Here is a 56,441-nt window from a genome sequence, read left to right as displayed (position 1 = left end):
CAAAAGCAAACTTCACCACTCGTTGCTGCTAGGAATTCCCATGTCGCACTCCCCTTTCAATGTGCTCTTTCTATGCACCGGTAATTCCGCGCGTTCAATCCTGGCCGAAGGGCTGCTCAGGGGGTTGGGGGCTGACCGGTTTCAGGCGTACTCGGCTGGTAGCACTCCTAAGGGCAAGGTCCACCCGCTAGCTCTCGCCACCCTCAAATCCTACTCGCTGCCCATGGATGGGTACCGGAGCAAAAGTTGGGACGAATTCGCTGCCCCGGATGCCCCCAAGATGGACTTCATCATCACGGTGTGTGACAACGCGGTCGGTGAAGTTTGCCCAGTATGGCCAGGGCATCCGATGACTGCGCATTGGGGCGTGCCGGATCCTGCTGCGCATGAGGGCAGCGAAGAAGAACGTCTCAAGGCATTCCACGATGCTGCGCGGATGCTCAAGCGTCGTATCGAACTCTTCTTGTCTTTGCCGCTTGACCGCCTCGATGCCATGTCGCTCCAGACCGAGGTGCGCGGTATTGGTCAGTCCCGGGAGTAAGCCAATGTCGTCGAGTACACAGGCGGCACCGGCCCCGCGCGAGCGCTCCGGGATGAGTGTTTTCGAGCGCTACCTCACGTTGTGGGTTTTCCTCTGCATCGTCTTGGGAGTAACGCTTGGCCAACTTATGCCCGCGTTGTTCCAGACGATTGGCCGCCTGGAAGTCGCCCAGGTCAACCTGCCGGTCGGAATCCTGATCTGGGTGATGATCATCCCGATGCTGCTCAAGGTGGACTTTGGCGCACTGGGCCAGGTCAAGCAGCATTGGCGCGGCATCGGCGTGACGCTCTTCATCAACTGGGCCGTCAAGCCGTTCTCGATGGCCTTCCTGGGCTGGCTGTTCATCCGCCAGGTGTTTTCCCCCTGGCTGCCCGCCGACCAGCTGGATAGCTACATCGCGGGCCTGATCCTGCTGGCCGCTGCGCCCTGCACCGCCATGGTGTTCGTCTGGAGCCGGCTGACAGGCGGTGATCCGGCGTTCACGCTGTCGCAGGTCGCGCTGAACGACGCCATCATGGTGTTCGCCTTCGCGCCCGTCGTCGGGCTGCTGCTGGGCCTGTCGGCCATCACCGTGCCCTGGGACACGTTGCTGGTGTCCGTGGGGCTGTACATCGTGATTCCCGTCATCCTTGCCCAGCTTTGGCGGCGCGCGCTGCTGCGCCGCGGCCAGGCGGCTTTCGAGGCGGCGCTGGCGCGCATCGGGCCGTTTTCGATGACGGCCTTGCTGCTGACGCTGGTGCTGCTGTTTGCGTTCCAGGGCGAAGCCATCATTGCCCAGCCGTTGGTGATCGCGATGCTGGCCGTGCCCATCCTGATCCAGGTGTTCTTCAATTCGGGGCTGGCGTACTGGCTCAATCGCCGCGTCGGCGAGCAGCACAGTATCGCGTGCCCGTCGGCGCTGATCGGGGCATCCAATTTCTTCGAGCTTGCCGTCGCCGCCGCGATCAGTCTCTTCGGGTTCCAGTCGGGCGCGGCCCTGGCCACCGTGGTGGGCGTGCTGATCGAAGTGCCGGTGATGCTGCTGGTCGTGCGCATCGTCAACCAGAGCAAGGGCTGGTACGACGCCGGCGCCAGGCGGAACTGAGTCGTGCCCGGCGCCCCTGTTCGAGTAATTGCCGCCCTGGGAACGGCTCAGACGCTGGCCTGGGCCTCTTCCTACTACCTGCCGGCGATGTTGGCCGATCCCATGGCCCGGGATCTGGGTGTGTCCGCGCCGACGGTCTACGCGGCATTCTCCGGCGCCATGGTCGCTTCGGCGCTGGCGGGCCCATGGGCAGGACAAGCGATCGACCGCCGTGGCGGCCGGATCGTCCTGGCGGGCACGAGTGTGCTGTTTGCGCTGGGGCTGGGGATGCTGGCGTTCGCCCAGGGTCTCTGGACGATGGTGGCGGCTTGGGTCGTCATCGGCGTTGCGATGGGCTCTGGCCTTTACGAGGCCGCCTTTTCCAGCCTGGTGCGCCTGTATGGCCATCATGCGCGGGGCGCGATCACGGGGATCACGCTGATCGCCGGGTTTGCCAGCACCGTCGGATGGCCGCTGTCGGCCTGGATGGAATCGCAATTCGGTTGGCGCGGCGCCTGCCTGGGCTGGGCAGCCTTGCATCTATTGGCGGGCCTGCCGCTGAATGCCTGGCTTCCCAAGGCGCCAGCGGTCTCGATGGCGGAACGCCCGCATGTCGCGGGCCCGGCGCAGGGCGATTTGTCCCCTGCTCCCGATCCGGGACCCGGGGGGCATGCCGCCGCCCTCCTCGCCTTCGTGTTTGCCGCCACGTGGTTCATCAGCACGGCAATGGCCACGCACCTGCCGCGGATGCTGGAAGCCACGGGCGCCACGCTCACGGCGGCCGTGGCCGTGGGCGCGCTGATCGGTCCCGCGCAGGTGGCCGGCCGCCTGCTCGAGTTCGGCTTCCTGGGCCGTGTGCATCCCTTGTTGTCGGCGCGCCTTGCGGCGCTCGCGCATCCCGCCGGCGTCGCGGTGCTGCTGACCGGGGGACCGGCGATGGCCCCGGTGTTCGCCATCCTGCACGGGGCGGGCAACGGCATTCTGACCATTGCCAAAGGCACGTTGCCCCTGGCGTTGTTTGGCGCCCAAGGATACGGCGCGCGCCAGGGATGGCTGATGATGCCGGCGCGGATTGCGCAAGCGCTTTCGCCCTATCTCTTCGGCCTGGCGCTCGATGCCTGGGGAGCCAACGCGCTATGGCTGTCCGGGAGCATCGGCCTGGCTGCCGGCGCCGCCCTGCTTGCATTGCGGGCGCGGCCGTCGGCGCCTTGAAGTTCTAGTCTTGTATCCACAGAGGTGTTTCATGAGTTCCATCACGATCTATCACAACCCCGCCTGCGGCACGTCCCGCAATGTGCTCGGGTTGATCCGCAATAGCGGAGAAGAGCCGACCATCATCGAGTACATGAAGACGCCGCCCGACGCCGCAACGCTGAGGTCGTTGATTTCGGCCATGGGAATGCAGGCGCGCGACGTGCTCCGGCAAAAGGGCACGCCCTACGACGAGCTGGGCCTGTCGGATCCAAAATGGACGGAGGAGCAGCTGATCGGTTTCATGCTGCAGCATCCCCTTCTGATCAATCGTCCGATCGTGGTCACGCCACTGGGCACCCGCCTGTGCCGGCCGTCGGAGGCCGTGCTGGACATTCTGCCCCAGCGCCAGCGCGGCGCTTTCAACAAGGAAGACGGCGAGCCGCTGATCGACGCGGAGGGCAACCGTGTCTGAAGCCCTTGCCGATTTGCCCAGCCTGGAACCGTCATTGTTCGAACAGCCCGACATGGCCAAGCTGTTCCCGCCCGTGCGGGCCCGGCACGCACCGCGCTTCCTGCTGCTCTACGGATCGCTGCGCGAGCGTTCCTACAGCCGGCTGGTCGCCGAGGAAGCGGCGCGGCTGCTCCGGGCGCTGGGTGGCGAGACCCGGCTGTTCAATCCCTCCGGGCTCCCGCTGGTCGACGACGCCAGCGAGGATCATCCCAAAGTGCGTGAACTGCACGAACTGGCGCAATGGGCGGAAGGCATGGTCTGGAGTTCGCCGGAGCGTCACGGCGCGATGACGGGTTTGATGAAGACGCAGATAGACTGGATTCCGCTGTCGGTCGGGGCCGTGCGCCCGACCCAGGGCAAGACGCTGGCGGTCATGCAGGTTTCTGGCGGCTCCCAGTCTTTCAACGCCGTGAACCAGATGCGGATCCTGGGACGCTGGATGCGCATGCTGACCATTCCGAACCAGTCATCGGTAGCCCGCGCCTACCAGGAATTCGACGAGGCGGGGCGCATGAAGCCCTCCCCCTACTACGATCGCGTCGTCGACGTCGTCGAGGAGTTGATGAAGTTCACCCTGCTCACGCGGGATGCGGGCCCCTATCTGGTGGACCGCTACAGCGAGCGCAAGGAAAGCGCCGCGGCGTTGTCCAGCCGGATGAAGCAAAGCGCCATCTAGGCGGTCGGCGGCATTCTTGGCGGGACGTGCGCTGCACTCCAGTAAGCCGCGGATGATGCCCCTGGCATCCCTGAAACTTGGTATTTTGCGCCGTCCAACATCTCAAAATGGAACCTACGGGCGTATCGCGTTACCGACGGACCAACATCCTGGCAGGCATTCCGCCTGCCTCGCACCGAGGTCCCTATGCCATCCCATCGCTCCGCCCGCCACGATTCCGCCCTGCCGAACGGCGCGCTTCTGGCCCTGCGTCCGTTGGCCGCCGCGCTGGCTGCCCTGTTCGCTTGCGCCAGCGCGCCTGCTCAGGCGTCTAGCGCAGCTGGCGCCTCGAGCTTCGACGCGGGCGCGGCGGGCGCCGGCAGTTTCTGGTCCGGTGAGGGAATGAATGGACAAGGCGGCTTTAGTCCGGCGCACGGGGGCTCCTGGGCCTACCAGTCGATCAATGCCGGATTGTTGACGGGCGGCACGACCCTGACCGGCGGCCTGGGAGGCGCTGGCGACGCCGGGAGTGCGTCCTATGTCGCTGGCGGCGGCGCCGGCGGCGGGACCGGGGCGATGTTTATCAATACAAATGGCGTCAGCACCGTCAGCAGGGGGACCGTCGTCGGCGGACGCGGCGGCAATGGCGGCGCCAGCATATCAGGCTCCGACACGGCGGCGAAGGGTGCCGGTTCGGGCGGCGGCGGCGGTGGTGGGGATGGGATGGGGCTCGACTCCAGCACGAATTTCACGTTTACGAGCCATGGCGTTGTCGTGGGGGGGCTGGGCGGCAGCGGAGGCACGTCTTCAGTGGACGGCGGTGTCGCGGGCGGTGGCGGCGACGGCGGCAATGGCATCTACGCCCTCTCCGCCTCCGGGGTCACGATCAACAATTTGGGCTCAATCACCGGCGGCATCGGCGGCAATAGCATTGCGGGCTTCGCCTCCGCGTCCGGCGCGCTGGCCGGGGCCGGAGGCGCAGGAGTCGTCCTGGGCAGCGCAATCCTGAACAACGAAGCGACCGGCGTCATCGTGGGCGGCAATAGCGGCGCGGCCGGAAGCCAGGCTGGATTCACGACGATGAACGGCGCCGGCGGGACCGGCGTCTCCGTGACAGACGGGGTCCTGACGAATGAAGGGATCATACGCGGCGGCGATGGCCAGTCCGGCGGCGCCGGCGTGGTGATTGCGGGCTCCGGCACGCTGATCAATGCCGGCACCATCCAGGGCGGGACGCTGGGGGGCTCCTCGCGCGCCGACGCCGTGCTCATGTCGGGCACCAATGCGCGTCTGGAATTGCGCGACGGCTACAGCTTCCAGGGCGGCGTCCGAAGCACCGGCACCGGCAACGTCCTGGCGCTGGGCGGCGCTGCGACCGGCAGCTTCGACATGACGCAATTGGGCGTCGGGTTCATCGGATTCTCCAATCTGGAGAAGACCGGAAGCGGAACCTGGCAACTGACCGGCCTGAGCGCTGAGCGGCCGAACTGGGCCGTGAAATCGGGAACCTTGAACTTCGTCGATGGCGCCCAGCTTGGCGACTCGGCGTCCACGATCGCGTTGGGCGCCGCCAGATTGGCCTATACGCCGGTCGGCGGCCTTGCCACGGTGAACGCGGCCATCTCGCTGACGGCCGGCAGCGGCACGATCGACGTCAACGACCGCTCCGTGCTCGACGTCACCCAGGGCGTGCATGGCTTGGCAACGACACTGATAAAAGAAGGCTTGGGCACCCTGCGCCTGAATGGCCCGTCGGACTACGGCAGGCTGCTGGCGGCCAACGGCCGGGTGATCCTGAACCACGATGCGTTGCCGCAACTCATCGCCAGTGCGGCCGACGTGTCCATCCTGACCCGCGGCGACCTGACCTATGGCGGCGGGCTTTACGGCTTGAACGGCCAGTTTGGCACGATGACCAAGGACGGCCCGGGCACGCTGACGCTGACCGACGAGAACTATCTGGGTTGGCGCGTCGAAGCGGGCGGGCTTGCCGCCTCGGCCCAGCGCTTTCAAGGCAACGTGGACATGGCGGCCGGCTCGAGTTTCGTACTCGATGAGGCCGTGGACAGTCGCTATCGGGACAAGCTGAGCGGGATGGGAACGTTCGCCAAGCGCGGCGCCGCGGCGCTCGAGCTGACCGGCGACAGCACAGCGTTCACCGGTTCGGCGTTTGTGCAGCAAGGCACGCTGAACCTCGCGTCCGGCGCAGTCCTGGGGGGCAGCGTCAGCGTGAGCAACGGGGCGACGCTGGGCGGCAGCGGCAAGGTGGCCTCGTTGGAGGTGCGGCCGGGCGGCACCCTGTCGCTGGCGGGCGGCGATTTCAAGGTCACGGGCAACGCAACCTTCCAGCCGGACTCCATCTTTGCGGTGCGCGCCGATCCGAACGGGACGCCTGGCCGCCTGGTGGTGGACGGCGCGGCCATCCTGCAAGGCGGCAACCTGCTGCACGTGGGCGTGGGCGACGGCTTCGCGCTCAATTCCAAGTACACCATCGTGTCGGCCAGCTACGTGCAGGGCCAGTTTTCCAGCGTCAATTCACAGTACGCCTACCTGACCGCGAAACTGGACTACACGGATAAGGCAGTGAATCTGGAGCTGGTGCGGCGCGATGTCACGCCGCCGGTGGTCATTCCCCCGGTAGTTAACCCGCCCATCGTGATCGCGCCGCCGACCGATGGTGAAACGCCCGGGTCGCGTCCCATCCGGTTTGAAGATCTGGCCGAGACCCCGAACCAGCACGCCGTCGGCGTCGCGCTGGAATCCTTGCCGCAAAGCAACCCGCTCTACGGGGCGGTGCTCACCTTGCCCGCAGGCGGCCCGCCGCAAGCGCTGACCCTGCTGTCCGGGGAATCGCATGCCAGCACGGCAAGCGCCCTCGCCGGCCTGGGCGCGAACGCGCGCGCGATTCCGCTTGCGCAACTGCGGCGCGGCCTGGGCGCGACGCTGCAGCCCGGCGCGGCCACCGCCAGCGCGGGCATGAGCGACGCGCCCCTCTCCGCCTCCGCCCTGCCCGGCTCCGACGCCCTGCCCGCCTGGGCTCAGGTCGTGGGTCAGTGGCAGCGCAGCGGCGGCGAGGACGGCATCGCCCGCGTGCGCCAGCACACCGGCGGCGTCTATGCCGGCGCGGACCGCGCCATCGGCAATGGCTGGCGCCTGGGCGGCGCGGTCGGCGTCACGAACAGCAAGCTCAAGGCGGACGGCCTGAGCAGCCAGAGCGACATCGACAGCTACAGCGCCACCGTGTACGGCGGGCGCCGCTTCGACGCCGGGCCGGGCCACGTCAACCTGCTGCTGGGCGCCGCCTACACCTGGCACGACATTTCCAGCAAGCGCAGCGTCGCCTTTGCCGGCGTCAACGAGGACCTCAAGGCCGACTACGGCGGCAGCACCGGCCAACTGTTCGGCGAAATCGGCTACGGGCTGCCCGTGGGCGAACGCGCCGTGCTGGAACCGTATGTCGGGGTGGCGTTCAGCGACCAGCGCGTGCGCGGCTTCAGCGAGTCCGGCGGGGACGCGGCCCTGTCCGGCAACCGCCAGCACGACCAGACCACGACGACCACGCTGGGCCTGCGCGGCATGACGCAGTGGGACGCGCTGGCGCTGACGGCGGGCGCCGGCTGGCGCCATGCCTTCGGCGACGTGAACCCGATGTCGACCCTGGCCTTCACGGGCAGCGACGCTTTCACCGTGGCGGGCGCGCCGATCGCCCGCAATGCCCTGGTTACGGAATTGGCGGGCCAATGGCGCGCGTCGCGCAACGTGGCCTTCACGCTGGCGTATGACGGCGAGTATGGCGGCGGCAACCAGCAGCATGCCGGTACGCTGCGGGTGAACTGGCGCTTCTGAACGGCGCCAGGAATGGAAAAAAAGGGCGATGCCGGTTCTGCCGGCATCGCCCTCTTCTCGTCCGCGTGGCGCTACTTCTTCTTGGAAGCCTCGTACTTCGCCTTGTTCGCCTCGTTGGGCGGGTACAGGCCGGGCAGCATGGCGCCATTGTTCACTTCGTCCATGATCCAGCCTTCGAAGCGTTCCTGCTCGACGGCGGCGTCAACCACATCGGCCACCAGCGCGGCCGGAATGACGACGGCGCCGTCCTGGTCGGCCACGATGACGTCGTCCGGGAACACCGCCACCCCGCCGCAGGCCACGGGCTGCTGCCAGTCCACGAAGGTCAGCCCGGCGACCGACGGAGGCGCCGCCGCGCCGCTGGCCCAGACAGGCAGCCGGGTGCCCAGCACGCCGGCCAGGTCGCGCACGACGCCGTCGGTCACCAGGCCGGCGACGCCGCGCTTGGCCATGCGGGCGCAGAGGATATCGCCCCAGATGCCGGCGTCCTTCACGCCCATGGCGTCCACCACCGCGATGCAGCCCGAGGGCATCTGCTCGATGGCGCCGCGGCTGGACTTGGGCGAGGACCACGATTCGGGCGTGGCCAGGTCTTCGCGGGCCGGCACGAAGCGGACCGTGAACGCGCGCCCGACGATGCGCGGCAAGCCTTGCGCCAGCGGGAACGCGCCGCGGATCCAGACGTTGCGCAGCCCTTTCTTCAAGAGGATGGTGGTCAGCGTTGCCGTCGTGACGCCGGACAGCGCCTTGAAATAAACCTCGTCGGAAACCGTCATGTGTCTCTCCGTAGTGAAATCAGAACTGGCGCCATGCGCGCAGGGATCGGGGTTCAAGTGAGCGTATTGCAGGCGTCGCGCAGGCGTTTGCACGCCTCTGCCAGGCGTTCGTCCGACGTCGCGAACGAAATGCGGAAGTAGTTTTCGGCGCCGAAGGCGCTGCCCGGCACCACCGCGACATGGGCGTCTTCCAGGAAGAACTGGCCGACGTCCACGTCGGTTTTCAGCAGTTTGCCTTGTTTCGTCGTGCGGCCGATCAGCCCTTCGCAGGACGGAAACAGGTAAAAGGCGCCTTCGGGCGTGCGGCAGTGAACGCCGTCGATGGCGTTGAGCGCCGTCAGGCAGGCGTCGCGCCGGCGCTTGAAGGCCTGGTTGCGCGGCGCCAGGAAATCCATCGGCCCGTCCAGCGCCGCCGCCGCGGCCGCCTGGGCAACCGAGCACGGGTTGCTCGTGCTTTGCGACTGGATCGTGGCCATTGCCTGGATCAAGGACGTCGGACCGCCGGCATAGCCGATGCGCCAGCCGGTCATGGCATAGGCTTTCGAGACGCCGTTGATGGTCAGGGTGCGACCGTGCAGATCAGGCTCGACCGACGCCATCGTCGAGAACTGCCAGCCGTCGTAGCGGATGTGCTCGTACATGTCGTCCGTCATGACCCACACCTGCGGATGGCGGAGCAGTTCGATGGCCAGCGCGGCCAGGTCGGCGCGTGTATAGCCGGCCCCGGTCGGATTGCTGGGCGAATTGAGGATGATCCATTTGGTCCTCGGGGTGATCGCGCGGCGCAGTTGTTCCGGCTGGATCTTGAAGTCCTGCGAGGCCGGGCAGCCCACTTCCACGGGCACGCCGCCCGCCAGCCGCACCATGTCGGGATACGAGACCCAGTACGGCGCGGGGATGATGACTTCATCCCCCGGATTCAGGGTGGCCAGCAGCGCATTGAAGATGACCTGCTTGCCGCCCGTGCCCACGCTGATTTCCGACGGGTCGTAGGAAATGCTGTTGTCGCGCCAGAATTTGCGGGCGATGGCCTCCTTCAGTTCCCGGGTGCCATCCACGTCGGTGTAGCGCGTGGCGCCGGCATCGATCGCCTGCTTCGCGGCGGCGCAGATGTGCTCCGGCGTCGGAAAGTCGGGTTCGCCTTGCGACAGGCCGATCACGTCGATGCCGCGGCGGCGCATGTCCCCCGCCAGTTTGGTGATGGCCAGCGTGGGCGACGGCTTTACTGCGTTGAGAAGATTGGAAAGCATGGAAAGTTGGGCAGGATCAATGAACGGATCCAGTCTAGGGGCGCAGTTCGGACAAGAAAAGCGATATATTTTCCATCTGAGCATCAATAAATTCGATCAAACACATGCTGCGAGAACTCCAGACATTCATGGCCGTCGTGCGCTACGGCACCTTCGCCAATGCGGCGGCGCATATCGGCTTGACCCAGTCGGCGGTCAGTGCGCAGATCCAGCGGCTGGAAGAAGAACTCGGCTATCCCCTGTTCGATCGGACCGGACGCGCCGCCCATCTCAACGGCAACGGCCGGGAAGCCTTGGCGATCGCCGAGGAGTTGATGGCCGTCTACGCCAAGTTCGGCGGCAATGCCAGCACCCCAAAAACGGGCCTGATCCGGATAGGATCGATCGCCTCGGCGCAGACCACCTTCCTGATGGATGCGCTGGCGGAATTCTGGAGCGTCAATCCGGGCTATCGCATCCGGCTGGTCCCCGGCCTCTCGCTCAATCTGCTGGGACAGGTGGACTCGGGAGAAGTGGACATCGCCGTCATGATCAAGCCCCCCTTCGCCCTGCCCGCCGACTTGCGCTGGCGCGTGCTGTTCAACGAACCGTTCGTGCTGATGGCCCCGCAAAAGCTGGCGCATCGGGAATGGCGCGAGCTTCTGGAAAACGAACCGTTCATTCGCTATGACCGGGGCTCTTTCGGCGGAAGGCTGGTCGACCACTTCCTGCGGCGCGCGCGGCTGTCGGTCACCGAGGCGATCGAACTGGATGAGCTGCAGGCGATCGCTCAGCTCGTGCGCCGGGGTGTCGGGGTTGCCCTGCTGCCCCTGAGCAAATCCCTGTCGGTGCCCCGGGGCGTCGTGATCAAGGACCTGGGCGATGCGACGTTCTACCGGGAGATCGGCCTGGTCGAGCGGCCGTCGGACAGCCGGCAGCCGGTTGCCGCACTGCTGGCGCAACGGATTGCGGAAGCGGCCGAGCGGTTCAGTGTCCGCCGCCCATAGCGCGGCCGCCAGCGGCGATCAATAGCCCTTTGCATGGGATGAGCCTGCCGGTCCCGCCTTCTGCCGCCTCACCGACCGCCGCCGCCACCACAGCCAGATTCCGCTGATTCCCAGCGTGCCCAGGCCCAGTCCCAGCAATCCCACGATGGCCTCGCCGGCGACGCCGCCCAGTTCTCCGGTGTGCAGCGGATAGATCACCGAGTTGATCCTTGTGCCCGGGTCCAGTTCATTCCAGCGCTGCGCCGCCAGGACCTTGCCGTCGCGAGGGTCCAGCCACACGGTCGAGCGGCCATTGGGATGCGGATCGTCCGGCACGCGCATGCGGATGGCCAGCGGCCGGTCGGCCTGCGGGGTGTAGAGCACATAGCCGATCGCGCCATCCGGAAATGCCGACCGGGCGGCGGCCGCCAGGTCGTCCAGGGACGGGATCGGCGGCGTGGGGCCGGCGCCTCGCGCCGGCAGCTTGGGCGCCATGACGCTTGGCTGGCCGCTGGCCAGCGTGATCCAGTTGCCGATGGGCCGCCAGGCCAGGTACGCGCCGCTGGCGATGCTGACCGCCAGCAGCAGCGCGAGGATCGCGCCGCCATTGCGGTGGATGTCGAACCAGGCGCGCAACGCCCCTTTGTTGACCACGATGCGCAGCGACGGCGGCCATTTGCGCGGCCACCAGATGACCAGGCCCGAGACCATCAGGACCAGATAGGCCAGCGCCGTCCAGGCCAGCACGGCCTTGCCGGTCTGTTCCAGCATCAGGGCGCTGTGCAGCGCGTAGACGATGGCGACGATGCCTTCGTCCTCGGCCCGCCTGCCCTGCTCCCGACCGCTGGCCGGATCCAGGTAGACGGTGCCGCGCCAGCCCCCTGGCGCCCTCACCCTGACTTGCATCGTCTCGCCGGGTTCGCGCGGCGGACGGAAGGTGAAGGCGGCGCGCGGGCCGAACTCGGCGGCCAGGTCGCCGCGCAAGGCTTCGAGCGACGCCGGCTGGGCGGCCGGGCCGCCTCGGGCCACGAAATAGTCCGGATGCACAAGCCTGTCCAGCGGCCGCGCCACCACCAGCAAGGCGCCGGTCAGCCCGGACAGGATCAGGATCGCGCCCAGGCCCAGCGCGATCCAGCGGTGGCAGGTCAGCCAGAGGCGCCGCGGCATCAGTACGCCAGGCGCGCCTGCAGGTACACCATGCGCGGCGCGCCGACCATGCGGCCGCCGTTGGTGTCGACGTTGCGGGTGTAGTAGCGGCGGTCAAACAGGTTGTTCACGCCGACCGCCAGTTCGCTGCCCCGCCATTGCGGGAACTTGTAGCTGAGCTGCGTGTTCCAGACGCTGAAGCCGGGTACGCGGCCGGTGGTGGCGTCCGCGTTCTCTTCCTCGGTGTTGGCGGTGTCGGAGTATTGGCCGCTCTGGGCCGTGGTGAACAGGTTGAAGGTCCAGTTGTTGCGGGTGTAGCGTCCGCCCAGCGTGCCCGTCTGGCGCGAATAGAACGGCACGTCGTTGCCTTCGAATTCGCCGGACTTCTGGATGGCGCGCACGTACGTGTAGTTGGCGTAGACGTTCAGGCCGGCCAGCGGCCCGGACTTGTCGAAGTCGTAGTCGATGGCGAATTCGACGCCATTGTGGGTGGTGGCGCCCAGGTTGCGGAACACGGCCGGATTGGTGCCGGGAATCGACAGGATCTGGTTGTCGAAGCGCAGGTTGAAGACGGTGAATTCCGTGTGCGTCTGCTCGCCCGAATAGCGCAGGCCGGCTTCCATCGTCTTGGCCACTTCGGGGCTGAGCGGGTTGCTCGCCGACATCGAGTTGAGCTGGGTGTACTGCACCGCGCCGAACGAGGTGTTGTAGTTGGTGTAGAGCGTCAGGGCGTCGTTGACCAGATAGGCGATGTTCAGCGACGGCAGGCCGCGGCTGTTGCGCAGGTCGAACGGCGTGTCGTTGGCGGTGCCGCTGGGCTGGCGGTTGGTGTCGATGTGCTCGTAGCGCACGCCCGGCGTGACGCGCCAGTTGCCATAGGCAATGCGGTCATCCAGGTAGATCGAGTGCGCCTCGGTTTCGTTGTCGAACACCTGCGTGACACCGACGCGCTGGCCCGTGGCCAGGGAGACCGAATAGCGCCTGTCCTGGCCGGTTTCGTGAATGTACCGGTAGCCGATGGTGACATCGTGCGTCGTCGGCCCCCATTCCAGCCGCTGCGTGTAGCGCGGCTCGATGCCCAGGACCTGGTTGTTGCGCGGCTGGTAGTCGTTGCGGCGCGCGGTGGTGTTGATCAGCGAACTCTGGCGCGAGCTGTCGTAGTGATAGACGCGCGCCTCGAACTCCTGCGTGTCCGAGATGGAATTCAGGTAGCCGACATCGATCTGGTCGCGCTGGCCCTTCCAGTAGTCGGTCGGATGGGTGTTCTGGAAGGGGTCGTCGCGGTACTGCGCCACGGTCAGGCCGCCCGGCGTCATGGACTTGACGTCGTAATGCGCGAACTTGCCGTAGATTTCCGACGTCGGCGTCAACTCGTAGCGCCACTTGAGTGCCACGTCGTTGTAGCGGTCGTCGCTGCCGTCGCGCCATTGCTCGCCGTCCATGCCGGAATACATCAGCGCCACGCCCAGGCCGCTGTCGAACTGCTTGCCCAGGAAGGCGGTGTACTGGGTGTTGGCGCCGCCGTGGCTGAACACGTTGTAGCGGGCCGAGGCGTCGGCGACGACGTCGCCCCCGGCCGGAATCGGCCGGGTCTTGAAGTTGATCACGCCGCCCACGTTCTGCGGGCCGTAGCGCACTGCTCCGCCGCCACGCACCACGTCGATCGCCTCGATATTGCCCAGGCTGGTGGGAGACATCACCAGGTTCGGCTGGCCATAGGGCGCCATGGCCATCGGGATGCCGTCCAGCAGCATCGTCGTGCGGAAGGAATTGCGCGGGTTCAGGCCGCGGATGCCGACGTGCAGGCCGACCGAACTGCCGCTGGCGCTGGTGCTGCCGCTGATCTGCACGCCGGGCACGCGGCGCAGCGCATCCGCGACGCTGGTGGCGCCGCTGTTCTGGATTTCGTCACGCTTGAGCAGCGTGCGCGCGCCGCCGAAGGTCTGGACGCTGTTCTCCAGGCCCGTGCCCAGCCAGTCGCCGCTGACCTGGATCGATTCCAGCGTATTGGCGCCGGCCGGCGCTCCGGCGGCCGCCGGCGCGGCCTTTGCCGGCGGCGTTGCCGCCCGCACCACGTAGCCCTGCCCGCCCACCGCTGCCGCGGTCAGGCCGGTGCCCGCCAGCAGCCTGGCCAGTCCGGCTTCCGGGTCGTAGCTGCCCTCCAGCCCTTGCGTGGTCAGGCCGTTCGTGTCCTCGGGCCTGAACGAGACCGTGATGCCGCCCGCCTTGGCGTAGGCCGACAACGCCTGGTCCAGCGGGCCAGCCGGGATCCGATAGTCCCGCGCGGCGACTGGCCGCGCGTCTTGGGCCACCGCCGGCGGCGCCGCGGCAAACGCGGCCGCCAGGCTCAGGGTCAGTCCGGCCAGTCGCAGGACGCGCGTCGCGGTGCGCGTTTGGGAGTTGTCTTGAGGTGCCACGGGTTTGCATCCCTTTCAGGTCATCGATGTGCGGTATGCCGAATGAGCGCCCGCAAAAGGGACAGGGAAACGCCGGCAGAAATGTAAATATTTGAAACTCAATGGCAGCCAGTGCCGCCGCGGGTCAACGCGCCAGCGTGACCCAATAGGAGGTGCGCGCCACCACCCGCAGGTCCAGCGTATTGGCCACGACGGCCAGGAGCGCATCGGTGTCGTCCAGTCGGAATACGCCGGACACCCGCAGGCCGGCGACGGCGGGATCGCAGCGCACCAGGCCGGGCCGGTAGCGCGACACTTCCGCCAACAGCGCGTCCAGGCGCATGTTGTCGGCCTCGATCACGCCGCGGGTCCAGCCCGGGGCGCCGGCACGGGCCAGACCACTGCCCGCCCCGCTGCCCGCACCGTCCTTCAAGAAGGCATTCGCGGTGAACCTCACGGTCTCCCCGGCGTTGAAAATGCGCGCCGCGTCGCCGTTCCGCAGGGTTACCGCGACGCGATGCTCCAGGACCGTCAGTTCCGTCATGGCCTGCCCATCGTCCAGGCGCCGCACCACGAAACGGGTGCCCAGGGCCTGCAACCGGCCCTGCGGCGTCTCGACGATGAATGGCCGCGCCCTGCCCGCCTGGTCGGCGGCCGTGCGTACGTAAACCTCGCCGGCCTGCAAGCGCAACAGGCGCGTTTCGTCGGAATAGCGCACGTCCAGGCCGGTGTCGGTGTTCAGGTGGACCTGGCTGCCGTCGGCCAGGGCCAGCCGCTGGTCCTGGCCCACCGCGGTGCGGTAGGCGCCGGCGTCCTGGCCGCCCAGGCGGTAGGTCATCCAGGCGGCCGCCGGCACGGTCAGCCCAAACACCGCCAGCGTCCGCAGTACCGTCCGGCGGCTGACGGCGGGTTCGCGCGTCAGCAGCGGCACGCCCAGCGCGGGCGGCACCGCACTGAACTGCTGTGTCAGGCGCTGCGCCCGCTGCCAGGCAAGCTCGCGCTCGGGGCTGCCGTGGCGCCAGCGTTCGAAGGCGGCGTGGTCGGCCGGGCCGGCGTCGCCGGAGTGCAGGCGAACGAGCCAGCGGGCGGCCTCGCGGATGACCGTGGCGTCCAGCGGCTTGGATTCGGCGGCGCTCACCTTGGGTCAGTGCTCCATCAGGGCCAGGCAGATCTCGAAGCCTTGCGCCATGTAGCGCTTCACGCTGCGGTCGCTCAACCCGGTGCGGGCGGCGATTTCGACGTAGGTCAGGCCTTCCAGCTGCGACAGGACGAACACTTCGCGCGCCTGCGGCGCAAGACTTCCGAGCATGCGGTCCAGCTGTTGCAGGGCCTGGCGCACGCCCAGCAGCATCTCGGGCGAGGCTTCCAGTTCGGGGGGCAGCGCGGCGATCGCCTCCAGCCAGGCGCGCTCGAGCGAACGGCGGCGCCAGTGGTCATTGAGCAGCCCGCGGGCGATGGTGGTCAGATACGCCCTGGGCTGGCGCAGCGTGCGGACTTCTTCGGGGTTGCGCAGCACGCGCAGAAAGGTGTCATGCGCAAAGTCCGAGGCCTCGTCGCCGTGGCCAAGCTGGCGCCGCCACCACTGGCAAAGCCATTCGTAGTGGTTTTCGCAGAGAAGCTGAAGCGGCTGGAGGGGGTTGGACATGCTCGAACGCCCCGACTAGCAGCGCGATGACACAGAAAAGCCGCCTGCCTGGAAGAGCGGCCGGCGGCCAACATGGCGAAGATGATACCAAGAATTGTTCGCAACATCGAGCCGACTGCCAAGGCTGTTGCGCCGACGCCTCTTCCGGGTGGGACGCCACCTGCACCGTCCCAGCCATATCCGGGGATACCCGTAGTTGATTGACCGACACATTCCAGTAGGCTCGAAACCAAGGCGTTGTCCATCCTCAAGGCTCTTCCACTTTCTGGCGGCCAGACCGTTCCCCGCGGCTGGTTCTGATTGTTCCCTTTGGAGTTGACACCATGATGCAAGTCGCACGCGCCGTATCGTCTTCCACGTCATCGCCCGTTCACCGGCGCCGCCTGGCGCCCGCCCTGACGGCGTTGGCGCTGGCCCTGGCGGTGTCTGTCCCCGGCTGGGCTGCGGACGCACCCAAACCCGCCGAACCCGCCACGAAAGACGCCAACGCGGCGCTGCTCAAGGAACTGCCCTTCTCCGACAAAACCTCGTTCGACCTCGCGCACAAGGGCTTTATCGCGCCGCTGCCGGCGGGCATGATCAAGGGCGCCGAGGGCAACCTGGTGTGGGATCCCACCAAGTACGACTTCATCAAGGAAGGCGCGCCGGCGCCGGACACCGTCAACCCCAGCCTGTGGCGGCAGTCGCAGTTGCTGAACATCTCGGGACTCTTCAAGGTCACGGACGGCATCTATCAGGTGCGCAACTACGACCTGTCCAACATGACCATCGTCGAGGGCAAGGAAGGCCTGACGATCATGGATCCGCTGATTTCCACCGAAACGGCCAAGGCCGCGCTGGACCTCTATTTTCAGCATCGCCCCAAGAAGCCGGTGGTCGCGGTGATCTACACGCACAGCCACGTCGACCACTACGGCGGCGTGCGCGGGGTGGTGGACGAGGTGAACGTCAAGGCGGGTTCGGTCAAAATCTATGCGCCGCTGGGCTTCCTGGAACACGCCGTGGCCGAAAACGTAATGGCCGGCACTGCGATGAGCCGCCGCGCCAGCTACATGTACGGCAACCTGCTGCCGCCCAGCGCCACCGGGCAGGTTGGCGCGGGCCTGGGCACCACGACGTCGGCCGGAACGGTGACTCTCATTCCGCCCACCGACATCATCGAAAAGACCGGCGAAAAGCGCACCATCGACGGCCTGACCTACGAATTCCTGTATGCGCCGGGCAGCGAGGCTCCCGCCGAAATGCTGTACTACATCAAGGAAAAGAAGGCGCTGAACACCGCCGAGGACTCCACACACACGCTGCACAACACTTATTCGCTGCGCGGCGCCAAGATCCGGGATCCGCTGGCGTGGTCGAAGTACCTGAACGAGGCGCTGGCGCTGTGGGGCGACGACGTCGAAGTGATGTACGCCATGCACCACTGGCCGGTGTGGGGCAAGAAAGAGGTCCAGGAGCAATTGAGCCTGCAGCGGGACATGTACCGCTACATCAACGACGAAACCTTGCGCCTGGCCAACATGGGCTACAACAAGGAAGAAATCGCCGAACAGGTCAAGCTGCCGGACACCATTGCCACCAAGTTCTCGAACCGTGGCTATTACGGATCCGTGAACCACAACGTGCGCGCCACGTACGTCCTGTACCTGGGCTGGTTCAACGGCAACCCCGCCACCCTGCACACGCTGCCGATCCAGGAGGCTTCCAGGCGCTACGTGGACATGATGGGCGGCGTGCCGGCCATTCTTGCGAAGGCCCGCGACTACTACAAGAAGGGAGACTACCGCTGGGTGGCGGAGGTCGTGAACTACGCGGTCTTCGCCGAGCCCGACAACCAGGAGGCCAAGAACCTGCAGGCGGACGCGCTGGAGCAGATGGGCTACCAGGCCGAAAGCGGCCCGTGGCGCAACTTCTACCTGACCGGCGCCAAGGAACTGCGCGAAGGCGTGCAGAAACTGCCCGTCCCGGACACAGCCAGCCCCGACACCGTGCGCGCGATGACGCTGGATATGCTCTTTGACTACTTCGCCGTCCGGCTGAATCGCGAAAAGTCCGCGGGCAAACACGTCGTGCTCAACCTGGATTTCACGGACACTAACCAGAAATACACGCTGGAAATGGTCAACAGCGTGCTGAATCACACCGAGGGCAAGCCGGCCAAGGAGCCCACCGCCAGCATGGCGCTCAGCCGCGAGACGCTCAATCGCATGATGCTCAAGGAAATGACGCTCAAAGAGGCGCTCGACAAGGGCGACGTGAAGGTCAGCGGGGATCAGCAGAAGATCACGGAGATGTTCGCGTCGCTGGACAACTTCGAGTTCTGGTTCAACATCGTGACGCCGTAAGCGGTGTCGGGGCTGGTCTGGCAGCCGGCCCCGCCTCCCGTCTCAGAAGCTGACGGCCAGGCCCACGGAAAAGCCCCGCACGTTGTTGCCGAAGACATAGCGCCCCACCACCCGGGTCCGCGTAATGATCATGTCGTACGCGCTGGAGTCCAGTTCCAGGCCCGCGCCGACCGACGTCAGCCGGTCGAATCCCAGGATGCCCTTCTGGTCGCCCAGGAACTCGGAATGCGTCAGTTCCAGCACGTAGCGCAACGGGCGGTCCAGCATGGTGATGCCGGTGGGCGCGCGGTAGCGGGCCCAGAGATTGGCGGATTGCGCGATCGCGTTGCCCTGCACCGCCGCCGAACTGTCGAAGCTCTTGAGGCGGATGTCCGAATAGCGCAACTCCACGTCCACCTCGTATCCCGGCCGGTAGTGCTCGTAGTCCAGCATGATCGACCCGCCCAGGCCATAGGCGTTCAGCGAGCCCCGGTCCAGGAAGTCGATGTCGCGGCCCGTCACCTGCCCCACGTACCAGCTCGCCGCGCGCAGGTCGCTCGTCACGTTGCCCAGGGCGAAGTTGAAGATGGGCCGCAGCTTCAGCTCGTCGGTCAGCTTGAAGTCCCAGCCGATGCCCCCCGTGGCCGACACGCTGTTCCATTTGGTGGGAATCTTGCGCTGCTCGGCGCCCTGGGTGGCGATGAAGGTCGGGTCGTAGCGGCTGCCCGCCAGCACGCCTTCCAGATAGATGGGAACGGATTTTGAAATCGTGTCGCCGCCGCCCAGCTGCGTCATGAAGAATTCGGTCGAGCCGGAGGTGGAGCCTGCGCCGCTGCCGATGTTGAGCGAGCTTGTCGTGATGTCGGGAACGATGGAAAAAGACATCAGCGCCAGCACGCCGTTGGCGCGCTTTTGCAGGTCGTCCTGGCTCAGGCGGACCCCTTGCTGCGCCTGCGTGGAGGCGGCGAAGAGGCAGGCCGCCAGGGCCCAGGCCCGCCCTGCCGCCAGCCGGCTCAGTCGGGCGCCTGCCCTTCCCGCGTCATCCCTTTTGCCCGGCGTCATCGGGATCAGCCATGGATTGACACAGGGGAACCCGCAGCGGCGCGAAGCACACCAGCGCCGCAGGGGCAAGGAGAAGCCAGTCGTTCATGTTGATACCCCGCGCGGAATCGGTGTTGACCAGGCACGACAGGAAAACAGAACTCGGCCCGGGAAGCGGAACCGTCCCGGGGCTGCCCATGATATCCCAAGGGAAACGCCAATTCGCGCCGCCGACGCGGACATGGCAAATGCGCGACACTTGCGCGCCGCGCCTCCTCGCGCCGTGCGCCGGTCTACAGCGCGGCGGCCCGTGACGCCAGCTTGCGGTTGCCTGCGCTGGCGGGCTTGAGCGCCATGCGTTCCGCCGTCAACGCCTTGGCCAGCGCGCGCGCGCCGTCCCGCAACGCGGCTTCCACGAGGGTCAGCGCCAGCACGTCGCGCTGGGCATGGCTGCCGCCGAAGCGATGCGCGATGAGACGCACGTCGCGCAGCAGGTCCACGGCCAGCGCGTAGTCCTCGCGCACGAAGGCGACCAGCGCGTGCGCCACGGGCAGGCCGACGTCGCGGGTCATCATCGCATTGGTGCCCCCGCCTTCGGCCGCGGCCTCCATCGCTTCGATCAATGCCTGCGCGGCCGCGCCGTCGCCCGCGCCCAGGTAGGCCATCAGGGCGTGGACGTCATTGAACGCGTAATACCCGGCGCCGCCGCGTTCGCGCCACACGTCGGCCAGCTGGCGCCAGCGCGGTCCCACGTCCACGCCGCGCAGCAGCAGGCGCCACAGCATGGCGGAGGCGTCGATCAGGTCCAGGACCTGCCCGGTGGAACCTTCGCGCAGCCGTTCGTCGTACAGGGCCAGCACCTTGTCGATTTCATCGCGGTCCAGGCGGAACAGGGCCAGATGCCACCAGTTGTGGATCGCCAGCATGTTGTCGGCGGACCAGTCGTCACGGCGTCCGTCCAGCCACGCAATGCCCTCCTCCACCCGCCCCTGCATCTCCAGCACGTGGGCCACCGCGTGGACCGCCCAGGGGTCGCGGACATTGAGTTCCAGCGCGCGCCGGCCCTGCGCTTCGGCCTGGGCGTACAGATTGGTCTCTTCCAGGCCGAAGGCGTGCATGCCCAGCACGTAGCCATAGTCCGGCATGGAGCGGTCCCAGGCCGGAAGGATGCCGGCCACGCGGTCGCGCAGCATGCTCGAACGGCCCAGCAGGAAATCGCCAATGTGGCCCACCTGCAGCGCCAGCGTGTCGTGGGGATGGTCGATGAGGATGTCGGCATAGCGGCGCAAGGCGTTGGAGAATTCGCCGTTCAGCCAGGCGCGGGCGGCGGCGGTGTGACGCCGTTCGCGTTCGTTGGCGATGTCGTACAGGCCTTCGGCGGCCTCCACGCTGTCGCGCAGCAGCGGCTCCACGCATTTGTCGCTGGCCGTGATCATCATGCCCGCGCGCAGCAGATGGCCCATGACGAAGACCGGGTCGTCGGCCAGCGCCTGGTCGATGATTCCCAGTGGATCGCCGTAATAGCCATGGAACAGGGACTGCGCCCGTTCATAAGCGTCCATGGACGCCTGTTCATCGGTTGAAACGGGATTTCCCCGCACATCGCTCAGCGCCATGGTGGTCTCCCTGGGTGACGCTCCGCCCCGCGACGGGCTCTGCTGATGTAAGCACGGAAGCCGCGGCGCGGCAAAACGCAGTTTCTCTAGTGCGGCTGCACCGGATCGCGTCCTTCGCTGGGGCCAGGGCGCCGGTCAGCGCGCCGGCCCGGGCGGGTCCACCATGGACTGTCGCTGCGCCAGCAACAAGGCGTCGCTCTGGTCGATCCGGATGGTGCCGATCCTGGGAAACTCGAAATCGATGATGATGTACAGGGCGGCGGTCATGACGACCGCATAGATGGCCTGGTGCAGCAGGGCATTGCGCTTGGACGCGGCCAGGTTCACGCCTACCAGGCAGGCGCAAACCAGCGCCAGGAAGCCGAGAAAAACGTAGGTCGCCAAGGGCGGATGCACTTTCTGGGCAGCGGTAAGGCTGGTGGCGGAGTCGAACATGTCGTTGACCGCCGCAATGTACGACGCCGCGTACGGCGGCACGGCATTGCGCGTGGCGGCGATGGACGTTCTCCAGATGTCCTGCTGCAGCGCGCCGGCCTTGGCCGCGATGGCGCCCCGGTGGTCCAGATCCGCGACCTCCCGGTCATACAGGATCCGCTGGTCCACGTAGTTCCTGAATTGCTCCCGGAGCCTGGGCTGGTCGTCCGCGTTGAGCAGGTCGATGCGCAGCCACGCGGTTCCGATTGCGTTCACTTCCTGGATCAGGAGATTGCGCCGTTCGGCCATGCGCTGGGCCGCGCCGGAAAACGTGAAGGCCACGAGCAGGCCCAGCAGCGCGAAAACCGAGGCTTCGATGGCCGCAACGCCTGCCCCGCCCTTTTCGTCCAGATTCCGCCCGAAAGCCTTGCCGATCGCCATGGCCAGGAAAAGGCCGATGAAAAACAGCACCGCCAGGCCCGCCAGAAGAAACGAATAGTTCATGTGAACTCCGCATGTCCAGTCAAGTCTTTGATTGAGGCTTGTGTCGAGGCCGTCCGGCGCCGCCGGCGGGACCATGCAGCATGGTCCGGGACAACAATAAGTGGATTCGGGCACCCTGACAACGGCTGTTGCGCGGTTGAAACGGGCCCCCTCGGGGTGCGGCGGCGCCCGGCGTCCATGCCAAAGGCCGCCAATGGGGGTGCCCTGGCGGGATCCTGGAAAATGCGGAGGAAGGCACAGGGGCCGGCGCGCTGGGGCCGGCCCCCTCGAGGCTACCGCAGCGCGCGGACGGCGTTGGCGATGCGATCCATCGCGATCTTCAACTGCGACAGCGAGGTCGCATAGCTGATCCGGAAATACGGCGCCAGCCCGAAGATGCTGCCCGGCACCACGGCCACGTCGGCGTGGTCGAGCAGATAGGCGCAGAAGTCGGCGTCCGTCTCCAGGCGCTTGCCCTGCGGCGTCGTCTTGCCCAGCACGCCGGCGCAGTTGGCGAAGGTGTAGAACGCGCCTTCGGGACGCCGGCAGCGGATGCCTTCGATGGCGTTCAGGGCGTTGACCACCAGGTCGCGGCGTTCCAGGAAGGACGCGCACCTTTCGGCCAGCACGTCTTGCGGGCCGTTCAGCGCCTCGATGGCGGCGGCCTGGGTCACCGAGCACGGGTTGGAGGTGCTCTGGCTCTGCACCACGGCCATCGCCGCGATCAGTTCGCGGGGGCCGCCCGCGTAGCCCAGGCGCCAGCCCGTCATGGCATAGGCCTTGGACAGGCCGTTGACCGTCAGCGTGCGGTCCAGCAGCCGCGGCTCGACCTGCGCCATGGTCTTGAAGGCGAAGCCGTCATAGACCAGGTGCTCGTAGATGTCGTCGGCCAGCACCCACACGTGCGGATGGCGCAGCAGCACGTCGGCGATGGCGCGCAGGCGCGCTTCGTCGTAGGCCGCGCCCGAGGGGTTGGACGGCGAATTGAGCATCAGCCAGCGCGTGCGCGGCGTGATGGCGGCCTCCAGGTCGGCCGGATCCAGCAGAAAACCGTTTTCCTCGCGGCCCGGCACCTGCACCGTCTTGCCGCCGGCGATGGTGATCATGTCGGCGTACGAGGTCCAGTACGGGGTGACGACGATGACTTCGTCGCCCTCGTCCAACGTGGCCATCAGCGCGTTGTGGATCACCTGCTTGGCGCCGGCGCCGGCCGTGATCTGGTCCAGGCCGTAGGTCAGGCCGTTTTCGCGCAGGAACTTGGCGGCGATGGCCTGCTTCAGGGCCAGGGTGCCGTCGAGCAGCGTGTACTTGGTTTCGCCGGCCTCGATGGCGCGCACGGCGGCGGCCTTGACGTTGTCCGGCGTGTCGAAATCGGGCTCGCCCGCGCCCAGGACGATGACGTCGCGCCCTTCCCGCTTGAGCTGGGCCGCGCGCGCGCCGATGCGCAGGATCTCGGAGACCTCGATGGCGGCGATGCGCCGGGCCCGGCGCAGGGGCGCGGCGGGGGCAAATGCTTCGGTATGGGACATTTGATCTGTTTCCTGCGGATGGAAGGCCCTCAGCGGGCCGCCGTGACCATGATCTCGACGAGGATGTCCGGCGCCGCCAGATCCAGCGCGCCGCAACAGCGCGCGGGCGCCTGGCCCGGGACGATCCACGCATCATAGACCGCATTCATGCCGGCGAAATGCGCCATGCTGCTCAGCCAGATGGTGACGTTCAGCAGGCGGGACTTGTCCGTGCCCGACTCGGCCAGCATCTGGTCGATCGCGGCCAGCACCTGGCGGGTCTGGCCGCCGATGTCCTGGCTGCGGTCGGCGGCCGTGTGGCCGGCCAGATAGACCGTGTCGCCATGGATCACGGCGCGCGACCGGCGCGTGTTCTGGTCCAGGCGGGTGATGGGCTGGCTCATTGCTGCGCTCCCTGGCCCGACACGCGGCGGCAGTGGTTGAGCGCGGCCTGGACGAGATTGTCGCTGGCTTCGGGGGTGCGGAAGGCGGAATGGGCGGACAGCGTCACGTTGTCCAGCTCGTACAGGGGGTGCTGGGCCGGCATGGGTTCGACGTCGAACACGTCCAGGCCGGCATGGCCGATCTTGCCGCTGCGCAGCGCGGCGATCATCGCGGCTTCGTCGACCAGGGCGCCGCGCGCCGTGTTCACCAGGATGGCGCCGTCGCGCATGCGGGCGATGCGCTCGGCCGAGATCATGCCGCGCGTTTCGTCGTTGAGCAGCAGGTGCAGCGACACTGCATGGCTCTGCGCCAGCAGCTCGTCCAGCTCGACGAAGGTCACGCCGGGATGCGACTTGGGGCTGCGGTTCCAGGCCAGCACGTTCATGCCGGCGCCCTGGGCCAGGCGCGCCATTTCGGCGGCGATGCCGCCGAAGCCGACCAGGCCGAGCGTCTTGCCCGTCAGCTGGACGGCATCGGTGCGCAGCCAGTTGCCGGCGCGCATGCCGCGGTCCATCTTGGCAAAGCCCTTGGCGCCCGCCCACAGCAGCGCGAAGGCGCATTCGGCCACGGCGGTGTCGCCGTAGCCCTTGATGATGTGCACTTCGATGCCCAGTTCGGCCAGTTCTTCGGGGTTCATGTACGAGCGTGCGCCGGTGCCGAGGAACACCACGTGTTTCAGGGCCGTGCACTGGCGGGCGATGGCCGTGGGCAGGTGGGTATGGTCGACGATGATGATCTCGGCATCGCCCAGGGCGGCCGGAATCTGTTCGGACGTGATGTCCGGCTGGCGGTTGATGCGCAGCGCGGGGTCGGCGGCCAGGTGCAGGCGTTCGGCCACGGCGGCCAGGGTGGGATTGGCGTCGATGAAGACAGCTTTCATGCGGATTTCCTGTTCAGAGAGTCGCCGGGCGCGCGGGCGGTTTCGGCGTAATCGGCCAGCGCATTGCCCATGTAGATCTCGGCATAGCCGAGCCGGGTGAGTTCGATCAGGTGATCGAGGTGATGGTTGATGTGGTGGCGCATCAGCGCCTCCACGTGGTCAAGGTCGCGCGCCATCAGGGCGCGCACGATGTCCGGATGGTCGTTGCGGGTGTGCGAGCGCCGCGCGCGCAGGTCCATCCAGCGCGCAAAGCGCAGCCGCTCGTTGAGCGACCGCACCGAGCGCAGGAACTCGGGGTTGTCCGCCAGCGTCGCAAGGCGCTCGTGGAAGGCCTCGTCGCGCCACAGCAGCCCGATCGCCTGGGCGTCGGTGTCGGGCTCGTCGCGGTTTTGCTCCGCGCTGGCCAGCAGTTCGGCCAGCGCCTCGTCGCTGGCCCGCGCACAGACCAGCCGCACCACGCCCAGTTCGACCGTGGCGCGATACTCGTACAGCGAGAGCAACTGCTGGGCGTCCAGCGCGCGCATCGTGAAGCCGCGCGTCGGCGTGGCGATCAGGAACCCTTCCGCCGCGACGCGCGCCAGGGCTTCGCGCACCGGCGTGCGCGACACGCCGAGCTGGCGCGCCAGCTCGACCTCGTTGATGCGTTCGCCCGGGCGCAGGCGGAACGTGGTCGCCATCGCCTTGATGCGTTCGTAGATGGAGGCCGGCGAGCCCGGCGGCGTGTCGGTCATTGCGTCTGCGGCTGGGTTCAGAAGGCGGCCTGCTTGTGGAAGCGTTCAAGGAACGCCTTGAGGCGCTCGTGCCGGGGCCGCTGGAAGATGTCGGACGGAGAGCCGATCTCGGCCATTTCGCCGCCCAGCATGAAGCCCACGCGGTCGGACACCTCGGCGGCAAAGGCCATTTCGTGCGTGACCAGCACCATGGTCATGCCGTCGGCGGCCAGGTCCTTCATCACGGCCAGCACCTCGGATACCAGTTCGGGGTCCAGCGCCGAAGTGACTTCGTCGAACAGCATGATGTCCGGCCGCATGGCCAGCGCCCGGGCGATCGCCACGCGCTGCTTCTGGCCGCCCGACAGGCGGCTGGGAAAGGCATCCACCTTGGACGCCAGCCCGACCTTGTCCAGCAGCGCGCGCGCAAGCTCGGCGGCCTCGTCGCGCGCCATGCCCTTGACCTGCACCGGCGCCTCGGTGACGTTGGCCAGGACGGTCATGTGCGGGAACAGGTTGAAGTGCTGGAACACCATGCCGACGTCCCGGCGCAGGTCGGCCGCCTGGGCATCGCCGATGGCGGGCTGGCGCGGTCCGAAGGCAAAGGCATGGCCGGCGGCTTCCAACTGGCCGGACTCGGGCATCTCGAGCAGGTTCATGCAGCGCAGGAAGGTGGACTTGCCGGAGCCGCTGGCGCCGATCAGGGTCACGACCTCTCCGCGAGCCACGTCCAGCGACACGCCCTTGAGCACGTGGTTGTCGCCGAACGACTTGTGGATGGCGGTGGCGCGCAGCATCGGCGCGCCATCGATGGGATTGGCGTTCATCGGTGGGCTCCCAGGCGTTTTTCCAGACGGGTGGCGCCCAGCGTCAGCGGGAACAGCACCACGAAATACAGCACGGCCACGACGGTGTAGACCTCCAGCGGCCGGTAGATGGCGGCCGTGATCACCGAACCCTGATACAGCAGGTCGCCCACCGCGACGGTCGAAACCAGCGAGGTGTTCTTGAGCTGCAGCACGGTCTGGTTGATGAGCGAGGGAATCATCACGCGCACGGCCTGGGGCAGGATGAGGCGGCGAAAGATGCGGCCGCGCCGCATGCCCAGCGCCCTGCCCGCTTCCCACTGGCCGCGGTCGACGGCTTCGATTCCGCCGCGGAAGATCTCGGCGTAGAACGCGCCGCCGTAGAGCGTCAGCGTCAGGAAGCAGGCCATGCCGGGCGACATTTCCATCTGCACCAGCACCGGCAGCGCGTAATACATCCAGACCAGCTGCACCAGCAAGGGCGTGCAGCGGAAGATCTCGATGTAGGCGACGATCGGAATGGAAACCCAGCGCGGGCCGGTGGTGCGCAGCACCCCGGCCACCAGGCCGATGGCCAGGCCGGCCAGGGCCGTGGTCACGGTGTAGACCACCGTGATCCACAGGCCTTTGCCGATCAGGGCCGCGTAGGGCGTCAGCGCCCCGAAGTCCCAGGAATATTCCATGCCCCGCCCGCCTCAGAATTGCACTTCGGGCGGAATGTCGGCCTGTTGCACCCCAAGTTCGGCCAGGCCTTCGATGAACCATTCGCGGGTCGTTCCCATGGCGCGGTTGTAGTCGGCCCAGACGCTCAGGAAGTCGCGCCAGCGCTTGTCGCTTTCCAGGCGCACGGCGATGTTGGTGGGCATCGTCAGGACCGGGCGCGGAATCGCGATTTCGCCCAGGCTGGGGTTCTTCTTGAGCATGGGCAGCGCCAGGATGGCCAGCACCACGTTGACGTCGGCCCGGCCGGTCGACACCGCCATCACGGCTTCGTCGCGGGTCTTGAAGGCCAGGATGTTGGCTTTGGGCGCATAGCGCCGCGCGATCAGTTCATGCGACGAGCCCATGTCCACGGCGATGCGGACCTCGGGCTTGTTCAGGTCGTCCCAGGTGGCCGGCTTGGGATAGCCCTTGCGCGTGACCGCGGTGAACGAGTGCACCAGGATGGGCGTGGCGAAGTCCACCATCAGGGCGCGTTCCGGCGTCGGATTGACGGCGAAGGCCAGATCGATCTTGTTCGATTGCAGGTCCAGCACCTGGTTGCCCCAGGTGGTTTCCACGACCTGCACCTTGGCATTGAGCTTGGAGGCGATATCCGCGGCCATTTTCAGGCAGGCGCCGGTCCAGGTGCCGTCGGCCAGGTTCTTGGTGAAGTAAGGCGCCTGCCCCACCACCACGCCCATGCGCAGCACGCCGCTGGAACGGACGCGGTCCAGGGTGGATCCGTTGGCTGGGGCGGCCGGCGCGGCCTGCGCCAGCGCAGCCTGCGGCAGGACACTGGCGGCGCCCGCGGCAACGGCGCCCAGCATGGCGGTACGGCTCAACAACTCTCTGCGTTTCATTACGTGTAACCCCTTGAATAGTCACGGTATATGCCGCCCGCCGGGGCATCCGGCGGGGGTAGCGCGGCGCCTTAGTTGTTGCTGTATTGGCGTCTGTATACAGATCATGATGCTTGTTGTGCATGCAGTCAAGTGTTATGCTTTTTTCACCCGGTTCCGCCACGGGACTCCCTACCGATTCTTTGCGGACGCGGGTTGCGTCCGCCTTACTTCGAGACGCATATCCATGACTACCGCCCCATCCTCCTGGCCTGAACGCACCGGCGGCCAGGTGCTCATCGACCAGTTGCGCGTCCAGGGCGTCGAGCGCCTGACCTGCGTACCCGGCGAAAGCTATCTCGCCGCGCTCGATGCGCTGTACGACACCGGCGTCGAAGTCATTTCCTGCCGCAACGAGGGCGGCGCGGCCATCATGGCCGAGGCCTACGGCAAGCTCACCGGCCGTCCCGGCGTGTGCTTCGTCACCCGCGGCCCCGGCGCCACCAACGCCAGCCATGGCGTGCATATCGCGATGCAGGATTCGACGCCGATGATTCTCTTCATCGGCCAGGTGGACCGCGCCATGCGCGAGCGCGAGGCCTTCCAGGAAATCGACTACCGCGCCATGTTCGGCGGCATCGCCAAGTGGGTGGTGGAAATCGACAGCGCCGCGCGCGTGCCCGAACTGGTGGCGCGCGCTTTCCGCGTGGCCATGCAGGGCCGTCCCGGCCCGGTGGTCATCGCCCTGCCCGAAGACATGCTGGTCGAGACCTGCAAGGTGCCCGACGCCCCACGCGTCGAGCCCGCCGTCGCGTGGCCGGCGCCTGCCGACATGGACCGCCTGGCCGCGCTGCTGGCCGACGCCAAGCGTCCCCTGGCCGTCCTGGGCGGATCGGGCTGGGACGAAGCAGCCTGCGCCGCGTTCGCGCGCTTTGCCGAACGCGCCCGCCTGCCCGTGGCCACGTCCTTCCGGCGCGCATCGCTGTTCGATGCCGATCACCCCAACTACGCGGGCGACCTGGGCATCGGCCCGGACGCCAAGCTCAAGGCCCGTGTGGAACAGGCCGACCTGATCCTGCTGATTGGCGGGCGCCTGTCGGAAATGCCGTCGTCGTCCTACTCCCTGCTGGACGTCCCGGTGCCGCGCCAGCGTCTGGTCCACGTCCACCCGGGCGCCGAAGAGCTGGGCCGGGTGTATCAGCCCGAACTCGCCATCCAGGCCAGCCCCAAGGCCTTCGCCGCCGCGCTGCAGGACCTGGCCGTGCCCGCCAGCCCCGCCTGGGACGGCGCGGCCGCCGCGGCCCACGCGGAATATCGCGCCTGGACCGACGTGCCGCGCACGCTGCCGGGCGACTTCCAGTACGGCCAGGCCCTGGCCTGGCTGCGCGACCGCCTGCCGGCCGACGCGGTCATCTGCAACGGCGCGGGCAACTACGCCGGCTGGCTGCACCGCCACCACCGCTTCCATCGCTATGGCACGCAGCTGGCGCCCACCAGCGGATCCATGGGCTACGGCGTGCCGGCGGCCGTCATGGCCAAGCGCCAGCATCCGGACCGCGTGGTGGTGGCCTTCGCCGGCGACGGCTGCTTCCTGATGAACGGCCAGGAATTCGCCACCGCCGTGCAGTACGACGCCCCCATCATCGTGGTCGTGCTGGACAACGGCCAATACGGCACGATCCGCATGCACCAGGAGCGCGACTACCCCGGCCGCCAGGTCGCCACGCGCCTTGCCAATCCGGACTTCGCCGCGATGGCCGTGGCGTTCGGCGGCCATGGCGAACGCGTGGACACCACCGAGCAATTCACCGCCGCCTTCGAGCGCGCGCTGGCCAGCGGCAAGCCGGCCATCCTGCACTGCCGCCTGGATCCGCGCGCGCAATCCCATGCGCGGGACTACAGCGGCCCGCAGCAATGAGCCGCCATGTGGTGGTGATCGGCGCGGGCGCCGTGGGCGCGGCCGTGGCGATGCGCGCCCTGCAGGCCGGCCTGCGCGTGACCCTGGTCGATCCGTCGGAACCCGGCGGCACGCAGGCCGCCAGCTACGGCAACGCGGGCTGGCTGTCTTCGCATTCCATCCTGCCGCCGGCGGAACCCGGCGTCTGGAAACGCGTGCCGAAATGGCTGTCCGATCCGCTGGGCCCGCTGGCGGTGCGCTGGGGCTACCTGCCGCGCGCCCTGCCCTGGCTGTGGCGCTATCTGCGGGCGGCCTGGACCTGGCCGCAGGTCGAGCGCACCGCGCATGCCCTGCGCACGCTGCTGCGCGACGCGCCGGCGCTGCATGACGAGCAGGCCGCCTGGGCCGGCGTCGGCCACCTGATCGAACGTCGCGGGCTGCTGCACGCCTACCTGAGCGAAGCGCAGTTCCGCGCCGACGCGCGCGCCTGGGAAATCCGCCGCGCCGAGGGCATCGCCTGGGAAGAACTGGACACGAAGGCGCTGCGCGAGCGCGAGCCGGACCTGGACCCGCGCTACACCTTCGGCGTGTGGGTGCCCGAAACCGGCAGCTGCCGCGATCCCGGCGGCTACGTGGCCGCGCTGGTGCGTCAGGCTTGCGCCCGGGGCGCCGAACTGCGCGCCGCGCGCGCCACCGGCTTTCGCATCGAATCCGGCCGCCTCGTGGCGGTGCGCACCGACGCGGGCGAAATCGCGTGCGACCGGGCGGTCATCGCCACCGGCGTGCACGGCCGCGCGTTGGCCGCGCTGGCAGGGGACCGCGTGCCGCTGGCCGCCGAGCGCGGCTACCACGCCGTCATCCGCGACGCCGCGGTCGGCGTGCGCACCCCCACGCAGTTCGCCGACGCCAAGATGGTCGTCAACTGGACCGACCAGGGCCTGCGCGCCGCCGGCCAGGTCGAGATCGCCGCGCCGGATGCACCCGCCAACTGGGAACGTGCCCGCATCCTGCGCCGCCAGCTGCTGTCGATCTTTCCCGCGCTGCCCAAGGGCGAGGCGCAGGGCACCCAGGACTTCTGGCTGGGCTGCCGCCCCAGCATGCCCGACGGCCTGCCCTGCATCGGCGCGGCCTCGGCCTGCGCGGACATCATCCACGCCTACGGCCACGGCCACGTCGGCCTGGTCGGCTCGGCCCGCACCGGCCAGCTGGTGGCGCAGCTGCTGACCGGCGCCGCGCCCGCCATCGACCTGCGTCCCTTTTCCCCCCAACGCTTCGCCTGACCCGAAGGAATCTTCATGCCGACGACTCCCCGCATTGCCCGTGGCGGCAAATCGCTCTACGGCGCGCCCCTGGGCGTCCTGATGCTCGACGCCCGCTTCCCGCGCATCCTGGGCGACATGGGCAACGGCCTCACCTGGCCCTTCCCCGTGCTGTATCGCGTGGTCAAGGGCGCCAGCCCCGAGAAAGTGGTGCTGCAGGGCGCCAGCGGCACCCTGGACGCCTTTGTCGAAGCCGCGCAGGACCTGATCGACCAGGGCGCCGAGGCCATCACCACCAACTGCGGCTTTCTCGCGCTGTTCCAGCGCGAATTCTCGGCGCGCCTGCAGGTGCCGGTCGCCACGTCCTCACTGATGCAGGTGCCGTGGGTGCAGGCCACGCTGCCGCCGGGCAAGCGCGTGGGCATCGTCACCGTCAGCGGCGGCAGCCTGTCGCCCGAGCACCTGGCGGCGGTCAATGTGCCCGCCGACATCCCGGTGGCGGGCACCGAAAACGGCCGCGAGTTCTTCCGCGTGCTGATCAAGGCCGAGAAGACCGATATGGATGTGGATCTGGCGCAACAGGACATCCTGGATGCCGGCGCCGACCTGATCCGCCGTCATCCCGAGGTTGGCGCCATCGTGCTGGAATGTACTAACATGCCCCCCTACGCGGCCGCCCTGCAGGCGGCCACGGGACTGCCGGTGTATGACATCTATTCCATGATCACCTGGTTCCACGCTGGCCTGCGCCCCCGACAATTCGAATAGCGGTGGGGGCGGGACCCGCCCCTGCTTCTTTTCGTACCGGAGACCCCTTGAGCGCCGCCAGCGACAGCATTGTCGAGAAAGTCTATTTGCGCATCCGCGATATGGCGATCGACTTCGAATTCAAGCCCGGCGAGCGCCTCAACGAGGTGGCGCTGTCCAAGGAGCTCGGCGTCTCGCGCACGCCGCTGCGCGAGGCCCTGAACCGCCTCAGCATCGAAGGCCTGCTGCGCTTCCTGCCCGGCAAGGGCTTCTTCTGCCGTGATCTCGACGTGCAGGAGATCTTTGCGCTGTACGAACTGCGCAAATCGCTGGAGGTCGCCGCGCTGCGCCTGGCCATCCAGCGGGCCTCCGACACCGACATCCGCGATGCGCTGGCCTTCCTGGATTCCACCGGCCCCGAGGCCGGCGAGCGCAGCGTGGCGGAAATGGTGCAGTTGGACGAAGGCTTCCACGAGCGCATCGTGGCGATGTCGGGCAATGCCGAGATGCTGCGCGTGCTCAAGAACGTCAACGCCCGCATCCGCTTCGTGCGCTGGATCGACATGAACCGCGGCGACCGCCCGGCCAGCCAGCGCGACCACCACCGCCTGCTCGAAGCGCTGCAGGCGCGCGACGAAACCGAAGGCGTGGCCATCCTGGAGCGTCACATCGACCGCCGGATGGAACAGATCACCTCGGCCATCCGCGAGGGCTACGCCCAAATCTACATGCCCGACAGCGCGCGGCGGCCGTAAGGACACACGGCCCTATTGCGCGGCAGCGGCGCCTTGCGCCCGGACCAGCGAATAGGCGACGTAATACTTGTAGATATTGCTGACGTACTGGACGGTCTCGCGTCCGATGCGCTCGGCCGCGACGCGCTCGACATTGTTGAACCAGATGTTCGGATCCAGCCCCTTGGCCGCGGCTTCCTTGCGCAGCTGGCTGATCCGGCCGGGGCCGGCGTTGTAGGCGGCGAACGCGAACAGCCCCTTGTCCAGATCCGTCATGGGCTCGTTGGCGTAATACTGGTCGATCATGAAGCGGATGTACTTCACGCCGCCATGGATGTTGAATTCCTCGCGCCGGATGTCGCCCACCTTCAGGTCCTTGCCGGTGGCGGGCATGATCTGCATGACGCCGACCGCCCCCACCGCGCTCTTGGCGTTCTGGTCCAGGCGCGATTCCTGGTAGCCCTGGGCCATCATCAGCAGCCAGTCGATGTTGTACTGGTCGCCGTATTTGCGGAAGAACTCCGCCAGCCGATGGAATTTGTCGATCTCGCCAGGGTCTGTCGCGCTCTTGACCCATTTCACCGATTTCAGGTATTTCGTCAGCTGCTGGTTGCCAAACGACGTGCCGATCCGGTTCTTTTCCATGAAGGGGTTGAGCATGGCGGCCAGTTTGGGAGAATCCTTCCGGAAGGCGAACGCAATGTCGCTGCCCGAATCCACCTCCAGGTTCTCGTAGACCCGGATCTGCGGAAAGATCTGCTTCCAGAACAGCGCCAGGTAGCGGTCGGCCACGGTGTACTTGATCAAGTCCGCGCTCGCCATTTCCAGGATGTCGTCGGTCTCGAAGATGCCGGGCGCGTCGCGGATGACGGCAGGCTTCAGGCCCTTGGCCTGAAGGCTCGCGTTCAGCGCCTTGACGCTGGCGTAGTAGCTGGTGGCCGGGTTGATGAAGAGTTCCTGGCCCGCCAGGTCGTCCAGCGACTTCAGTTCGGGCGCTCCTGGCGACGCCACGATCAGCTCCCGCACGCCGCTCGCCAGCGGCGAGGAAAAATCGACCTGCTTGCGGCGTTCCTCGGTGACGGTCAGGTTGGCGGCGACGATGTCGCCCTTGCCCGCCAGCAGGTCCGGGATCAGGCGCTCGCGCGACGTCGGCAGGAACACGACATACACCCGGATGTTCTTGTTCTTCAGCTGGGTGTTCAGGTCGTTCTCGAAGGCCGTCATCATGTCCGCGATGATGCCGCGCTGGGTTCCGCCCTTGTCCAGGAAATACAGCGTCTTGTTGTACGGGACCAGCACCCGCACCTGGCGCCGCTGGATCATGCCGTCCAGGTCGCCTGTCCAGGGCTTGACGTTATAGGCCAGGGCCAGCGGGTCGCCCCGAGGGCGGGTGTCGGCGGCCAGCGAGATTCCCGCCTGGAAAAGCTGCAGAACCGCGCACAGCGTGAACACGAGTAGACGGGATGACATGGCGGCCTCCGGACGTCTCGGCGGTGTTGGATGCCTGTCGGCAGCACGGGCGCGGGCAGACCGCGCCCTTCAACGCAATTCATTATCGGGACCGCGATCCCGGCGCGCCACTTGGTGGAAACCCAGCCAAGGCCGCCGCCCCACCCCGCCCGGCTGTGTTGCAATGGCGGCTTCGCAACCCGTTCCGGACTATCCCATGGCCCAAGCGCGATTCGGCGCGCAGCTGCTGCCGATCCCCGCATTCGTCTGCCTGTACGTGCTGGCCTGGTTCAAATGGGCCGCGCCCGGCCCGGTGGGCCTGGCCTATCTGGCGCTGAGCGGCTTGACGCTGGCCATGTACGCCATCGACAAGGCCGCGGCCAGGGCCGGGCGCCGGCGCATCCGCGAGCGAACGCTGCACCTGCTTTCCCTGGCCGGCGGCTGGTCCGGGGCGCTGCTCGGCCAGCAGTGGCTGCGGCACAAGTCCGTCAAGGCGGATTTTCGGGCGGTGTTCTGGCTGACGGCCGGGGTGAACGTGGCGGCTTTCGTGCTGCTCTGCACCCCTGCCGGAACATCGCTGGCGGGGTTATAAGGAACCGGGGACTCGGCGGCATCGCCCGCCAGAACGATGGACAGTCCCCATGGGGCCGGCGACGCTGGCCGCTTGCCGCCCAGGGAGATGCCATGTGGGAGCCTAGCGAAACCTATCCCGATCCCGCCATCGAGGTGCTGGATTCCCGTTTCCTGCCATACCGGCTCAGCAATGCGGCCATCGAACTCCTGGCGACGGGCGTCCGCTATGGCGAAGGCCCGGTGTGGTTCGGCGATGGCAGATGCCTGCTCTGGAGCGACATCCCCAACAACCGCATCCTGCGCTGGGACGAGGAAAGCGGCGCGGTGACGGTCTACCGCAAGCCATCGGGGTTCGCCAATGGCAATACGCGGGACCGCGAGGGCCGGCTGGTCACTTGCGAGCACGGCGCACGCCGCGTGGTGCGCACCGAATACGACGGCACGATCACCGTGCTGGCGGACGGCTTTGGCGGCAAGCGCCTGAATTCGCCGAACGACGTGGTGGTGCGGCGCGACGGATCGGTCTGGTTCACCGACCCCACCTTCGGCATCCTCAGCGACTACGAAGGGTTCAAGGCCGAGTCGGAGTTGCCGACGCAGGTATACCGGCTGGATCCCGCCAGCGGCCGGACGCAGGTCGTCATCGACAACGTGCGCAACCCGAACGGGCTGTGCTTTTCCCCCGACGAAACCCTGCTGTATGTCGTCGACAACGGCTCCCGGCCAAACCGCATCCTGGTCTATCGCGTCGACGAGGACGGCGGCCTCGATCCGGGACGCGTTTTCGTCGAAGCCAGCGACCTGGCCATACCGGACGGCATACGCTGCGACACCGACGGCAACGTCTGGGCCGGCTGGGGCGCGGGACCCGGGCTGAATGGCGTCATGGTCTTCGCGCCGGATGGCGTGGCCATCGGCCGCATCGCGCTGCCCGACCGCTGCGCCAACCTGTGCTTTGGCGGCACGCGGCGCAACCGGCTGTTCATGGTCACGGGTCAATGCCTGTTTGCCCTGTACGTGAACGCCCAAGGCGCAGCCTGGCCCTGAATGGGGCCGGTCGGCCAACTACAGGAAGCCGATCCAGCGCCCGGCCACCAGGCAGCCCAGCCATAGCAGCAATGACGCCCCGGCCTGGAGGCGCAATCCGCCCGCCGGGCGGCTGCCGTCCAACACCCCCGTCCATGCCCTGCCCCGGTTCACCAGCCACGCGTTGATCGCGCCGGCAATCAGCAGCGCCATCTTTACGATGAATGCGGGATTCTGCAGGTACTCCTGGGGCCGGACCGAAAACAGCAGCGCGCCCGTCAGCACCGCCAGCCCCAGCCCGACGGCGGCGGTGCGGGCCAGGACGGGCGCCAGGACCGCCAGGGGGCCGGCGCGGATGACGCCCAGCAGGCGCAGGTCAAGCGGAACGATGGACCCGATCAAAAGGCCAATGGCCCCGATGTGGGCGGCGTTGACCAGCAGGTACAGCGTGCCCGACCGCCGCAGCCAGGTCGACGGCGGCATGGCTTCGAGCTGTTCGAGGGCGAGCCGAAGCAGTTCGGGCATCGCGTCTGTTCCGCGGACGGATCAGGGCTTCTTGATGCGGCTGGGATAGATGTCGTAGGTCTTGCCGCCCACCTGCACCTGCACCGCCTTCATGCGCTTGTTGGCGGCGTCCTGGTCGCGGTTGCCGACCGCCGTGATGGCGTCGCCGGGCTTTGCGGAACCCTCGACAAAGCCGGCCTCTTTCGTCTGGGTGGGGTTGCCGAGCTCCACGGTCCACATGCCGTCGGCGGCCCGCACCTTCAGCATGGGGTGCGGCGGCGCGATCTGCACCTGTTCGACCGTGCCCTGCAAGGTCATTTGTTCGGACTCGGCCCATGACCACCCGTGATGCGCCATGGCCGGGGGGGCAGCGCCGGCCAGCGTGGCCAGCGCCAGACCTGCGAGGAATGCGCGTTTGGAAAGCTTCATGTCGATGCTCCTGGAGTTGCGGTTGCCCTGCGCCCTGCTCCCGTCCCCGGGCGGTCATTGCCGCCGGTGAAAACAGCATAGCAGCCCGGCCGGCGACGCCGCCATGCGCCGCTACACGATCTGGCCGAATGCGGCGATGGGGTGCGGGACCGACAGCGCGGACAGTTCCCCCACGGCGTCGCTGCCGGCTTCGTCGCGCTCGCGCAGCCAGTCGACCAGCTTGCGCACCTGGTCGGCAAACTGCGCGACCCGATCCGCGATGCCTTCCCCGGTGACGCCGGCCACCGGCAGGCGCTCCAGCAGGAGCACCGCGTCGGTGGCGCGGTCCAGCCCGATCGACATGCCGCAGCGTTCCATGAGCAGGAAGTTGACGGACAACAGCTGCATCAGGTCGGCCGCCGGCCGCGGCTGCGGAAACTCGCCCAGCAGGCCATACAGGCCGAGGGTGTCGTCGTCCAGGCAGCGCAGGGAGATCAGGATGTCGTCGTCCAGCATCAGCATGCAATGCTGGCGCTCGTCGAAGGACAGGTCGATGCCGATGGCTTGGCTCAGGGCTTGCAGCAGGGCAAGGCAGGTAGGACTGGGCATGGGATTTCTCTCGGGTTCTCTTTGGGTTAAAGGGTTCAGGCGTGCCGGTCGTGGTCGTGGGCGACCAGGAACTCGCAGGCCTCCACCAGGGAGCCGGCCGCCAGCACCGCGACGGCGTCCGGAGCGGGTGTCTGGTTGATCGCGACATGCAGGGCCTGCACCAGCTGTTTGGCGTGGGAGAGCAGCGTCTTGGTGTCGGATCCTTCGCGCACGCCCTGTTCCAGCGCGTTCACCGCGACGCCCAGGGGCGCCAGCAGGCGCTGCTGCCCGGCGTCCAGGCGGTTCGCGCGGTCGCTGAAGGCCTGGGCCAGGCCCGAGACGCCCTCGGACAGGCCGGCGCGCTGCTGGGCGTAGTAGTCGTCTTCGCCGCCAAGCTTGCGGCGCGCCGCCTCCAGCGGATTTGCCTGGCGTTCCTCGACCATGTCCTTCAAGGCCCTGCGCTCGTCCTTCATCGCCAGAATACGGGTCTCCAGCCGGGCCTTCTGCGCCTGGAGGTCCTTCAGTTCGTCCTGCTTTTTCCCCAGATTGGCCACCGCGCCCGGGTTGTCTGCTTTCAGACTCCGGCTCATGCCGTCCACGGCCTTCTGCACGGTCTCGATCTTCTTGTCCAATGATGGCAACTGGCGCCTGACCTGATCCATCCTGCTCGTACGATCCGCCACATCGGCGCGCAGGGCGTCGACGCGCAGATCCGCGGCGATCCCCAAGGCCAGCTGCTTGGTCTGCGCATACGCCGCCTGGTCATTGGCGTTCTCGTACAGGGCGCCGCGCAACTGGCGGACGGCGTCCGCGTCGGCTGGCGCGTCGGGCCAGGCGGCGGCGCAGAACTGCCTGATGTCGTCCGTCTGGTCATTGAGCAGGTCTATCGCGCCCTGCAGCTGCTGGGCGTAGTCATAGGTCTTGTTGGGGTCTTCGGTGATCCAGCTGGCCTCGAACGGCACGTAAATGTTCGATCCCCCGGCCTGCAGCGACCGCGCCGCGATGGCCGCGCAGTTCTGGGTGGTGCTGAACATGGAATAGCCGATGCGGCCGTGCGCGGCGTCGTCCTTGAGCTGCCTGGCGTCGGCCAGCATGTCATGCTCCACCAGTCCGAACAGCGTGGTCTGAGGGACGAGCCCCGCCGGGGTGTGTTCGCCGTTGCGGCCGGCCAGCGGAAAGAAGACCTTTTCGGCGGCCGCGCCCCATTTCCGGTCGGTGACCAGCTCCTGCGAGTCGCGCGCGAAGAACTTGGCGGCGGTTTCCAGGTCCGCGCGCGCCGGTGCCGCGCCGAATCCCAGCTTCTCCAGGCGTCTGGCGTGCTCGCTCGCCGCTTCGGCCAGCGGATCCGCGCTGCCGTCGCGCTCCAGCCGGGCCGCGGTGCGCAGCACATCGCGCGCCACCACGCCGCGCTGCAGGTTCGTATTGGTCTTTTCGGATATCTCGTCCCTGCGGTCGCTGTCGTAGTCCGGGGCGCTCATCGCCGGACGGGCGTGGAAGTACTCCCCCACCAGGGGCAGCTTCTCGAGCAGCCGATTGCGGCTGACCTGGACACCGTCATTCGCGGACGGCCACCAGCTGACATACTGCTTTTCGTGGCTCCAGGCGTTTGGCGACAGGCCATTGGATATCGCCACGGCGGAATGTCCGGAACGCCTGATGTTCAGGCCGGAAGATTCGCGCGGCCAGGAATTCAGGCACACGTTGCGGGCCTGCGACCGCGCCTTGCCCTGGCCGGACAGCCCCTGCGCCACGGACACCATCTTGTCGATCTTCGCCTTGTCCAGCGTGGCGCTGAAGTCCCGGCCGATGACCCGGTCAACCGCGGCGGCGGCCGCCTTGAAGCCATACTCGCTGGCCAGCGCCTGCGCGAACACGCTGGTGGCTTTCAGGTTGTCCTGCTTGACGGCTTGCGCCCCCTTGCCGCCGGGCAGGCTGACGGCCCAATCCTTCAAGCGTCCAAACACGCCGCGGCCCTGCGCGGTGGATGCCGTGTCGTCGAGCCGCACATGATTGCCCTGTGCCGCCGCGGATAGAAAGCTGGATAGTCCCACCATGGATGTCGCCTCTCGTCGGGTGTTCCGATGAACCCGTTCGCGCGCTGAGTAACGCGCAAATGGCCCATGGTTCCGGATCGGCGGGGTGGCGGGCGCGAAATACCAAGTTTCAGTGATACCAACGGATACCTGCGCAATATCTAATCCCTCCCATGCCGGCGCTCCATGGCGAAGCGGCCTTGCCCGGCCTTCCGGGCCGACAAACGATGTGGTCTTGCAGGGGAAATGATCAGGTTGACGAATGATTGCGCTGCCGCCGCCATGGCTCGGGCCCACGCGGAGCAAACCGATAACAGCGTGCAGCTGCGGGATCTGGTGCACCTGCATTCCGGGCGGCTGGAACAGCTGCTGGGAGAGCAGATGCGGATGACGGATCCGCTGCATGCCCAAGCCTTTCACCGCTGCGCCGACGCCTACCGCGGGCAGGGACGCGGCGCCATCGCGTCCTGGCTCTACGGCGTGGCATTGAAGCTGCTGCGCGACGCCTTCGCCATGGGGCACGCCGAGCGCGTCGTTGCGCCGTTGTTGCAGGCGTTCCCGCTGGAGTTCTCGCGTCCCCTCCTGTTGCTGGCGCTGGCGGGCGGAAGCTATGCGACGTGCTCGGTCTACCTGTGCAAGCCGGCAGGCGCGGTGGCTAGGGATATTGCGTTGCCCGCCGGTTCGGCGCGCTGGGTCAGGCAGTACCTGGGGTAGCCAAACCCACGTCTCGCGAGCTTTTTTCAAGAGGCCATACTTAAAGTTTTACTTTAAGTATGGCCTTTTTATTTTGATGATTATCGCTTATTAATCAAGCATATACAGATGAACTCTAAGAGGTTCAATTAGATTTGTTGGGACGTAACGTCCCTCTGCGCATGCCTGGTCACGAGTCACCCCCAGGAAAACCCTGCGGAACTTTCCCATCTCCCACGAGGTCGCTTTATGTTCAGGCTATTGTCAGCATATGCCGACATTTAAGTCCTGAACCGCCCTCAGCGCGTCCACCCGGGAGAATCGCATGTCCCTGCTCCACCCGCGTCCATCCGCGAAAGTGTCCACCCCGACCGCGCGCCCTCCCGCTAGAACAATCCCCGACGGAGTTTCCGCACACGCCCCGCAATGCCTCGGGCGCGCGCAGCCATGAGCAGCGTCCCGGACACCCTGGATGGGCGCCCCGCCACCACGGGCCTGTCGGTCATGGATGCGACCATGGTCCTGGTCGGCGTGGTCATCGGCATCGGCATCTTCGGCTTTCCGCCCCTGGTGGCGCAGCACGCTGCCTCGGAAAGCATGTACATCGCCCTGTGGTGCGCGGGCGGACTCGTCATGCTGGTGGGCGCGCTGTGCTACGCGGAGCTTGGCTCCGCCTACCCCGGCGCGGGAGGCGAATACCTGTACCTCACACGCGCCTGGGGCCGGCGAGTTGGGTTGATGTTCGCCTGGGCCCGCTGCTCCGTCATTCAGACGGGAGCCATCGCTGTTGTCGCCTTCATTTACGGCGACTATGCCCAGCGCCTGCTCCCTCTGGGCGCGAACGGACCGGCGGCGCACGTAGCCATCTCGGTCGTGGTGTTGACCGGGTTGAACGTGATCGGGACCCGCTACTCCAAGCGCCTGCAGTGGGTATTCACGGTGCTGACCTTGTTTGCGCTGGGCGCGGTGCTGGTGGCCTCGCTCTCCGCCTCGGGGGGCGGCCCGCTGAACACCGCCGAACCCATGCCGCTGACGGGTCATCCCGCCGGCCTGCTGGGCATGGGCATGGTGTTCGTGCTGCTGACCTACGGCGGCTGGAACGAGGCCGCCTATCTCAGTGGCGAACTGCGGGATCCGGCGCGCAACATGAGCCGGGTGCTGCTCATCGGCACGGCAGTGGTGACCGGCGCCTACGTGCTGACGAACCTCGCATTGCTGGAGATCTTCGGCCTTCAGGGCTTGCGCGATACGCCCGCGCTGGGCGCCGAAGTGATGCAGCTGGCCGCGGGCCCCTACGCGGCAGCCTTCCTTAGCCTGACGATCTGCGCCACGGCCCTGAGCACGATCAATGGCACCATCATCACCGGCGCGCGCGTGTATTACGCGCTGGGTCGCGACGTGCCGCGCCTGCATGCGCTGTCGGGGTGGAGCGCCCGCAACGAAACGCCGGTCAGCGCGCTGCTTGTCCAGGGCCTGATCACGCTCGCGCTGGTGGCGCTGGGTGCATTCAGCGAAAACAGCGTGCAGACCATGGTGGCCTATACCGCGCCCGTCTTCTGGCTATTCATGATGCTGGTGGCGGCGTCGGTGTGGCGCCTTCGCCAGCTTGATCCGGATCGGCCCAGGCCCTTTCGCGTGCCCCTCTTTCCCCTGCCCCCGCTGCTGCTCGCCCTGACCTGCGCCGGACTGGTTGTCTCCAGCGCGATCTACGCCGGCGCGGGCGCCCTGATCGGCCTGGCCGTCCTGGCGGCCGGCATCCCGTTGCTGCGCCTGCTCAAGCCCGCGCAGACGCACGGCTAGCCCCGGTTCCTCCCTCGTCCCCGTCCAAGGAATTCCACCATGCAACGCTCTACCCTGATTTCCCAATCCGCCCGCCTGCCGGTGACCGGCTCGCGGATCCGAGTCGCGATGCTGGCCTCGGCGATTGCGATCGCGCTGTTCCACGCGGCCGGCGCCATGGCCCAGGGCGCAACGGCCGCCCCGGCGCAGGCGAACGCCAAGAAGGAGTACGTGCCCGACGTCGGACAGGACGGCAAGGATGTCATCTGGGTGCCGACGCCCCAGGCCCTGGTGGACAAGATGCTCGACATGGCCAAGGTCACGCCCAAGGACAGGCTGATGGACCTGGGCTCGGGCGACGGGCGCACGGTCATCACGGCCGCCCAGCGCGGCCTGACCGCGCAGGGCATCGAGTACAACCCCGATCTGGTCGAACTGTCCCGCCAGAACGCCAAGCGCGCCGGCGTGGCGGACCGCGCCACCTTCGTGGCGGCGGACCTCTTCACCACCGATCTGTCCCAGGCCGACGTGATCACGATGTTCCTGCTGTCCACGATCAACGAAAAACTGCGCCCCAGACTCCTGGAGCTGCCGGCAGGCACGCGCGTCGTATCGAACACCTTCCGCATGGGCGACTGGGAGCCGGACGCCTCCGAGACCGTGACCGAGAACTGCCAGACCTATTGCACGGCGCTGCTGTGGATCGTTCCGGCCAAGGTCCAGGGCAAATGGGACCTGGGCGGCCAGACCCTGCAGCTGGACCAGCACTACCAGATGATCTCGGGCAAGCTCGGATCCCGCCCGATCTCCGAGGCGCGCCTGGATGGCACGGCCATTACGTTCACCGCCGACGGCGTGCGGTACGCAGGCGTGGTCAACGGCCGCAGCATGAGCGGCAGCGCGGCCGGCAAGGGAGAATGGACCGCGAAGCGCAACTAACGCGGGGCGCGTTGACTGCCGCCATGCTCATGCAATAGCATCTGTTGCATGAGAAGAGACAGCAAGCTTTCCGGCGTGTTGCACGTGCTGCTGCACATGGCCGAACACGCCGGCCCGATGACCTCCGAAGACCTGGGCCGGGTGATGCAGACCAACCCCGTCGTCATCCGCCGGATCATGGCCGGCCTGCGCGAACAGGGCCTGGTCCGGTCCGAAAAAGGCCATGGCGGCGGATGGTCCATCTCCTGCGACTTCAACGGCGTCACGCTTCGCGACATCTACGACGCCCTGGGTTCGCCCGAGATCTTCGCCATGGGCAATCGCAGCGAATCGCCGGGCTGCCTGGTGGAAGAAGCCGTCAATGCGTCGCTGGACGGCGCTTTCCAGGAGGCTCAGGCGCTACTGCTGGACCGCTTCGGCAAGGTCACGTTGGGCGAACTTAGCCGCGACTTCCATACGCGCATGGTCGCGCGCGGTCAGGCATTCGACGTCCAGGCTGCGCATCAGGCCTGAAATCCGGGTTGCCGCCACGCCATCAATGACGCCTCTACGTGGGCAATCTCATCGGGCGTCATGCCCGCCGCCTTGTAATAGCGCTGGCGGTCGCGCACCACGTCCAGAACGCGCTCAAGAACGGCTTTCGCAGCGGCTTCGGAGCGCAATCCGAACCGGCGGTATTCGCTCAGGCAGTTGGCGAAGGAGCTTTCGCGTCCGGCGGACCCGATGTGCAGGTAGTGCCGGGCCGATCCTTCCTGCGTGACCACGTCGAACAGCGGCGACAGCCGGTAGGTTTCCGCCCCGTCGTCCTTCAGGAAACCGACGTTCTTCAGGTGGTCGTCGGTGTTGTGGACCGCCACGTTCAGGATCATCCGCGCGTACAGCTCCAGCAGGTCCTGCACGGGCCTGGACGAGACGCGGCGCGTCACGTCGGCCAGCCGGGCATAGGAGTACGTGGCCTTGCCGCGCGGACCGTCGAGTTCGCGCTTGCCGATCTGCACCGACGGGCTGATGAGCGACGCGCCGCTCAGGAAGTGGCGCCGCGCGATCACTGGACCGCCGCCGCGTTCGACCGGCAGCAGCTCCCGGTCGAAGCGATGCGTCAGCAGCACCGCGCCCAGATGCGTCTGCGCCAGGCTGATGTCGGGCACGGTCAGGCCGATTGCCTTGGCCATCTGCAGATTGGCGAATTCCACGCGCTGCCGGTCGTACGAATCCCCCTTGCGCGGAAACTTGGCGATCCACAGTTCCCCCTGCCCGTCGCGCACGATCGTCTTCGGGCGCGCGCCGCCGATGTCCCAGGAGCTGCCCAGGATGTCGCGGTAGAGCCCCTTGGGCTTGATGCCCTGGTCGATATCCGCCAGCAGACCGGCCAGCGATTCCAGCTGGCTGACTTCGGGCAGGCGATAGGTCTTGCGCATGTTGGGCGTCAGTTGGCGGGCGCTGAAAAACAGCGCGCCCACGCCCATGCCCCTACCCTTGAGCAGCACCTCGTTTTCGGTCACCCGCGCGCCGGCATTGTCGACCCGCATGACGTTGCGGCCCCACGCGTCCGGCGCGGCGTCGAAAATGGCGCCCAGCGTCTGGTAGCGGCTTTCGGTACGGAAGGTGGTTTTCGAATCGGTCAGCGGCAGGTTCAGCGGATCCAGCGAAAAGGCGCGCGGATCCTCCACATAAGACTGCACATAAGTGAATTCCGCGTAGAAGCGGTTTTCGTCCGAGTCGTCCAGCGTAAGCACGCCCGCCAGGACGGCCTCGCCCCGGATGTCCACATAGACGAAGAGCTCGCTCTCCACGGATTTGTGTTTCTTTGCTGGCACGGTTTCCGGACGCCGGGGCGCTACAGGCTGGAGGGGTCGGCGCGATGCGAATGCGGCGCCAGGCCGCTGCCCCGGCTGGGGCGCCGCTGCGCATCCATGCGTTTGCCCACGCCGTCCAGGTCGGGATCGCCCAGGGCGAAAACCTGGTCGCCAAAGCCGTACTGCAGCAGCGCTTCCATCGCAAGGGCAAGCGACACGCCGCCGTCGCCGCGTTCGAGCCGGGTGACGGTAGCGCGGGATACACCCATGCGGTTCGCAAGCGTGGTCTCGGTTTCGCTTCGGCGCAACCGCGCGGTCCGGATGTTGGCGCCAAGTCGGGCGAGCGCTTCAGCCGCATCGAAACTGGGTTCGATCTTCTTTTTCATGAATCAATAATAGCGCTTTGAATCAGAAAATGCGCTATTAATAATACAAATTGGAACTTTCGATGATCTATTAATGATTCTCTAGGTGGTGTTATGCCTCATTAATGAGGCACATTGAAGCTGGTCGTTTCACGCCACGGTGATCCGCTGATCCAGGCGCAGCGCGGCGCGCCCGGTATCCAGCGTGACGTTGGCGCCCAACGGCAGCGTCAGATTCGGATCCCCGTGCCCACTGGGCCAGCCCGCCAGGACAGGAATGCCGCGCGCGCCGAACTGCTCCAGCACCAGCGGATACAGCAGGCTTTGCGCCTGCGCATCGTCCATTTGCGTCCCAAGTATGCGGGTGAAATTCCCGACGAGCACGCCCTTCACCCCGTCGAACTTGCCAGCGGCCGCAAGCTGGCTCAACAGGCGGTCCACCCGGGGCAGCGCTTCGTTGACATCTTCGAAGAACAGGATGGCATCGCGGGTGTCGATCTCGTTGGGCGTACCGGTCAACGCGGCGATCAGGGCAAGATTGCCGCCCACCAGACGCCCGCTTGCGGTGCCCGCCACCAATTCGACCGGACGGGATTGCGGGGGCGCTTCGATCCAGGCGCCCTGCCCGACCTGGCCGCCAACCATGGCCAGCAGGTGCGATTCCGTGGGTTCGCGTTTGCCGGCCAGCAGGTCCTGCGCCAGCATCGGCCCGTGGAACGTCACGAAGCCCGCATGCCGTTGCATGGCCAGATGGAGCGCCGTGATGTCGCTGTAGCCGATAAACGGCTTGGGATGCTGGCGCAGCAAGCCGAAATCCAGCTGGTCCAGCAGGCGCCACGATCCAAAGCCGCCCTGCAGGCACCACACCGCACCGATGTCCGGCGCGGCGAACGCGGCGTGCAGGTCTTCCAGGCGCTGCTCGTCCGTCCCGGCAAGGTATTCGTAGGGGGCATCGAGCCGCACGCGGGAGGCCGGCATGACCTGAGGCACGAACCCCCGGTCCTCCAGCCATTGCGCGGCCAGATCGCTTGCATCCGCCGCCGCGGACGCCGGGGCCACGATGGCGACCTTCGCGCCGGGCCTGAGCGCGGGCACCGGGGTGGCGCCCGCCTTGGCGTGCGATGGCGCGGGCACGGGTTTCGGGGGCGACGTTCCTTTGCGCACGTCGGGCCTGCGCGCCGCGCAACCCGCCAGGCTCAAGCCCGACAGGCAGAGCGCGCCCGCGTTCAGCAACAGGCGCCGACGCCCGGCATTGTGAGATGCGATGTCGCCGCCAGGTATTTGTTCCATTGTCCGCCTGTGATTGGAATCATCGATCCGGGTACAGCCCTGCATCAGAAGCGCTCGTACTCCAGCCGGTAGCGCCATTGCCCCTCTGCGAGGCCCGCCATGGGCAGGCGTCCGATGCGCAGGCGGCGCAAGGCCTGCAGCCGCAGGCCGGCCGACTCGCACACGTACTCGATGAATCCGGGCGGCGGTGTCTTCAATGCAAAGCGCAGGTGGGTTTCATTCTGCCAGCTGACCTTCATCGGCGTGGCGGCGCGTCCTTCGTACGCCATCCCTCTCTGCAGGCGCGCAAGCTGAGCGTCGGTCAACTGGCCGTCCACGCGGGCGATGTACTCCTGCTCGACATGACGGCCTTCTTCCACCAGCTTGCGGGCCACCGCGAATTCCTGCGTGTACACGACCAGGCCGCTGGCCGCGCGTTCCAGCGGCGTCACAAGCTTCAGGCCGTTGAACATCCGCTTCAGGTAACGCTGTCCGGAACGGTCTCCCGGCATCAGGTTTTCGGGCAGGACAAGGTCTCGTGCCGATCCTGGCTGGTCGTCGGCATAGGTGCCGGCGGGCTTGTGGATCAGGACCGTGACGGGCCGCAGGTCTTCGAGCCGGGCGCCCGGAAGCAGGCTGACCGCCTGCGCCGGCGCGACGCGCAAGCCGGGCTCTTCCTGGACCTTCCCGTCGACGGCCACCCAGCCGCCTTCGATGTAGCGTTCGGCATCCGTGCGGGAACACGACTGCTCGGCAGCCACCCGCTTGGCCAGGCGCACGGTTTCGCTCATCGGGCCGCCTCCGGCCGAAGTGACAGAAGCTCGGGAGCGGAAAGGTGGGCTGCGCCGTCGGGCAGCAAAAACGGGTGCATCGTCATGGGTATTGCCGGGGTGTTGCAAACAAGCGGGCCGGAGCGCCCGCGCCTTGGGACGGATGTTACGCCCTTTTTGCTTGCGGCCTTTTTGGCGCGTTCAATCGCCCGAAAGCTCCCGTGCGCCGGCATTCGCGGACGGCGGGGGCACTTCGTCTATCCATGCTTTCAGCAACGTCGACGTGACGGCCAGGATCACCGGGCCGATGAACAGGCCAACGATACCGAACGCAAACATTCCGCCCAGGACCCCGGACAGGATCAGCAGCATGGATAGATTCACGCCGCGCTTGATCAACAGGGGCCGAAGCAGGTTGTCCAGCATGGCGACCAGGATGGCCCAGATCAGTAAAACACCCGCGGCCAGCTTCATGTCATTCTGGAACAGCCAGGCCACCCCGCCCAGCATGGGAAGAAACGGGCCCAACTGCGCCAGGCACAGCATTACCATGAGCGCGGTGAGAATCCCGGCCGCGGGCACGCCCGCGATCCACAACCCGATTCCGCCCAGCGCGGACTGCACTACCGCTGTGACCACGATTCCCAGCGCCACGGCCCGGATTGCAGACGCCGCCAGCCGGATGGCCGCTACCCCGCGCGGGCCCGCCAGACGGTTCGAGAATCTTCTGGCGAAATCGGCGGCCACGTCGCCCTGGCTGTACAGAATGCCCGAAATGATGACCGTGACCACCATGTGCACCACGAACACCCCCACGATGGCGGCGTGGCTCAGCAGCCACTGTGCGGCGGTGGTCAGGTAGGGTTCCAGGCGCGCCAGCAGCCCACCCGCACCGGCGTCCGATAGCGTCTGCCATTCCTGGGCGATTCTGGGCCCGACCAGTGGGATGCTCTTCACCCATCCTGGCGGCGCCAGCAAGGCATATTCCGGCAGGCTTTTCACGGCGGTCATGATCGCCCCGCCATGCAGCGCCAGCGTGGAGATGACCTGGTACAGCGGCAACACGATCACGAAAAGCAGGATGAGCAGCATGGCAATCGTGGCGATCCACCGCCGTCCGCCGCATCGATGCTGAATGGCCAGCAGCACCGGCCAGGTGGCTACCACGATGGTCGTCGCCCAGATCAGGCCGGGTAGAAATGGCCGAAGGACGTACAGGCTGCCGATCATCAGCGCCAATAGCATGACGATGACAAGCAGCACTCGGGCTATATCGACTGTCTGGCGTGGGATCACCCGCTGCTCCTGGCAAAACTATCGCCCTGGGTGGCGGTGGATGAGGTCCGGCTGGCCGCCCGCTCCGTGCGCCACTGCGCTCCCGTCGAATGTATCCGAAAAGCCGCTGTGCGGGAACACTACTTGCTCGCCGCTTGCCGCGGCGTCTGGCCCTTTCCGCCAGGTGCGCAACCAACGGAGGCGTGTCATGAGGACACTGACTATTGCCGGCCTGATGCTGGCGTTCCTGCTGGGCGGATGCGCCCAGACGGGCATCTCGGGCGCGGACAGGCAGCACTCGGGCGGTCCGACGCGATCGGATCCGGCCAACTACCACCAGTCCAGTTTTGGAGAACCCGACAACGAACCCTTCCAGGGCGTGTATCCCGGGCGCTAGGTTGCCCGTGCCTGGGCGGCGCGCCGCTCAGGCTACGCCAGCATTGCGCGAACGCGGTTCCGTATCGTGCCTGCGTAGGCCCAGCTCCAGACCCCGAGGGCCAGCATGGCCACGGTAAAGTAGGCACGGCCGCTTTCCGGAATGGGATTCAACGCCGACATTGTGACGAAGGGCTCGAACGACAGGAAGTCGGTCGCCGCCAGCGCACTGAAGACTAGTGCCAGCACAGGGCCGGTGAACTGCGGCCGGTCTCCGCGCGATTGCGGCTTGGCCAGAAAGCACCAGTGTAGCCAGCGCAGAAGCTGGATGACGACGGCGAACAGCGGGATGGCAAGCGCCAGTTGCAGAACGAGCAGCGCCAGAATGACTTGAGTGGGAAGCATGCGCGGATTTTAATCGGATCCGCCATGCCGGTGCGCCAACTGGCCAGCCGCCGTTTTCCCGGCATTCACGCTGGCTGCGGTAGTCTGCCCGGTTTTACGTCGCCGGAATCACGCGCCCAGGTGGAAAGCTCGCCATTCCGATCCGGCCCCCGTTATCCAGTCCTGGACATATTCAAGGCTGAGCGCAATGGACAGGACCTCGCCCTGGAAGATCACATCGGGCTGCGCCCGCAACCAATTGAAGTCTTCGATGGCGGTAATGCCGCAGGCCAGGACCTTGAGACCCTTGCGCGAGGCCTGCCCCAGCAGGCTGAAGAATCGCTCCTGCAAGACGCGGCTCCTGCTGATCCCGTCCGGCGGCGCGACCCTGATGCCCACTCCCCGTATGGCCCCGAATTGCATGGCCTCGCCGCTCGTCGAGCATGGCAACAGGCGGATACGCAGCGCCGGATCGAATTCGCGGTACAGATGGAACAGGCTGGCGCCTTCGACCAGCCGATCGCTGAGCGGCACGTTGTAGATGACTTTGGCGCAGGGATAGATGGGCAGTTTGCGGTCGTGTTCCTGGCTGATTTCGTGCAGCAGATCGCCGGCTACCGCTCCGATGCGCAGGTCGTGGCAAAGCTGCTCGGAAAGCCTGATGTCGGAATACACGTTGAGCGGATGGTCCATCGTCAGCGGCGCCATGCAGCCGGCAGCCCGAAACACGCGCCCCGCCCTGCGCAGGGCGTCCGCCGAAGCCTCATAGGTCAGGCCGGTGGGAGTCCGGCTCATCCAGCCCCCCACCAGGGCCATCTCGCGCACGGCCCCGGTTGCATCCAGCACTGGTTGAATTCTTAGCGGCTCGCTGAGGAGCGTGGCGGATTCGACCAAATTGATAGCGTTCATAGACTTCTGAAATGGGCTCGCCCAGGTATATGAAAACCGGGATGTGGGGGGGCGGCGGCGGGATGAAACCAATGAGCCGACGGCCATGTCGTACCAATGGCTGCGCAGTATAGAAATGGCGTTTGCGCGGTCCCATCATAAAAATCTGATTTACATGGGCGAGTACGCGGCCCAGCGCGCCACACCGACCCCGTTTCATAGATCACGCGCTGGAGCTACTTTCAAAACTTTCTTATATCCAGTGGATAGGCCCATACCTACGATGGGCGCATGCCCGTAAAGGAATCACCGACTCTCTCGCAAGACGCCCAGTCTGTCCCCCGCGCCCCGTCGCTGCTGTTGCATTTGTTCGCAGCAGCGCTGTTGGCGTGCATCGTCGCAGGTGCGGTTTTTTTCCTGTACTGGTCTTTCAGCGATACCGTCTCCAGCTATCGCCGGCAGATGAATGCCGCGGCTTACAATGCCCAGCTTTTCTTTGACCAACGCGAGATCCTTCTGCGCTCTCTTGCGTCGTCCTCCGTCCGCAATGTCGACGCCGCCCCCGCCTCGGAAACGCCCCCCTACTTCGGCAACACGCAACAGATCCAGGTCTTTCCTTTGCAGGAAGAAGCAAACGTCTACGGCTGGGCACTGATCCTCACTCCGCGCGACCTGAACGATATTTCCCTCGCCCGCACGCAACTGCTGTTCACCTCGTTGCGCAGCGGCCGCACCGCATTCGTCGGGCATCACTCACCTGAATTCGATCATCCCATCGACTCGGCCACGCAGTCCTGGATCGCGCACGCATTGGCTGCCGCGGATCCGAACTTGCTGCCGGGCGGCCACAGCCCGATCGTCTGGCTCAAGCCCCCCATGGACCCGGCGAACCAGCTTTATCTCTACACGCCGGTGGATCCCGCCAGCCCTGGCGCGGGCTGGATCGGACTGAAGCTCGGCGATATCGATGCCGCCATCGACCTGACCTCCTTGCGCGGCGGAAGCTACGCTCTGTTCGACCAGAACGATGCGCCGGTTCTGCACAGCCCGGGCGTCGCGACCATTTTGCAGAGCCTCGGCCAGCGCGAGGGCAAGGAGGACGCCTTCGGGTGGTGGGGCAACGGCCTGCTGCCAAGCTTCGTCGTGCTGAACAAATCGATGGGCGACGCGGGCTGGCGCCTGCTGTACTTCACCCCGATCAACCGGATCCTTGGCGATACCGCATACGCCATCCAGGCGGCGTTCGCGGGTGCGGCGCTATTGTTCGCGGCGGTGATCCTCGGGATACGCCATATCAAGAAAAAGCTCGTTGCACCCGCGCTCAAGCAGTATGAGGCGCTGGCCGACAGCGTGGACCTCAACCGCAGGCTCGTGGAAGTTGCCCCGGTGGGGCTATGCCTGTTGCGGCGCAACGATGGCACGCCGCTGCTCTCGAATGAACTGGCTCGGGAATGGCTCCTGGGCGATACCGACCTGCTCACCCGCCTGCTGGCGCCGAACGACTGTTCCGCCGGGCGCGAATACGTCCTTCAGGACGGCCGTTGCGTCTATCTGACCTTTGCCCCCATCAGCTATCACGGTGTGGAGGCCGTCCTGTGCGGCATCAACGACATCACGGCCTTCAAGCGGGTGGAACGCACCATCACGCAGGCCAAGCTGCATGCCGATGCGGCCAACCACGCAAAGACCGTGTTCCTGGCCACCATGAGCCACGAAATCCGGACGCCCCTGTTCGGGATCCTCGGCACGCTGGAAATGCTGAGCCTCACGGTGATGGACAACCAGCAGCAGCAATACCTCGAAACCATGCAGCAATCCTCGGCGACGCTGCTTCGCACCATCAACGACACCCTGGATCTATCCCGCATCGAGGCTGGTCACCTGGAGCTCGAAGTGGCCGAGTTCTCGCCCGCTGAAGTGCTGGAGAGCGCCGTCAGCAGCTATGCCGCGCGTGCTGAAGCCAAGGGCTTGCATCTTTATGCCCTGTCCGACGTGTCTTCGCCTGCCGCCGTCGTCGGCGACGTGACACGCGTGCGCCAGATCCTCAACAACCTTGTCAGCAACGCGATCAAATTCACCAGTTCGGGCCACATCGTTCTGCGCTTGCAGGTCATGCAGCGCGATGCTCGCGCCGCCACCCTGAAATTCCAGGTCGCGGACACGGGCATGGGCATTTCCCCGGAATTCCACGCGCAGCTTTTCGAGCCCTACTTCCGGGCTGAAAACGGGCCGTCCCAGACGGTTCCCGGCACCGGCCTCGGACTTGCGATCTGCCGCCGGCTGTCCGAGATGATGGGAGGAAAGCTCTCGGCGGTCAGCGAACCGGGCCTGGGGACGAGCATGTCGCTGGAGCTGACGCTGCCCCTGGCCATCGAAGCCCATCCGGAAATGGCGATACGCCTGGACCCGAAGCCGGTCTTCGTGCGCGGCGCCGTCAACGACGTGGTCAACAACCTGTGCCAGTGGCTGCGCCACCGGGGTGCGGTGGCGATGCCATACCGGTCTGCGCTCCATAGCCGGCTCCAGGACGGCGTGCTCGTCGAGGCCTGGCCGCGCGATGCCCATCCGGCGGCCTGGAACGGAGCCCGCGTCATCGCCCAGCCGCACGGAGTGCATCCGCGGCTGGAGGGGGGACGCAATAGCTGGATGGCCAATGCGCACAGCCTGGCAAGCATCATTGCCGCCGTGCGCCTGGCCCAGGACGGCGTCGCGGCCAAGGTCACCCTGGAAGTCAAAACTTCGCGCGACGCGCTCGACATGCATGTGCTGGTTGCGGAAGACAACCCGATCAGCCGGCAGATCCTGCGCGAACAACTCGAACACCTGGGCTGCACGGTGGTCATGGCCGCAAACGGAATGGCGGCGCTGATGCGTCCGGACATACCGGCTTTCGACGCGATCCTGACCGATCTGCAGATGCCGGAAATGGACGGCTACGGCTTCGCCCGCGCCCTGCGCGCCCAAGGTTACACGCGACCTATCGTGGGAATCACCGCCAGCGCGTTCACGGACGATTTGCGGCGCTGCACCGAAGCCGGCATGACCTCGGTGCTGCTCAAGCCATTGCCGCTATCGGCCCTGCGCGAGGCCCTTATTGCCCTTAAGGAAGTCATATGATGAAGAAGTTGTCCGACTACAGGATCCTGATCGTGGACGATCATCCGTTCCAATGCGTGCATTTGGCGGATTTGCTGCAGTCGGCGGGGTTTGCCGAGGCGGACGTTGCGCCTTCCGCCGAGGCGGCCCTGGATAAGATCGGGCTTCAGGCCTACCACCTGGTCCTGATGGACCTGAACATGGCGGGCATGGACGGCGTTCAGTTCATCGACCGTCTCGCCAAGCTGCATCACAACCCCATGTTGGCGATCGTCTCGGCGTGTCCACGCCGGATCATGAACAGCGTCGCACTGATGGCCAAGGAAAAGGGCTTGGCAGTGCTCGGCACGTTCTCCAAGCCGCTGACCTCCGATCACGTCCGGCAACTCTCCAGCCAACTTCGCCAAAGCCATCCCGAACCTGCAAAACCGGTACCCCGGACTGACGCCGGCACCGTATTCGACCGCGGATCACTTGAGCGCGCCCTCGGCCAAGGGCACCTCCAGGCATGGTTTCAGCCCAAAAAAGCCCTGGCAAGCGGACGGATTGTCAGCGCCGAGGCGCTGGTCCGGTGGCAACACCCTGATTTTGGCTTCATGTTGCCGGGCTCGTTCCTGTCCGCCGTGCGTCGGCACGGCCTGGACAGGACCCTGCTCTTCAAGATGCTCGAAGACGCCCTGCAGGCGCATCTACGCTGGCGCCAGCAGGGATACCGGATGCCCGTATCGGTCAACCTTCCCACCCAGCTCCTGGACGACCCGGACCTGCCCGACGACCTGGAGAAAATGGTTCTGTCCAAGGGCGTTGCGCCGCCTGAAATCTCCTTCGAACTGCTTGAAGACGAGACAACCACCATACAAGGCCAATACTATATGGGAGCGAGCCGGCTGCGCTTGAAGGGCTTCGGCCTGGCGCAAGACGACTTTGGCAGAGGATACAGCTCCATGTACAGCCTGATTTCCACGCCATTCACCGAGCTGAAGATCGATCGTGCTTTCGTCAGCGGCGCCGCCAACGACGAAGGCCGCGCGGCGGCGCTTGTGTCGTCGGTGCAGCTTGGACGCCAATTGGGTCTGCAAGTGACGGCGGAGGGCGTCGAAACCAGCAAGGACCTCGAATTCCTCCGGCGCATCGGGTGCGACTGCGCCCAGGGGTTCCTGATTTCAGCTGCCGTCGACGTGGACGGGTTCAGCCAATTGCTGGCCATGGAGCGGCAGGCCATGGATCCGCCTCAGTCCTGAGACGTTGGCCATGCGCAAGCAGGATACGCCCTTCGCCAGAATCACGCGCACGTCGCGCTGGCTGAATTTTGCCTTGTTCGGCATTTTCCCCTTTGCGGTGGTGCTGGTGGGCGCGCTCTACTGGGGGCTGAACCGCATCGTCGAGCAGGAGCGCGAAAGGCTGAACCTGGATTTCTCCATCCTGGTCGGCTACATCCACGCCCAGGAGCAGTTCCTCGGCAGGCTTCGCGCGCAAAGCGCGGCCCTGCCCGTCGAAAGCGAACAGTCAGACGTTGCCCTGCGGACGGGCTCCGTGCCGGAACGCTACGGTATGCAGGTTTTCGAAGGGCAGCGTTCGAATGCGGAAATGCCGTTCTCGCTGGCGTGCGAGGATTCCTCCGATTGCCCCACGGCCGGCCGCAGGCTGGCCGATCTGGGCGGGTTTCTCGCCGATTTCTATTCCAGCTTCTGGGCGGCGTCCTATTACCCCGCCGCGACCATCTTCCTGATAAACGAAGCCGACAGCATCAGCATGAGTGTTCCCGCGGTCGACGCGGCCTCCGGCTTTGAAAGGCTGACCACACCGACATTCCTGGCGGTCACGGACTCGGTACGGGGGGAGTTGCGGCGTTTGCGGGCGGCGCACCAGCGGCTCATCGACCTGGACGTCCCGGGCCGCGCGGAACCCGCGGCCTACAACCGGGTGCATTGGTTCCGGACCAATACGCTGCCCGGCAGCATGCTGGGCCTGATCTACGCGGATATGCCGCAGGCCGTCTGGAGCAGCGCACCCGGCGCGACGTCCGCCGTCTATGCGGCCACCCAATTCAACCATCAGCGGATCAATATATTTGAAAAAACCATGCGGCGCCCGCTGCATGGCGGGTTCTGGCTGTTCCATCGCGACGAAGGCTTGCTGCTTGGCGAGGCGCCCGCTCCCCGCCTGGCGCAAGACGGGCTGAGGTACATGGCCGAAGGCATCGTGCTGCGCATCACGGATCCCTCGGGTGTGTGGGCCGGCGTGTACAGGGTAAGCTACGGCGCGTTTTTCCAGGACAACCTCTGGCTGCCCGTGGTCGCGGGCCTGCTGCTGCTCTTGAGCCTGGGCACGGGCATCGTTTCCTCGCGCTGGTACAGCCGTCGGGTCATCGCGCCGGCGCTGGACGCCCAGCGCGAGATCGTCGAAAAGGAAGAGTTCGGTCGCACCCTGATTGAAACCGCGCCCGTGGCGCTATGCGTGCTTTCCCGCCCCGCCGGCGAGGTCGTATTCGGCAACAGCCTGGCCCTTCAGTGGCTGGGCGCGGAAGCCGGCCGGCAGCTGGACAACTCGCCCGATACGAATCTGTTCCTGCGCCAGGTGCTGAGCGCCACCGGCCCCGACACCATCGCCAGCCTGCAGGCGAAGGATGGCCGGCCGCTCTATGCCGCCTACGCGCCAACCCGATACAACGACCAGGACGTCGTGCTGTGCGCATTCGCCGACATCAGCGCCCGCGCCGCCATCGAACAGACCCTGGCTGACGCCAAGCGCGAAGCCGACAAAGCCAGCGAGGCCAAATCCACCTTTCTTGCCACAATGAGCCACGAAATCCGCACGCCGCTATACGGGGTGCTGGGCACGCTGGAATTGATGGGCCTGACCAAACTGGACAGCGATCAGCGCCGGCACCTGGAACGCATGCAGAGTTCATCTGCGATCCTGCAGCAGCTCATCAGCGACATCCTGGACATCACCAAGATCGAGACCGGGCAGCTGGTGCTGGAATCCACCGATTTCAATCCGCGAGACCTCGTGCAAAGCTGCACCAATTCGTACGCCGCGACGGCGGCCCAGAAGGGATTGCTGCTGTTCTCCTGCGTCGACGTCGCGGTGCCGGAATGGATGACGGGCGATGCCGTGCGCATTCGGCAGATCCTCAGCAACCTCTTGAGCAACGCCATCAAATTCAGCGATTCAGGCCACGTGATCGTGCGACTGACGGTAGCAAAGGTGCAAGCGGACAAGACGCATCTGGTTCTTCAGGTCGTCGACACGGGCATCGGCATTGCCAAAGACGAACAGGCTCGCCTGTTCGTTCCGTTCTATCAGATCAATAGCAGCTCCCACACGGTTCGCGGCACAGGGATTGGTTTGTCCATCTGCGCCCGCCTGGCCAAGCTCATGGGCAGCGAAATACGCGTCACCAGCGAACTCGGCCTGGGAAGCAGCTTTTCGCTGGACCTGCCGCTGCAGGTTGCGCAAGGCCAGCCGCAGTTCCCCCCGGACCTGAGCGGCATCAACGTCCTTGTCCGCAGCCCGCATCACGAGCTGACCGACAACATCTGCCTCTGGCTCAAGCGCTGGGGCGCACAGGCGGCCGCGGCGCCCTCTCCGCTCCCTGACGCAACACCCGGCGACGTGCTGGTCGATGTGCTGTACGACAGCCATATCGACGTTCTGGGTTGGGCCGGGCACCACGTGCAGGCGAGCGCCACCGACAAGCAGGCGTCCGAACGCACCATCAAGGTCATTGCCAGCGTCGAACACATTTCGGCGGGCATCCGGGCCGCGGTGCGGGGCGAGCGCTCGGTGATGCCCACCGCCGGAAACGGCACCTTCGCGCCATTGGGTCTGTCGGT

Annotated in this window: 51 protein-coding genes (2 of these 51 cut by a window edge); 23 read left to right on the top strand and 28 right to left on the bottom strand. The window is 66.6% G+C overall.

Features of this window, described 5'->3' with window-relative positions; translation table 11 throughout:
• The 7 genes from ABE485_RS10050 to ABE485_RS10020 all read left to right on the top strand — a co-directional run.
• Positions 1–32: the end of a hypothetical protein gene (locus tag ABE485_RS10050; protein ID WP_346515147.1), read on the top strand. 238 nt of this gene lie to the left of the window's left edge; 32 of the gene's 270 nt are visible here — the last part of the coding sequence; the start codon falls outside the window, past its left edge; the stop codon is at positions 30–32.
• Positions 33–40: 8 nt separating this feature from the next.
• Positions 41–541 (top strand): arsenate reductase ArsC, encoded by a 501-nt coding sequence (locus tag ABE485_RS10045; protein ID WP_346515146.1) that lies wholly within the window; start codon positions 41–43, stop codon positions 539–541.
• Between the two features lie 4 nt (positions 542–545).
• Complete coding sequence (gene arsB, locus ABE485_RS10040; protein ID WP_346515145.1) at positions 546–1,625, top strand: ACR3 family arsenite efflux transporter; 1,080 nt, start codon at positions 546–548, stop codon at positions 1,623–1,625.
• Between the two features lie 3 nt (positions 1,626–1,628).
• A complete protein-coding gene (locus ABE485_RS10035; protein WP_346515144.1) occupies positions 1,629–2,816 on the top strand; it encodes an MFS transporter in 1,188 nt (395 codons plus the stop codon).
• A gap of 31 nt (positions 2,817–2,847) precedes the next feature.
• Entirely contained in the window at positions 2,848–3,270 is a 423-nt protein-coding gene (arsC, locus tag ABE485_RS10030) for an arsenate reductase (glutaredoxin) (RefSeq protein WP_346515143.1), read from the top strand.
• Positions 3,263–3,985 (top strand): arsenical resistance protein ArsH, encoded by a 723-nt coding sequence (gene arsH, locus ABE485_RS10025; protein WP_346515142.1) that lies wholly within the window; start codon positions 3,263–3,265, stop codon positions 3,983–3,985. Before arsC ends, arsH begins: the two co-directional genes overlap by 8 nt.
• A 186-nt stretch (positions 3,986–4,171) precedes the next feature.
• Positions 4,172–7,810 carry an autotransporter domain-containing protein gene (locus tag ABE485_RS10020; protein ID WP_346515141.1) on the top strand — a complete coding sequence of 1,213 codons (3,639 nt, stop codon included), beginning with the start codon at positions 4,172–4,174 and terminating at the stop codon, positions 7,808–7,810.
• Between the two features lie 71 nt (positions 7,811–7,881).
• On the opposite strand, the gene ABE485_RS10015 is transcribed toward ABE485_RS10020, so the two are convergent.
• Entirely contained in the window at positions 7,882–8,586 is a 705-nt protein-coding gene (locus ABE485_RS10015) for a ribonuclease activity regulator RraA (RefSeq protein WP_346515140.1), read from the bottom strand.
• A 53-nt stretch (positions 8,587–8,639) separates the two neighbouring features.
• The gene (locus ABE485_RS10010) at positions 8,640–9,836 is read right to left on the bottom strand and encodes a pyridoxal phosphate-dependent aminotransferase (RefSeq protein WP_346515139.1); all 1,197 of its coding nucleotides are present in this window, start codon (positions 9,834–9,836) and stop codon (positions 8,640–8,642) included.
• 104 nt (positions 9,837–9,940) lie between these two features.
• On the opposite strand from ABE485_RS10010, the gene ABE485_RS10005 reads away from it, so the two are divergent.
• Positions 9,941–10,822 carry a LysR family transcriptional regulator gene (locus ABE485_RS10005; protein WP_346515138.1) on the top strand — a complete coding sequence of 294 codons (882 nt, stop codon included), beginning with the start codon at positions 9,941–9,943 and terminating at the stop codon, positions 10,820–10,822.
• An 18-nt stretch (positions 10,823–10,840) separates the two neighbouring features.
• On the opposite strand, the gene ABE485_RS10000 is transcribed toward ABE485_RS10005, so the two are convergent.
• The 4 genes from ABE485_RS10000 to ABE485_RS09985 all read right to left on the bottom strand — a co-directional run bounded on the left by ABE485_RS10000 (position 10,841) and on the right by ABE485_RS09985 (position 15,988).
• Positions 10,841–11,968, bottom strand: a complete 1,128-nt coding sequence (locus ABE485_RS10000; protein ID WP_346515137.1) for a PepSY-associated TM helix domain-containing protein — start codon at positions 11,966–11,968, stop codon at positions 10,841–10,843.
• The gene (locus ABE485_RS09995; protein ID WP_346515136.1) at positions 11,968–14,364 is read right to left on the bottom strand and encodes a TonB-dependent siderophore receptor; all 2,397 of its coding nucleotides are present in this window, start codon (positions 14,362–14,364) and stop codon (positions 11,968–11,970) included. The genes ABE485_RS10000 and ABE485_RS09995 overlap by 1 nt, the downstream gene beginning before the upstream one ends.
• A gap of 124 nt (positions 14,365–14,488) precedes the next feature.
• On the bottom strand, positions 14,489–15,481 hold the full coding sequence (locus ABE485_RS09990; RefSeq protein ID WP_346515135.1) for a FecR domain-containing protein: 993 nt from the start codon (positions 15,479–15,481) through the stop codon (positions 14,489–14,491).
• A gap of 6 nt (positions 15,482–15,487) precedes the next feature.
• The gene (locus ABE485_RS09985) at positions 15,488–15,988 is read right to left on the bottom strand and encodes a sigma-70 family RNA polymerase sigma factor (RefSeq protein ID WP_346515134.1); all 501 of its coding nucleotides are present in this window, start codon (positions 15,986–15,988) and stop codon (positions 15,488–15,490) included.
• A gap of 323 nt (positions 15,989–16,311) precedes the next feature.
• Between ABE485_RS09985 and ABE485_RS09980 the strand changes: the two genes are divergently transcribed.
• Complete coding sequence (locus tag ABE485_RS09980) at positions 16,312–18,333, top strand: alkyl/aryl-sulfatase (protein ID WP_346515133.1); 2,022 nt, start codon at positions 16,312–16,314, stop codon at positions 18,331–18,333.
• 42 nt (positions 18,334–18,375) lie between these two features.
• Here the strand turns inward: ABE485_RS09980 and ABE485_RS09975 are convergent, their stop codons facing one another.
• The 10 genes from ABE485_RS09975 to ABE485_RS09930 all read right to left on the bottom strand — a co-directional run bounded on the left by ABE485_RS09975 (position 18,376) and on the right by ABE485_RS09930 (position 27,776).
• Entirely contained in the window at positions 18,376–19,374 is a 999-nt protein-coding gene (locus ABE485_RS09975) for a hypothetical protein (protein WP_346515132.1), read from the bottom strand.
• Between the two features lie 272 nt (positions 19,375–19,646).
• On the bottom strand, positions 19,647–20,969 hold the full coding sequence (locus ABE485_RS09970; protein ID WP_346515131.1) for a tetratricopeptide repeat protein: 1,323 nt from the start codon (positions 20,967–20,969) through the stop codon (positions 19,647–19,649).
• Between the two features lie 135 nt (positions 20,970–21,104).
• Positions 21,105–21,887, bottom strand: coding sequence for a hypothetical protein (locus ABE485_RS09965; RefSeq protein WP_346515130.1), 783 nt, complete (start codon positions 21,885–21,887; stop codon positions 21,105–21,107).
• A gap of 272 nt (positions 21,888–22,159) precedes the next feature.
• Positions 22,160–23,395 (bottom strand): pyridoxal phosphate-dependent aminotransferase, encoded by a 1,236-nt coding sequence (locus ABE485_RS09960; RefSeq protein ID WP_346515129.1) that lies wholly within the window; start codon positions 23,393–23,395, stop codon positions 22,160–22,162.
• A 29-nt stretch (positions 23,396–23,424) separates the two neighbouring features.
• A complete protein-coding gene (locus ABE485_RS09955; protein ID WP_346515128.1) occupies positions 23,425–23,778 on the bottom strand; it encodes a RidA family protein in 354 nt (117 codons plus the stop codon).
• Entirely contained in the window at positions 23,775–24,698 is a 924-nt protein-coding gene (locus tag ABE485_RS09950) for an NAD(P)-dependent oxidoreductase (protein WP_346515127.1), read from the bottom strand. Before ABE485_RS09950 ends, ABE485_RS09955 begins: the two co-directional genes overlap by 4 nt.
• On the bottom strand, positions 24,695–25,429 hold the full coding sequence (locus tag ABE485_RS09945; RefSeq protein WP_346515126.1) for a GntR family transcriptional regulator: 735 nt from the start codon (positions 25,427–25,429) through the stop codon (positions 24,695–24,697). The genes ABE485_RS09950 and ABE485_RS09945 overlap by 4 nt, the downstream gene beginning before the upstream one ends.
• A gap of 17 nt (positions 25,430–25,446) precedes the next feature.
• Positions 25,447–26,235, bottom strand: a complete 789-nt coding sequence (locus ABE485_RS09940) for an amino acid ABC transporter ATP-binding protein (protein ID WP_430795410.1) — start codon at positions 26,233–26,235, stop codon at positions 25,447–25,449.
• Positions 26,232–26,897 carry an amino acid ABC transporter permease gene (locus ABE485_RS09935; protein WP_346515125.1) on the bottom strand — a complete coding sequence of 222 codons (666 nt, stop codon included), beginning with the start codon at positions 26,895–26,897 and terminating at the stop codon, positions 26,232–26,234. Before ABE485_RS09935 ends, ABE485_RS09940 begins: the two co-directional genes overlap by 4 nt.
• A 12-nt stretch (positions 26,898–26,909) precedes the next feature.
• Entirely contained in the window at positions 26,910–27,776 is an 867-nt protein-coding gene (locus ABE485_RS09930) for a transporter substrate-binding domain-containing protein (protein ID WP_346515124.1), read from the bottom strand.
• Between the two features lie 226 nt (positions 27,777–28,002).
• Here ABE485_RS09930 and ABE485_RS09925 point away from each other — a divergent pair, with 226 nt between their 5' ends.
• The 4 genes from ABE485_RS09925 to ABE485_RS09910 are packed head-to-tail and all read left to right on the top strand — an operon-like array spanning position 28,003 to position 32,413.
• Complete coding sequence (locus tag ABE485_RS09925; RefSeq protein WP_346515123.1) at positions 28,003–29,673, top strand: thiamine pyrophosphate-binding protein; 1,671 nt, start codon at positions 28,003–28,005, stop codon at positions 29,671–29,673.
• Entirely contained in the window at positions 29,670–30,932 is a 1,263-nt protein-coding gene (locus ABE485_RS09920) for an NAD(P)/FAD-dependent oxidoreductase (RefSeq protein WP_346515122.1), read from the top strand. The genes ABE485_RS09925 and ABE485_RS09920 overlap by 4 nt, the downstream gene beginning before the upstream one ends.
• A 15-nt stretch (positions 30,933–30,947) precedes the next feature.
• Positions 30,948–31,679, top strand: a complete 732-nt coding sequence (locus ABE485_RS09915; RefSeq protein WP_346515121.1) for an aspartate/glutamate racemase family protein — start codon at positions 30,948–30,950, stop codon at positions 31,677–31,679.
• Positions 31,680–31,726: 47 nt separating this feature from the next.
• Entirely contained in the window at positions 31,727–32,413 is a 687-nt protein-coding gene (locus ABE485_RS09910) for a GntR family transcriptional regulator (RefSeq protein WP_346515120.1), read from the top strand.
• Positions 32,414–32,425: 12 nt separating this feature from the next.
• Here ABE485_RS09910 and ABE485_RS09905 read toward each other — a convergent pair whose 3' ends face one another.
• Positions 32,426–33,862: a lytic transglycosylase F gene (locus ABE485_RS09905; RefSeq protein WP_346515119.1), complete on the bottom strand. Its 1,437-nt coding sequence runs from the start codon at positions 33,860–33,862 to the stop codon at positions 32,426–32,428.
• Positions 33,863–34,058: 196 nt separating this feature from the next.
• Here ABE485_RS09905 and ABE485_RS09900 point away from each other — a divergent pair, with 196 nt between their 5' ends.
• The gene (locus ABE485_RS09900; RefSeq protein ID WP_346515118.1) at positions 34,059–34,433 is read left to right on the top strand and encodes a DUF1294 domain-containing protein; all 375 of its coding nucleotides are present in this window, start codon (positions 34,059–34,061) and stop codon (positions 34,431–34,433) included.
• Between the two features lie 92 nt (positions 34,434–34,525).
• Complete coding sequence (locus ABE485_RS09895; RefSeq protein WP_346515117.1) at positions 34,526–35,461, top strand: SMP-30/gluconolactonase/LRE family protein; 936 nt, start codon at positions 34,526–34,528, stop codon at positions 35,459–35,461.
• An 18-nt stretch (positions 35,462–35,479) separates the two neighbouring features.
• On the opposite strand, the gene ABE485_RS09890 is transcribed toward ABE485_RS09895, so the two are convergent.
• The 4 genes from ABE485_RS09890 to ABE485_RS09875 all read right to left on the bottom strand — a co-directional run bounded on the left by ABE485_RS09890 (position 35,480) and on the right by ABE485_RS09875 (position 38,994).
• Positions 35,480–35,965 carry a DUF6644 family protein gene (locus ABE485_RS09890; protein ID WP_346515116.1) on the bottom strand — a complete coding sequence of 162 codons (486 nt, stop codon included), beginning with the start codon at positions 35,963–35,965 and terminating at the stop codon, positions 35,480–35,482.
• Positions 35,966–35,986: 21 nt separating this feature from the next.
• A complete protein-coding gene (locus ABE485_RS09885; protein ID WP_346515115.1) occupies positions 35,987–36,373 on the bottom strand; it encodes a DUF6152 family protein in 387 nt (128 codons plus the stop codon).
• Between the two features lie 111 nt (positions 36,374–36,484).
• Positions 36,485–36,961 (bottom strand): CesT family type III secretion system chaperone, encoded by a 477-nt coding sequence (locus ABE485_RS09880; RefSeq protein ID WP_346515114.1) that lies wholly within the window; start codon positions 36,959–36,961, stop codon positions 36,485–36,487.
• A gap of 35 nt (positions 36,962–36,996) precedes the next feature.
• Positions 36,997–38,994: a hypothetical protein gene (locus tag ABE485_RS09875; RefSeq protein ID WP_346515113.1), complete on the bottom strand. Its 1,998-nt coding sequence runs from the start codon at positions 38,992–38,994 to the stop codon at positions 36,997–36,999.
• Between the two features lie 297 nt (positions 38,995–39,291).
• Here ABE485_RS09875 and ABE485_RS09870 point away from each other — a divergent pair, with 297 nt between their 5' ends.
• The 4 genes from ABE485_RS09870 to ABE485_RS09855 all read left to right on the top strand — a co-directional run bounded on the left by ABE485_RS09870 (position 39,292) and on the right by ABE485_RS09855 (position 42,897).
• Positions 39,292–39,687 carry a hypothetical protein gene (locus ABE485_RS09870; protein WP_346515112.1) on the top strand — a complete coding sequence of 132 codons (396 nt, stop codon included), beginning with the start codon at positions 39,292–39,294 and terminating at the stop codon, positions 39,685–39,687.
• 426 nt (positions 39,688–40,113) lie between these two features.
• Positions 40,114–41,466 (top strand): APC family permease, encoded by a 1,353-nt coding sequence (locus ABE485_RS09865; protein ID WP_346515111.1) that lies wholly within the window; start codon positions 40,114–40,116, stop codon positions 41,464–41,466.
• Between the two features lie 39 nt (positions 41,467–41,505).
• Positions 41,506–42,384 (top strand): SAM-dependent methyltransferase, encoded by an 879-nt coding sequence (locus ABE485_RS09860; protein WP_346515110.1) that lies wholly within the window; start codon positions 41,506–41,508, stop codon positions 42,382–42,384.
• Between the two features lie 48 nt (positions 42,385–42,432).
• Positions 42,433–42,897: an Rrf2 family transcriptional regulator gene (locus ABE485_RS09855; RefSeq protein WP_346515109.1), complete on the top strand. Its 465-nt coding sequence runs from the start codon at positions 42,433–42,435 to the stop codon at positions 42,895–42,897.
• Here ABE485_RS09855 and ABE485_RS09850 read toward each other — a convergent pair.
• The 5 genes from ABE485_RS09850 to ydiK all read right to left on the bottom strand — a co-directional run bounded on the left by ABE485_RS09850 (position 42,888) and on the right by ydiK (position 47,880).
• The gene (locus ABE485_RS09850; RefSeq protein ID WP_346515108.1) at positions 42,888–44,201 is read right to left on the bottom strand and encodes a type II toxin-antitoxin system HipA family toxin; all 1,314 of its coding nucleotides are present in this window, start codon (positions 44,199–44,201) and stop codon (positions 42,888–42,890) included. The genes ABE485_RS09855 and ABE485_RS09850 overlap by 10 nt on opposite strands.
• 20 nt (positions 44,202–44,221) lie before the next feature.
• Complete coding sequence (locus ABE485_RS09845; RefSeq protein ID WP_346515107.1) at positions 44,222–44,566, bottom strand: helix-turn-helix transcriptional regulator; 345 nt, start codon at positions 44,564–44,566, stop codon at positions 44,222–44,224.
• Between the two features lie 129 nt (positions 44,567–44,695).
• The gene (locus tag ABE485_RS09840; protein ID WP_346515206.1) at positions 44,696–45,640 is read right to left on the bottom strand and encodes a S66 peptidase family protein; all 945 of its coding nucleotides are present in this window, start codon (positions 45,638–45,640) and stop codon (positions 44,696–44,698) included.
• 239 nt (positions 45,641–45,879) lie between these two features.
• Entirely contained in the window at positions 45,880–46,605 is a 726-nt protein-coding gene (locus ABE485_RS09835; protein ID WP_346515106.1) for an RNA pseudouridine synthase, read from the bottom strand.
• Positions 46,606–46,785: 180 nt separating this feature from the next.
• The gene (gene ydiK / locus ABE485_RS09830) at positions 46,786–47,880 is read right to left on the bottom strand and encodes an AI-2E family transporter YdiK (RefSeq protein ID WP_346515105.1); all 1,095 of its coding nucleotides are present in this window, start codon (positions 47,878–47,880) and stop codon (positions 46,786–46,788) included.
• Between the two features lie 187 nt (positions 47,881–48,067).
• Here ydiK and ABE485_RS09825 point away from each other — a divergent pair, with 187 nt between their 5' ends.
• The gene (locus ABE485_RS09825) at positions 48,068–48,256 is read left to right on the top strand and encodes a hypothetical protein (protein WP_346515104.1); all 189 of its coding nucleotides are present in this window, start codon (positions 48,068–48,070) and stop codon (positions 48,254–48,256) included.
• 32 nt (positions 48,257–48,288) lie between these two features.
• On the opposite strand, the gene ABE485_RS09820 is transcribed toward ABE485_RS09825, so the two are convergent.
• Positions 48,289–48,639 carry a hypothetical protein gene (locus tag ABE485_RS09820; RefSeq protein WP_346515103.1) on the bottom strand — a complete coding sequence of 117 codons (351 nt, stop codon included), beginning with the start codon at positions 48,637–48,639 and terminating at the stop codon, positions 48,289–48,291.
• A 108-nt stretch (positions 48,640–48,747) separates the two neighbouring features.
• Positions 48,748–49,527: a hypothetical protein gene (locus ABE485_RS09815; protein ID WP_346515102.1), complete on the bottom strand. Its 780-nt coding sequence runs from the start codon at positions 49,525–49,527 to the stop codon at positions 48,748–48,750.
• Between the two features lie 363 nt (positions 49,528–49,890).
• On the opposite strand from ABE485_RS09815, the gene ABE485_RS09810 reads away from it, so the two are divergent.
• The 3 genes in view from ABE485_RS09810 to ABE485_RS09800 are tightly spaced (at most 10 nt apart) and all read left to right on the top strand, a layout consistent with a single transcriptional unit that may run on beyond the window.
• Positions 49,891–52,623 (top strand): ATP-binding protein, encoded by a 2,733-nt coding sequence (locus ABE485_RS09810; RefSeq protein WP_346515101.1) that lies wholly within the window; start codon positions 49,891–49,893, stop codon positions 52,621–52,623.
• A complete protein-coding gene (locus ABE485_RS09805; RefSeq protein ID WP_346515205.1) occupies positions 52,623–53,843 on the top strand; it encodes an EAL domain-containing response regulator in 1,221 nt (406 codons plus the stop codon). Before ABE485_RS09810 ends, ABE485_RS09805 begins: the two co-directional genes overlap by 1 nt.
• Positions 53,844–53,853: 10 nt before the next feature.
• On the top strand, positions 53,854–56,441 hold the 5' portion of the coding sequence (locus ABE485_RS09800; protein ID WP_346515100.1) for a hybrid sensor histidine kinase/response regulator. Its footprint extends 676 nt past the window's final position; 2,588 of the gene's 3,264 nt are visible here — the first part of the coding sequence; it begins with the start codon at positions 53,854–53,856; its stop codon lies off the right edge, out of view.

Source organism: Achromobacter spanius (assembly GCF_039673305.1).
GTDB lineage: Bacteria > Pseudomonadota > Gammaproteobacteria > Burkholderiales > Burkholderiaceae_B > Achromobacter > Achromobacter spanius_F.
Note: the sequence above shows the minus strand (reverse complement) of the source record. Positions and strands in the feature narration are given on the sequence as shown.

Excerpts from the sequence above, each read along its gene's own strand:
- ABE485_RS10045 (WP_346515146.1), top strand. The coding sequence starts at position 41 with ATGTCGCACTCCCCTTTCAATGTGCTCTTTCTATGCACCGGTAATTCC.
- arsB (WP_346515145.1), top strand. The coding sequence starts at position 546 with ATGTCGTCGAGTACACAGGCGGCACCGGCCCCGCGCGAGCGCTCCGGG.
- arsC (WP_346515143.1), top strand. The coding sequence starts at position 2,848 with ATGAGTTCCATCACGATCTATCACAACCCCGCCTGCGGCACGTCCCGC.
- ABE485_RS10020 (WP_346515141.1), top strand. The coding sequence starts at position 4,172 with ATGCCATCCCATCGCTCCGCCCGCCACGATTCCGCCCTGCCGAACGGC.
- ABE485_RS10015 (WP_346515140.1), bottom strand. The coding sequence starts at position 8,586 with ATGACGGTTTCCGACGAGGTTTATTTCAAGGCGCTGTCCGGCGTCACG.
- ABE485_RS10010 (WP_346515139.1), bottom strand. The coding sequence starts at position 9,836 with ATGCTTTCCAATCTTCTCAACGCAGTAAAGCCGTCGCCCACGCTGGCC.
- ABE485_RS10005 (WP_346515138.1), top strand. The coding sequence starts at position 9,941 with ATGCTGCGAGAACTCCAGACATTCATGGCCGTCGTGCGCTACGGCACC.
- ABE485_RS10000 (WP_346515137.1), bottom strand. The coding sequence starts at position 11,968 with ATGCCGCGGCGCCTCTGGCTGACCTGCCACCGCTGGATCGCGCTGGGC.
- ABE485_RS09985 (WP_346515134.1), bottom strand. The coding sequence starts at position 15,988 with ATGTCCAACCCCCTCCAGCCGCTTCAGCTTCTCTGCGAAAACCACTAC.
- ABE485_RS09980 (WP_346515133.1), top strand. The coding sequence starts at position 16,312 with ATGATGCAAGTCGCACGCGCCGTATCGTCTTCCACGTCATCGCCCGTT.
- ABE485_RS09975 (WP_346515132.1), bottom strand. The coding sequence starts at position 19,374 with ATGACGCCGGGCAAAAGGGATGACGCGGGAAGGGCAGGCGCCCGACTG.
- ABE485_RS09970 (WP_346515131.1), bottom strand. The coding sequence starts at position 20,969 with ATGGCGCTGAGCGATGTGCGGGGAAATCCCGTTTCAACCGATGAACAG.
- ABE485_RS09965 (WP_346515130.1), bottom strand. The coding sequence starts at position 21,887 with ATGAACTATTCGTTTCTTCTGGCGGGCCTGGCGGTGCTGTTTTTCATC.
- ABE485_RS09960 (WP_346515129.1), bottom strand. The coding sequence starts at position 23,395 with ATGTCCCATACCGAAGCATTTGCCCCCGCCGCGCCCCTGCGCCGGGCC.
- ABE485_RS09955 (WP_346515128.1), bottom strand. The coding sequence starts at position 23,778 with ATGAGCCAGCCCATCACCCGCCTGGACCAGAACACGCGCCGGTCGCGC.
- ABE485_RS09950 (WP_346515127.1), bottom strand. The coding sequence starts at position 24,698 with ATGAAAGCTGTCTTCATCGACGCCAATCCCACCCTGGCCGCCGTGGCC.
- ABE485_RS09945 (WP_346515126.1), bottom strand. The coding sequence starts at position 25,429 with ATGACCGACACGCCGCCGGGCTCGCCGGCCTCCATCTACGAACGCATC.
- ABE485_RS09940 (WP_430795410.1), bottom strand. The coding sequence starts at position 26,235 with ATGAACGCCAATCCCATCGATGGCGCGCCGATGCTGCGCGCCACCGCC.
- ABE485_RS09935 (WP_346515125.1), bottom strand. The coding sequence starts at position 26,897 with ATGGAATATTCCTGGGACTTCGGGGCGCTGACGCCCTACGCGGCCCTG.
- ABE485_RS09930 (WP_346515124.1), bottom strand. The coding sequence starts at position 27,776 with ATGAAACGCAGAGAGTTGTTGAGCCGTACCGCCATGCTGGGCGCCGTT.
- ABE485_RS09925 (WP_346515123.1), top strand. The coding sequence starts at position 28,003 with ATGACTACCGCCCCATCCTCCTGGCCTGAACGCACCGGCGGCCAGGTG.
- ABE485_RS09920 (WP_346515122.1), top strand. The coding sequence starts at position 29,670 with ATGAGCCGCCATGTGGTGGTGATCGGCGCGGGCGCCGTGGGCGCGGCC.
- ABE485_RS09915 (WP_346515121.1), top strand. The coding sequence starts at position 30,948 with ATGCCGACGACTCCCCGCATTGCCCGTGGCGGCAAATCGCTCTACGGC.
- ABE485_RS09905 (WP_346515119.1), bottom strand. The coding sequence starts at position 33,862 with ATGTCATCCCGTCTACTCGTGTTCACGCTGTGCGCGGTTCTGCAGCTT.
- ABE485_RS09900 (WP_346515118.1), top strand. The coding sequence starts at position 34,059 with ATGGCCCAAGCGCGATTCGGCGCGCAGCTGCTGCCGATCCCCGCATTC.
- ABE485_RS09895 (WP_346515117.1), top strand. The coding sequence starts at position 34,526 with ATGTGGGAGCCTAGCGAAACCTATCCCGATCCCGCCATCGAGGTGCTG.
- ABE485_RS09890 (WP_346515116.1), bottom strand. The coding sequence starts at position 35,965 with ATGCCCGAACTGCTTCGGCTCGCCCTCGAACAGCTCGAAGCCATGCCG.
- ABE485_RS09885 (WP_346515115.1), bottom strand. The coding sequence starts at position 36,373 with ATGAAGCTTTCCAAACGCGCATTCCTCGCAGGTCTGGCGCTGGCCACG.
- ABE485_RS09880 (WP_346515114.1), bottom strand. The coding sequence starts at position 36,961 with ATGCCCAGTCCTACCTGCCTTGCCCTGCTGCAAGCCCTGAGCCAAGCC.
- ABE485_RS09875 (WP_346515113.1), bottom strand. The coding sequence starts at position 38,994 with ATGGTGGGACTATCCAGCTTTCTATCCGCGGCGGCACAGGGCAATCAT.
- ABE485_RS09865 (WP_346515111.1), top strand. The coding sequence starts at position 40,114 with ATGAGCAGCGTCCCGGACACCCTGGATGGGCGCCCCGCCACCACGGGC.
- ABE485_RS09860 (WP_346515110.1), top strand. The coding sequence starts at position 41,506 with ATGCAACGCTCTACCCTGATTTCCCAATCCGCCCGCCTGCCGGTGACC.
- ABE485_RS09855 (WP_346515109.1), top strand. The coding sequence starts at position 42,433 with ATGAGAAGAGACAGCAAGCTTTCCGGCGTGTTGCACGTGCTGCTGCAC.
- ABE485_RS09845 (WP_346515107.1), bottom strand. The coding sequence starts at position 44,566 with ATGAAAAAGAAGATCGAACCCAGTTTCGATGCGGCTGAAGCGCTCGCC.
- ABE485_RS09835 (WP_346515106.1), bottom strand. The coding sequence starts at position 46,605 with ATGAGCGAAACCGTGCGCCTGGCCAAGCGGGTGGCTGCCGAGCAGTCG.
- ABE485_RS09825 (WP_346515104.1), top strand. The coding sequence starts at position 48,068 with ATGAGGACACTGACTATTGCCGGCCTGATGCTGGCGTTCCTGCTGGGC.
- ABE485_RS09820 (WP_346515103.1), bottom strand. The coding sequence starts at position 48,639 with ATGCTTCCCACTCAAGTCATTCTGGCGCTGCTCGTTCTGCAACTGGCG.
- ABE485_RS09815 (WP_346515102.1), bottom strand. The coding sequence starts at position 49,527 with ATGAACGCTATCAATTTGGTCGAATCCGCCACGCTCCTCAGCGAGCCG.
- ABE485_RS09805 (WP_346515205.1), top strand. The coding sequence starts at position 52,623 with ATGAAGAAGTTGTCCGACTACAGGATCCTGATCGTGGACGATCATCCG.